Genomic DNA, 54,776 nt, shown 5'->3' on the forward strand with positions numbered 1-54,776 from the left:
ATATCAGGCGGTTGCAGCAGTCGTTTTCAATGGGTTGCGGGCAGGGCTATCGGCGTGCAGCACGCCAAACAGATCCTTGGGGTTGGCCAATTGTGGCAGCAGCAGCAGAGGCTGCAGCATGCCATGCTTTTGAGCCAGGGCGTGGAGGTAGCGCATGGCGGAGTAATCCTCCAGCGCAAAGCCGACGGAATCGAACACGGTGATCTCGTCATCACGCTGCCGGCCCGGTGCCTTGCCATGCAATACCTGCCACAGTTCGGTCACGGCAAAGTCGGGGGCCATGTGCTGGATTTCGCCTTCGATGCGGCTTTGCGGCGCAAATTCCACAAATACGCTGGCTTCCGGCAGGATGGCGGCGTCGAGTTCGGTCTTGCCTGGGCAGTCGCCGCCTACGGCGTTCAGATGCATGCCGGGCTGCACCATGGCGCGGGTCAGGATGGTTGCATTGGTCTTGTCGGCAGTCACCGTGGTCACGATATCGGCGCCGTCTGCGGCATGGGCCGCACTGTCGCATACCGTCACCTGCACTTGCGGTGCATGGGCCTGCAGGTGGCGTACCAGCTTGTCGGTGGCGGCGCGGTCGATGTCGAACAGGCGCAGGGCCTCGATGCGCAGCAGACCGATGAATGCCAGTGCCTGAAACTCGCTCTGCGAGCCGTTGCCGATCAGGGCCATGGTGCGGCTGTTGGCGCGCGCCAGGCGCTTGGCGGCCATCACGCTGGTGGCGGCGGTACGCAGGGCGGTGGTCAGCGTCAGCTCCGACAGCAGCACCGGCGCTCCGGTATCGGCCCGCATCAGGGCGCCAAACGCCATGATGGACGGAATGCCGCGCTGCGGATTCTTGGGGTGGCCGTTGACGTACTTGAAGGCAAAGTGGTCGGCATCGGCCACGGGCATCAGCTCCATCACGCCGTCGCGGGTGTGCTGGGCAAGGCGCGCGGTCTTGTCGAAATCCTGCCAGCGGGCAAAGTCTTCTTCCAGGGCGGTGACGAGGCCCGCCAGCAGCGGCGTAAGGCCCACGCGGCGCACCAGTTCGGCGGCGGCATCGGTGCTGAGGAAGTCAACGGTTGCGGTGTAGTTATTGCTTGTGCTGGTCATGGTTTGCTCCTTGTTTTATAGCTTTTGGTGCCCAATGCATGGGCACTGGCAGCTGCCACCAGTGTGGCGCAGGGCGAAAACAAAGCAAAGTGCAAAAAATGGTAGAAAATGTCAGCCTGTGAAGCAAAATGTAGGCTGTCATTGTGCAAATTGACAAAACCGACCAGGCTCTGATCAGCATGCTGCGGCAAAACGCACGCGAAAGCGTGGCCACGCTGGCCGGCAAGCTCGGCGTATCACGCGGCACCGTCACCAACCGCATGGAGCGACTGGAGCGCGAAGGTCTGATCGTGGGCTACAGCGTGCGCCTGCGCCCCGATGTGCAGCCCGAAGTGTTGCGAGCCTGGATGAGCATTGAGATCGTGGGTAACGACACGCGCCGGGTGATGGCGTCCCTGTTGGGCGAGCCAGGCGTGGCGGCGCTGCACAGCACCAATGGCCGCTGGGATCTGCTGGCCGAGTTGCAGGTGGCGAGCCTGGAAGAGCTTTCGCGCGTGCTGGAGCGCATCCGGCTCATCAAAGGCATCAGCAACAGCGAAACCAGCATCCATCTGGAGAGCTTTCGCGTTTCTTGAAAGCTTCTCTATTTTTCAAGAAAAATTGCCACTAGCGCATTACAGAGAAGCGACTCTAGCTATTGATTAGATAGCGATTTGGTTATCCATCAATCCAGCAGAAAGCCTAGCGCGGCGCGCAACTGCCCGGCAGCATGCTGTTCGATCACCGTGTCGTGCGCCAGCACGATGCGCTGTACGGGCCAGCTGCAGATCACCTGTGCGGCTGCGCGTGCGGCCGCCTTGTCACGGATGGCAAAGCGCACGGCCCGTGGCATGGCCAGGCGGCTACGTGTGCCGTTCAGGCTGTTGAACAGGCGCGCCGACAGCGACAGATCCTGCGGGTAGTACTGCAGCACATCCGTCACGATCAGGCTGCCGCTGGGCTGGTGCAGCCACACGCATTCATTCAGCAGCGGAATGCCGCCCACGCATTGCATCTGCAAATGGTTGCGCCAGGCGGAGGGCGTGGCGGAATCGTCCAGCTGGCCCAGTGGGCCCGGCTGTTTTGGCAGGGTCTGCAACTGCAGCAGATCGCGCCTTTTGGCCGCGAGGCCTGGCGCCCCCCACAACTGTGCCTTTGGATAGAACGGCAGCCAGTCGCCAGCATACAAATGGTGCATGCGGTTGGGGGCCACCACCCAGGCCACGCTGCCCAGGGCATCGAGCGCGGCGCGCAACTGCGGTGTGGGCGCGACGGGCGAGTGCAACCATAGCTGGTGGCCGGCCAGCCGGGCCACAGTCATGCGCGTGCGCAGTGGCAGGCCTTGCACACTGATGCGCTGCTGCGCGCTCCATAGATCGGGCGCCAACGGGGTCAACGGCAGGGAATCATGAGACGACGGATGGGACGACATGGAGGGCTGTGGATAGATGCAGGAGGGCCGCGGAACATTGAGGCAGGGTGGCATGGGAACCGGCCCAGTGTAGGGGCAGAACTGCATATGCCAGCTTGGCTGAAGTCCCCTCAGCGCGACGAGTACAGACCAAGAACCTGTTCAAAGGGCGCGGGTTGTCTGGGCTGCACTTGCTGCTTTGTATACGCCAGATCGTATAGGCAGAAACGTCGTCTTTTTGTATATACATTCAAGAATGTATGTTAAATTTGACTTAAGTTAAGCTACGGTTCAACCTGAGATCGAAAGACCGTACCGGAGACCGTGCAAAGGAGTGGCAGATGCACTATGACGTGGTAATTGTGGGTGGGGGCGCCGGGGGCCTGGAGCTGGCCGCACAGCTGGGACGCAAGCTGGGGGCGCGAGAAGGGCGCGAGCGCGTGCTCCTGGTGGACAAGATGCCCTTCCACATCTGGAAGCCCACCTTGCACGAAGTAGCGGCAGGCACGCTCGACGCGCACCAGGAAGGGCTGTCGTACACCGTGCTGGCCCGGCGCAACCATTTCAGCTTTGTGATGGGCGAGTTCATGGCGCTGAACACCGCGCAGCAAAGCATTCGCCTTGCGGCGATCACCAATGAGGCGGGCAAGGAAGTGGTGCCCGAGCGCAGCATTGGCTACCGGCACCTGGTGCTTGCGCTGGGCAGCGGCTCCAATTCGTTTGGCACACCGGGCATCGAGAACGCCTATCTGCTCGAAAGCGTGCGCGACGCGCAGCGCTTCCATGCCGACTGGCTCAGTGCCTGTGCCCACGCCTCGTATGCCGAGCCACGCTCGCTGTCGGTGGCCATCGTGGGGGCGGGCGCTACCGGCGTGGAGCTGTCGGCCGAACTGCTGGAGGCCCACAGCATGCTGCAGGAGAGCCAGGGCAGCAACCAACGCTTTCGGCTGGACATCAACCTGATCGAAGGAGGCGACCGCATTCTGGGCGGGCTGCCACCGCGCATATCGGAGCAGGCCACCACTGCGCTTGAGCGCAAGGGTGTGCGCGTGATGACGGGCACCCGCGTGCAGGCGCTGGAGCCGGGCGAAGTGATCACGCCTGATGGCCCTGTCTCGGCAGATCTGATCGTCTGGGCTGCCGGCATCAAGGCAGCCGACCGCAATGCGCTGCTGGGCCTGGAGGTGAACCGCATCAACCAGCTGGTGGTGAATGACCATCTGCGTACCAGTGCGCATCAGGTCTATGCGCTGGGCGACTGCGCAGCAACGCCATGGGTAGATGGAAAGACCGTACCCGCCCGTGCGCAGGCCGCGCACCAGCAAGGAACCTATCTGACCCAGGTGCTGTATGCCGCGCTGAAGGAAGGGCACTTCAACGAGCCCTTCGTCTACAAGGATTTTGGCTCGCTGGTCTCGCTGGGTGACAACAAGGGCGTGGGCAACCTGATGGGCGGCCTGTCCGGCAAGAACTTCTTCGTGCAGGGGCTGCTTGCCAAGTGGATGTACATGTCGCTGCACCTGATGCACCACCGAGCCATTCTGGGCACGGTCAAGACGGCAGTACTGGCCCTGGCGCGCCTGCTGCAGCAGCGGGTGTCTGGTCGCATGAAGCTGCATTGATCAAAAAAAGACAACGCAGCGGATCGCCCGAAGCCGTGTTCAGACCACGGCAGGGCGTTTTGCAGAGGGGCCCTGGTGGCGTTGGATCAGGCCTCGTCCGGCCCCAGCACGATATCGAGCGAGCTGCCACCGGCCAGCAGTTTCTGCACCAGGGCTGCGGATGATTCCGCGCCGTACTTGCGCATCAGGCGGGTGCGGTAGATCTCGACGGTGCGGTGGCTGATATCGAGGCAGCGGCCGATCTCCTTGCTGGTCATGCCTTCGAGCAGGCGGGCGGCCACCTCGCGCTCGCGCGCTGTCAGTTCGGCGCGCACCGGGCGCAGCGCGCTCAGGTCTTCAAAGCTCCACACGCCGCCTTCATGCGGATCGTCGCGGTTGAAGGCCCGGCCCATCACATGGCACCAGAACATCTCGCCGTTGGCGCGCTTCATGATGCGGTTGTCCGAATACAGGCCTTGCGCGCCCATGATGGGAGCAATGCGCCGGCCCAGGCGCTCGAACTCGTCGGCGCTGGGGTAGAGGATCTGGAAGGACTGGTTGATCATCAGCTCGCGCGAAGTGCGGAACATGGAACAGACCTGTTCGTTGCAGTCGATCATGATGCGGCGGTGCGAAACCACCAGGCCCACGGGCGCCATCTCGAAGGCCTGTCGATAATCAAGCGGTGTCACTCGCATGGCAAAAATTGTCCCCTTTACGAAATACTACGTATGCTAATACGTAGTATGCTTCATTCGCGGAACAAGCCCTTCTTAATTAGGAGACACGTGTGAACAAAATTTATCCGAATGCGGCAGCTGCACTCCAAGGCGTGGTCGCAGACAACCAGTTGCTGGCCGTGGGCGGTTTTGGCCTATGTGGCATCCCCGAGGCGCTGATCGAAGCGCTGCGCGACAGCGGTGCCAAGAATCTGACCGTGGCATCGAACAATGCCGGCGTCGACGGTTTTGGCCTGGGCAAGCTTTTGGAGACCCGCCAGATCAAGAAGATGATCGCATCGTACGTGGGCGAGAACAAGGAGTTCGAGCGCCAGTACCTGGCAGGCGAGCTGGAACTGGAATTCACGCCCCAGGGCACCCTGGCCGAAAAGATGCGTGCTGGCGGCGCCGGCATTCCCGCCTTTTTCACCAAGACCGGTGTGGGCACGCAGGTGGCAGAAGGCAAGGAACTGCGCGAGTTCGATGGCGAGACCTATGTGATGGAGCGCTCCATCGTTGCCGATGTGTCGCTGGTCAAGGCCTGGCGTGCCGACAAGAGCGGCAACCTGCAGTTCCGCCTGACGGCACGCAACTTCAACCCTGCAGCGGCCACCTGCGGCAAGGTCTGCATCGTGGAAGTGGAAGAGATCGTCGAGACCGGCGCCTTGAAGCCCGACGAAATCCACCTGCCTGGCATCTATGTGCACCGCCTGGTGCTGAACGCCACGCCCGAGAAGCGCATCGAAAAGCGCACCATCACCGAGAAGAAGTAAGGAGCCTGACATGCCTTGGACCCAAGACCAAATGGCCGCACGCGCGGCGCAAGAGCTGGAAGACGGCTTCTACGTCAATCTCGGCATCGGCATTCCTACCCTGGTGGCCAACCACACCGGCGACAAGGAAGTGTGGCTGCAGTCGGAAAACGGCATGCTGGGCATCGGCCCATTCCCCACCGAAGACGCCATTGACGCCGACCTGATCAATGCTGGCAAGCAGACGGTGACGACCATCGCCGGCTCGTCCATCTTCAGCTCGGACCAGTCGTTTGCGATGATCCGTGGTGGAAAGATCAACCTGTCCATTCTGGGCGCCATGCAGGTGTCCGAGAAGGGTGACCTGGCCAACTGGATGATTCCGGGCAAGATGGTCAAGGGCATGGGCGGCGCGATGGATCTGGTCGCTGGCGTCAAGCGTGTGATCGTGCTGATGGAACACGTGGCCAAGAAGAAGGACGGCACCACCGACCTGAAGATCCTCAAGAACTGCACCTTGCCGCTGACCGGCGTGGGCGTGGTCGATCGCATCATTACCGACCTGGGCGTGTTCGATGTGACCGAGCAGGGCCTGAAAGTGATCGAGCTGGCCCCCGAGGTGAGCTTTGACGACGCGCAATCCAAGACGGGTGTGACGCTCATCAAGTAAGCGCTGCATGCGTTGAAAACAGGAACGCAGCCCCCGGGCTGCGTTTTTTGTGGCCCGGTGCCGGAATATTCAGCACCTCAGACTGGTGGCGCCTCGCGCAGAAAATCGATGAACGCCCGCAGCTTGGGAGGCATCTGTTTGCGCGCAGGGTAGTAGATGTGAAAGCCCGACCAGGGCCTCTCGAACGACTGCAAGGCGGGCACCAGCAAGCCGGTGGCAAGCTCCTCCTGAATGCTGCCCACAAACTTGTGCGCTACGCCATAGCCCTGGCAGGCAGCGCGGGTGACATAAGCGTCGTCCGAAAAGATCAGGCGCCCGGTGGGTTCAATAGCTTGTTCCTTGCCATCCACCACAAAAATCCAGGGCACAAAACGCTTGGAGCCGGGAAGCCGAAAACGGATGCAATCGTGCAGGGCCAGATCGGCCGGAGTCTGCGGCATGCCGTGTGCCTGCCAGTATGCGGGGCTGGCGACCACGGCTTCCCACTGGCCCTGGTCGAGCGGCAGCGACACCATGTCGCGTGCCAGAAAGGCGCCGAGGCGAATGCCTGCATCAAAGCCATCCTGCACGATGTCGGAAAACGCATCGTCGGTGAACAGCTCCAGCTGAATGCGCGGGTAGCGCGCCAGAAAGGCATCGAGCCGGGGCGTGATGAGCAGCCCCGCCGCCAGCCGCGAAGTATTGATGCGCAGCAAGCCGGTGGGCTCATCATGCGCGGCGCGCACCCTCTGCATGGCAAGGTCGAGCTGGTCCAGCGACGGCGTCACCTCTGCCAGCAGCTGCTCACCCGCTTCGGTGACGGAGACCTGGCGGCTGTTGCGCTGCAGCAGGCGCACCTCCAGCTGTGCTTCGAGCTTGCGCATCTGCTGCGAAACGGCAGACGCGCTGATGCCCAGCTGGTTGCCCGCCTGGGTAAAGCTGCGCACGCGCGCCACCAGTACAAAGGTGCTCAGCGCATTCAGCGAATCGCGCTGGATAGATAAGTTTTTCTTCACGATGGATGAAGTGTTGCACGCTTTCTCTTGAACGTGAAGTGACGGACACTGCGGTTTTCCGCCAAGGAGTTCTCCATGAACCATGTGTTTGCCACCATGGCACGGCCGCTTGCCGCCGGTCTGCTTTCACTGGCCTCCATCGCCCACGCGGCCAGCGACGCTGCGCTGGAGCAACGCGCCCGGCTCGCCGCCAATCTCAACACGGTGCTGGATGCGGCCGTTGCGCAAAAGCGAATCGTGGGCGCCGTGGTGTTGGTGGCGCAGGATGGAGCCGTGCTCTACCGCCAGGCCGTTGGCTATGCAGACCGTGAAGCACAGCGGCCTATGCAGGCATCGACCGGCTTTCGCCTCGCCTCCATGACCAAGCCGATCGTCACGCTGGCCGCCATGCGGCTGGTGGAAGAGGGCAAGCTGCAGCTGGATGCGCCCGTCACCCGGTACCTGCCGGATTTCCGGCCGCCCCTGGTAACGGCCCATGGCGAGAAGACCGTGCCCACGCTATCGGTGCGCCAGCTCATCACCCACACCTCGGGCCTGGGCTATGGATTTGCGGAAGGGGCCGATGGTGCCTACACCCGACTGGGCGTCTCCGACGGGCTCGACAGCAGCGGCATCAGCCTGGATGAAAACCTGCGCAGGCTGGGCAAGGCGCCGCTGTACTTTGCCCCGGGCAGCCAGTGGCGCTATTCGCTGGGCATCGACGTGCTGGGCGCCGTCGTCGCCAAGGCAGGGGGCGCTCCGCTGCAGCAGGTGGTGGCGCAGTCTGTGACCCAGCCCTTGCAGATGCACCACACCCGTTTTGCGGTGCGTTCGGGGTCGCCGCTGGCGGTCCCCTATGCCGACGGTAAGCCCCAGCCCGTACGCATGCGCGAGAACATGGTGGTTCCCCTCGCTGCTGGGCAGGATGGGGGTGTGCGCTTTTCTCCCAAGCGGGCATTTGACCGCCATGCCTTTGCATCCGGCGGCGCAGGCATGGTGGGCAATGCAGACGACTACCTCCAGCTGCTGGAATCGGTCAGGCGCAGCGCCGCCGGGCAGCCCGGCCTGCTGCAGCCTGGAGCTGCGCAGGAGATGGTGCGTGACCAGGTCGGCCCGCAAGCCCAGACGCAGGGCCCGGGTTGGGGTTTTGGCCTGGGCTGGGCGGTTCTGGTTGACCCGGCCCTGGCCGGAACACCGCAGGGCAAGGGCAGCCTGCAATGGGGCGGGGCGTATGGACACAACTGGTTTGTCGATCCCGAGCGCCGCCTGAGCGTGATCCTGCTCACCAACACGGCGTTCGAAGGCATGGCAGGTCGGCTGGTCAACGAAGTGCGGGATGCGGTCTACGCTTCGCTGTAATTTGCCAAGGCCTGGCCTGCCCCGCTTGCACCGCGAAAGCGCACCAGCCGCACATGCGCCTTGCTGTCGATGGTGTTCAGGCTCTCCTGCATCCAGTGCAGGGCCTGCTCCTCGCACAGCCCGCCGGTGCCTGCCCCCAGGGCGGGAAAAGCCACGGAGCGGTAGCCGCGCGTATTGACGATCTGCATGGCCGAATGCACGCTGGCCTGGATGGAAGCCTGCGACGCACGCCACCACATATCGATACCGGCCACGTGCACGATTGCCTTGAACGGCAACCTGCCTGCGCAGGTAGTCACGGCGCCGCCCAGCGGAATGGCGCCCAGCATGCCCAATTGCCAGAAGGGCCGGTAGCCCGCCCGCTTCTTGATGGCGCTCGATACGCCGCGCGGCAGCAGCAGCCACCAGGGAATGATGTTGCGATTCCAGGCGTTGACAATCACATCCACTGGCTGGTCCAGCAGGTTGCCGTCGATGATTTCTATGTTTTTCATAGCATTTAGCGTTTGACTGGTGGACGCCAGAGGCAGTTTTGATGACATATCCTGAAACCGAGGATAGCGATGGATTGCGGACACAATTGGCAGAAATACGGAGCGCATGCAGGAGACAGTAACAGCCGGTTTGTGCCCCAGGCGCTTGCCTGCGGCTCGGGCGCCTTCCATACTGGTGGAACTTCTTCCGTCTTCCTCTACAGAGTGGCCGCCCCATGAATGCACCCCATACCCCAGGCAGCACAGCGCACCCCTTGTTCACCGATCCCGATGTCGTCCAGATGCGCGAGGACATGGCGCTGGCCCTGCGTGCGGCGGCGCATTTCGGCCTGGGCGAGGGCGTATGCAACCATTTCAGCATGGCGCTGCCCGATGGCAGGCACTTTCTGCTCAACCCGCGCGGGCTGATGTGGAGCGAGGTACAGGCCGATGATGTGGTGATCGTCGATGACCAGGGCTGCGTGGTCGCAGGTGGCCACGCTGTGGAGCCTACGGCCATGTTCATCCACACGGCGGTGCACCGCATCGCCCGCAAGACCTGCGTGCTGCATACGCACATGCCTCACGCCACCGCGCTCACCCTGACGCAGCAACGCGCGCTCGACACCACCTTGAGCCAGAACGCAATGCGCTTTCATGGCCGCGTGGCGGTGGACAGCCAGTACAACGGCTTTGCACTGGATGGCCGCGAAGGCGAACGCATTGCCCATGCCATGCAGGGCGCGGACATCAGCTTTCTGGGCAACCACGGCATCATCGTTTGCGGCGAGCGCATGGATTACGCCTTTGACGATCTGTACTACCTGGAGCGTGCCTGCCAGGCCCAGGTACTGGCGCAATCGACCGGAGTGCCACTGGCGCCCTGTGATCCGGCGCTGGCCGCACGGGTGGCCAAGCAGGCCAACGGCGAACGCCTGCAATCGACCCTGTTTTTTGAAGCGCTGCGCAGAAGGCTGTAATTGCGATGCAGATATCCATTGAAGCCCTGCAGCCTGCGCAGTTCGACGCCGTCTGGCAGGTGTTTGATACGGTGGCGCGCGAAAAGCACTACCTCGCATCGCAATGCGCGCCAGCGCCTGCGCAGATGCGCGAGCACCTGCAAGCCTATATCGACAAGGGCCAGCCGTACTTCGTGGCGCTGGCAGACGGCCAGGTGTGCGGGTGGTGCGGCGTGCAACCCGTGCACGGGCAGGCGCGTGCCCACGTGGGCATGCTCGGCATGGGCTTGCTGCCCGCAATGCGCGGCCAGGGCATTGGAGAGCGGCTGATGCAGGCCGCGCTGAAAGCCGCGCAATCCTATGGCTTTACACGGGTGGAGCTTGCCGTGCGTGCAGACAATGCGCGGGCCATAGCGCTCTACGAGCGCCAGGGCTTTGTGCGCGAAGGGCTGCTGCGCGATGGCTTCTGTGTGGATGGGGTGTACTTTGACATACACACCATGGCATTGCTGCGCAAGCCGATCGTTTAAGAGACCTGTTCAAAGAACCTGTTTACGCTCTCCTCCCGCCGCTGCTGAATGCATTTTGAATGCATTGATTCTGATAAATTGGAAATTTTTCCTTTATGATGGATTCATGTCCATCGACCAGCTTCTCTCCGTCCGCGTGCATGGCCTGCGCAAGGCGCGCGGGCACACGCTCGATGCTCTGGCGCAGATCAGTGGCGTGAGCCGTTCGACCATCTCGCTGATCGAGCGGGGCGAAACCAGCGCCACTGCCGCAGTCCTGGGTAAATTGGCGCAGGCGCTGCAGGTGCCACTGGCATCGTTGTTTGAAGAGGAGCGCAGCGGCGAAGTGGCGCAGCCCCTGGCGCGTGCCGCCAGCCAGCCGCGCTGGCAGGACCCGGCCACGGGCTACGTGCGCCGCCAGCTCTCGCCAGCCAGCTATCCAGCGCCGCTGGAGCTGGTGGAGGTGCGCTTTCCTCCTGGCCAGAGCGTGGCTTTTGACCATGCTCTGCGCAGCCAGCCGCTGCACCAGCAGTTGTGGATGCTGGAAGGCACCATGCAGCTGACCCTGGGCGATCAGCACTGGGAGCTGCAGGCGGGCGATTGCCTGGCGATGGAACTGAACCAGACGCTGGTGTTTTCCAACACCGGCAATACGCCCGCGCGCTATGCATTGGCCTTGGTGAACCCCGAATTTTCCCGGAGCAAGTGATGAGTGAACCGAAACTGGTGCCATGCACCCATGAGCGCCATGCCGCTGCAATCCTGGCCATCTTCAACGATGCCATCGTCAACAGTACGGCGTTGTATGACTACCAACCCCGCACGGCAGAGAGCATGGTGGCCTGGTTTGCCGCCAAGCAAAAGGGCGGCTGGCCGGTGATCGGCCTGGAAGACGAGGCCGGTGTGCTGCTGGGCTTTGCCAGCTACGGCAGCTTTCGCGCCTACCCGGCCTACAAGTACACCATGGAGCACTCGGTCTATGTGCGCAACGACCAGCGCGGCCGGGGGCTGGGCAAGCGGCTTTTGCAGGCGGTGATTGCCGAGGCCCGGGCGCACGATGTGCATGCGCTGGTGGGCGCCATCGACGCCGCCAACACGGGCTCGATTGCGCTGCACGAAAAGCTCGGTTTCAAGAGCGTGGGCCTGATGCCGCAAGTGGGCTTCAAGTTCGGGCGCTGGCTGGATCTGGCGCTGTACCAGCTGACCCTGGAGACGCCTGCGCAACCCGTGGACGGCTGAACAGCTGCCACTGGCTTGCGCGTGGTGGGATAATGCCAGCTTTCGCGCGCAGCGTGCGCCCATTCCAAGAAAGGGGCGCACAAACGGATGTATCGAGGCTCGATCAAACACTGCGAAGCTGCTGTTGCCACGACAGCAGCGCCCTGTTTTTGATTGACTCCCATGTGGGAGTGCCGAGCCTTCTGCCATGTCTCACCGCCAGCCTGTCCGCATCAGCGACATTGACCAGTTCGACACCATCGTCGACGCCCGCTCGCCCGCCGAATTCGAGCAGGACCGCATTCCCGGCGCCATCAACTGCCCCGTGCTCAGCAACGAAGAGCGCGCCCAGATCGGCACCATCTACAAGCAGGTCAGCCCCTTTGAAGCCAAGCGCCTGGGCGCAGCCATGGTCAGCGCCAACCTGGCGCGGCATCTGCGCGATACCTTCCATGACAAGCCTGCCAACTGGAAGCCCTTGGTGTACTGCTGGCGAGGCGGGCTGCGCAGCGGCTCCATGGTGACCTGGCTGCGCCTGGTGGGGTGGGATGCGCAGCAGCTCGCTGGTGGCTACAAAGGTTTTCGCTCGCATGTGATCGAACAGCTGGACACCCTGGTGCCCCGGCTGCAGTTGCGCGTGCTGTGTGGCGCAACCGGCAGCGCAAAGACCCGTGTGCTGCATGCCATGGCGGAACAGGGCGCGCAGATCATCGATCTGGAAGGCTACGCCAGCCACAAGGGCTCTCTTTTGGGCAGCCTGCCGGGCGTTGCCCAGCCCAGCCAGAAGCATTTCGAGACCTTGCTGGCCGAGCAGATCGGCACGCTCGATCTGGAGCGCCCGGTATTCATCGAAGGAGAAAGCGCCAAGATCGGCCGCATTGCACTGCCCCTGCCGCTGGTGGCGCACCTGCGCGCTGCGCCGGTGGTCGAAATCCAGGCAACGCCAGAGGCGCGCCTGGCCTACCTGCTGCGCGACTATGCCTACCTGGGCGACGATGCGGCCCTGCTGGAAGAAAAACTGGGCTACCTCAAGGAATTGCAGGGCAAGGAGGCGGTGGCACGCTGGCAGGCCTGGGCGCAGCAAGGCGCGCTGTCGCCCCTGTTTGCCGAGCTGATGGCGCAGCACTACGACCCGCACTACGAACGCTCGCAATCACGCAACTTTGCCCAGTGGCCAGCACGCCAGAGCTATGCGACCGATGATCTGAGCGATGCAGGCATCGAGCGCCTGGCACTCGGCATTACCGCCCACACCCATTGAGATTGAGCCGTGCGGCGGTAAAGAACGACAAACTAAGGCAGCAGATGGCGCCCGGCGGGCGAACATACATACACCAGGGCGGCCACGTTGAGCAGCACGGTCAGCCAGAAAACCGCGCGAAACTCCGTCTTGGCCGATTTGTGGCGCAGCACCTGTTGCGCCACCAGCGCTCCAGGCCATCCCCCGCCCAGTGCGAGCAGGTGCAAGGTACGCTCTTTGGTGCGCCACTGGCCGCTTTGGGCTGCGGCTTTGTCCATGGCGTAGATGACAAAGGTCAATGTGCTCAGGCCTGCATACCACCATAGCAGCCAGGATGGCGGGCGCCACAGCACGCCCAGCCCCACACCCAGCAACACAAAGGCGGGCAAGGCAAACAGGCTGGCGGTTCCCCAGCGGGCACTGCCATGGGCAGAGCGGGCGGATGCGGGGCTGCGCTGCTGCCCGCCGCGAGTGGTCCTGCCAGCAGGAGTGGTAGGGCCAGCAGTGCCAGCACGCGGGCGAACCAGTTGCACCTGGCGGGCACGCTTCTTGCCTCCCGGGCCCGGCTCTACCTCAAAGCTCAGCCGCTGCTGTGCCTGGGGCCGCGCAGCGCCCGGGCCAAATGCCTTGATGTGTACAAAAACAGGGTCGCCCCCTTGGTCGGCGGCAATGAAGCCAAAGCCGCGCTCGTCATTCCACGACTGCAAAGTGCCTTCAAAACGCATGTCGATCAATCCTTGCTGCGGGCGCCGTCCATGGCCTGCAGGGCTTGCGCTGCAGCATCCCATTGGTGTTCGCCAAACACCGTAATGCCCGCATCGCGCAGCAAGGCGCTGGTCACGCCCTCGCCAGCCACCTTGCGGCCCGCAAACTGGCCGTCGTAAATATGGCTGGATCCGCAGGAAGGGCTGAAATCCTTGAGCACTGCAACCCGTATGCCGTGCTTCTGCGCCAACTGCAGCGCAAGCCCAGCGCCACGCGCAAAAGCATCCGTAACATCGTCACCTGCGCTGTCGCGCACCTGTGCGCGGCCAGACAGCACGCTGGCACCGCTGCCGCCCGTGGTGATTTCTGCCGGCGGGCGGGGTGTTGGCAGGCCGCCTGCCACCTCCGGGCAGATGGCAACCACCTGGCCCTGCGCCAGCCAGTGTGCCAACACCGGGTGCTGCGCCAATTGGTGGCCTCCGTCATAACGAACGGGCTGGCCCAGCAGGCAGGCGCTGACCAGTATCTTGGGCAAGCCCTTATCGGTGGTTGGCCGGGTCAGCATTGAAAGACCTCATGAAACCGCGCATCCGCTGCCTCTTCGCAGCGCAGGCCTGTGGCATCGATCCGCAGCCAGGCTCCTTGGGCGCTCTGCAGCTCCAGCCGCAGGGCTGCTCCACCCGCTCCATGGGCGCCATCCGCTGCATACAGGCTGGGCACGGGCAGGGCGCGCAGGCGTTCTTGCACCAGCACCAACTGGCCTTCCGCCAGCCGGCCCGTGCAAGCTGCCATGTCGCCGGTGACCAGGGCACCCGTCAATACCAGGCTCAGGCCGTTGGTATAGCCTTGCCGGAGGCTGCGGCGGGAAGAGAGCGCTTCGTTGGCCTCAGGCACGCACAGCATGGCCGCTGCAAAACGAATCACCAACCCGGCAGGCAAGGTTTCGATGCGGCTGATTTCGGAATCGGCAAACTCAAAAAGGCGGGTCATGCGGCAGAGGGATAGCGCACACGCAGGAGTGGTGCTATAAAAAACAAAGCGAATCGTGCTTGCGGGTGCGCGCTAGGGAGCCTCTGCAAAACCCTCGCCAGATGGGATGGGCGTGGGTCGGGATGAGCCGCAAGGCGTCTTTTGAAGGCAATAGCTGTAGCTATTGACGAAAAAGACAACGCAGCGGATCGCCCGAGGCCGCGTTCAGACCACGGCAGGGAGTTTTGCAGAGGCTCCCTAGAGGCTATTTTCTTATGAAATCAGCTGCCTTCGGCAAAGGCGGGCACGTTTTCCAGGTCATGAATCCACGGCATGGCAGAACGCGTCCAGATCTGTTTGCGCGGCGGCAGCCCGGCGCGCTCGGCCACGCAGCCCAGGCGAATCACCACATACTGCGGGTTCAGGGCCTCGCTGCCATACAGAGGCGTGCCGCATTCGGGGCAGAACACCTGCGCGCGCCGTTGGCCGCTTTGCGCGGTCTTGACATAGGCCTTCGGGTTGCCCTGCAGTTGAAACTGATCGATGGGCGCCCGGACGATGGCCCGCATCGGCGCGCCCGACAGCGCCTGGCAATCACTGCAATGGCAGAGCGTGACGCGTTCAGGGTCGATATCGGCGGTGAAGCGGATGGCGCCGCAGTGGCAGGAGCCGTGGATGTGCATGGGTGTCTCCGGTTTTCAGTCAGTCTGTAAAGAGCCGAGTACTGACGATAAGGCGCCAGGGTGTCAAACGCTGCCGCCATGGCGCCAGCCCAAGGGGGATGCTCCGAAAGGGTATGGCCAGCGCAAGAAGCTCTTGAGAGAAGACATACACCACCGGCCATTGTCATTGCGAACGCTGGTGCCATGGCTGGGTGACTGCTGCAAACCCACGGGCGCAAAAAAACCGGCTGCAGGAGCCGGTTTTTCGCAAGCGGGAGGGGCCTACATATTGTTGGGCAGCACCGTCACGATCTGCGGGAAGAACCACAGAATCACCAGCGCAATCACCATCAGGAAGAAATACGGCGCGCAGACCCGGGCGAGGTACGTGATCTGCTTGCCCGTCATGCCCTGCAGCACGAACAGGTTGAAGCCCACGGGTGGCGTGATCTGGGCGGTCTCCACGGTAATCACCAGGAAAATGCCGAACCACAGCGGGTCGATCCCTGCAGCCTGGATGATCGGCAGCACCACACTCATGGTCAGCACGATGGTGGAGATGCCATCCAGAAAGCAGCCGATCAGGATGTAGAAAATACCGAGCACCACAATCAGCATGGCGGGCGACAGGTTCAGGCTGCCCACATACTCGGCCAATTGGCGTGGCAGGCCCATGTAGCCCATCGACAGCGTCATGAAAGCGGCGCCAGCCAGAATCAGGGCAATCATGCAGTACAGGCGCGTGGCGCCAAACAGCGAATCCTTGAAGTTCTTCCAGGTGAGTGCGCCTTGTACCGCAGACAGAACGAGCGAGCCCACCACGCCAATGGCGGCTGCTTCGGTCGCGGTGGCAATGCCGGTGTAGATGCTGGCAATCACCGAGGCGATCAGCAGCACGACCGGAATCAGGTGGCGCGATTCGTGGATCTTCTGCTTGAAGCTCATTGACGTATCGGCTTTGGGCACCTTGGATGGATTCATCAGCGCCCACACCATGATCCAGCCGCTGAACATGATGGCCAGCATGATGCCAGGCAACACGCCTGCCATGAAGAGCTTGGAGATGGAAAGTTCTGCCGACACGCCATACACGATCAGGATGATCGAGGGTGGAATCAACAGGCCCAACGTGGCGGGGCCGCCCAGCGAGCCGATCACCATGTTTTCGGGATAGCCACGCTTCATCAGCTCGGGCACATTCATCTTGCCCACGGTGGCGCAGGTGGCGGCAGACGAGCCGGAGACCGCTGCAAAGATCGTGCAGCCGATCACATTGGTGTGCAGCAGGCGGCCGGGCAGTGCGTTGACCCACGGTGCCAGGCCCCGGAACATGCTCTCCGACAGATTGGTGCGATAGAGAATCTCGCCCATCCACACGAACAGGGGCAGGGCCGTCAACGTCCAGCTGCTGGCCGAACCCCAGATGGTGATCGCCATGGCGTCGCCTGCGGCGCGGGCGGTAAAAAACTCCATGCCGAACCAGGCCACGCCGGCGAGCGTCAGGCCCACCCACACGCCGCCGCCCAGCAGCAGCAGGAGCACCACGATGAGTGCAATGCTTGCGGTAATTTCACTCATGGTGTGCGTCCTCGTTCACGGCGGTCTGGCGTTTGCCCATCAGCTCCAGCACCAGCTCATCGCACAGGGCGATGAAGAAGATGAGGGTGCCCAGGGCCATGAAAATCTGCGGAATCCACATGGGCGTGGCATCAATGCCCACCGAAATATCTTCGATGTCCCATGACTGCCAGGTCAGCCGCGCAGAATAGAAGGCCAGAAAACCCGCCAATATGGTGGCAATCAGCAGCGCGGCAACTTCCATCACCTTGAGTGCCTTGCCCTTGAGCGCGCCCAGCAGCAGCGTCACGCGGATATGCTCGCCCTTCTTGAAAGTGCTGGCCAGCGCCAGAAAACCGGCGCCCGCCATCGCGTAGCCCGCGTAGGCGTCGGTACCGGGTGCGTTGAAGCCGATGACGCGGCTGAGGACGGTGAGCAGCACCATCACCAGAATGCCGATCATGGACAGCCCTGCCAGCCAGGCGGCGGCAGAGTACAAGCCATCTAGAAATTTACGCATGTTTGTGTTCCAAGGCTGTGGTCACTGACAAAGGCGCCCATCGGCCCAGAAGGCAGATGGGCGCATGCCATCGTGATCCGGTGCTGATCCTTACTTGCCAGCCTTGTACGCGTCCAGAATGGCCTTGCCATCGGCGCCGGCCTTCTCGGTCCACTCCTTCACCACGGTTTCCCCTACCTTGGCCAGATCTGTCTTGAGCTGGGCAGAGCCCATCTCGATGCTCATGCCGCCTTGCTTGAGTGCTGCGATCGATTTGGCATCCACTTCCTTCGATTCCTTCCAGCCGCGCTCCTCGGCTGCGGCTGCGGCCTTCAGCAAGGCATCCTGCTCGGCCTTGCCCAATGCGGCAAAAGCCTTCTTGCTCACGGTCACGGCATTCTTTGGAATCCAGGCCTGCACGTTGTAGTAATACTTCAGGTTCTCGAACAGCTTGTTGTCGGCGCCAGTCGCGCTTGACGTGATCAGGCCATCGACCACGCCCGTGGCCAGCGCCTGCGCCAGCTCGGCCTCTTGCACCGTCACCGGCTGCGCGCCGATCAGCTCGCCAATGCGCGCCGTGGTGGGCGAGTACACGCGCCACTTCATACCCTTCAGATCGGCCACCGAATTGACCGGCTTCTTGGTGTAGATGCCTTGCGGCGGCCACGCCACCGAATACAGCAGCACCTGGCCCTGCTTGTCGAGCAGCTTTTGCAGTGCAGGCTTCTGGGCCTGGTACAGCTTGAAGGCGTCGTCATAGCTGCCGACCAGGAAAGGCAGGCCATCCACACCAAAAATCTGCGATTCGTTCTGGAAACTCACCAGAAAGAACTCGCCCATCTGCGCGTTGCCGGTCTGCACGGCACGTTTGATCTCGGGCATCTTGAACAGCGAGGCACCGAAGTGGGGCGTGATCTTGAGCTTGCCGCCCGTGGCTGCGTCCACATCCTTCACAAACAACTCGTTGTTCTTGGAGTGGAAGTTGCCGGGCCCGTAGGCAGTGGCGAAATCCCACTTGGTCTGGGCGGCAGCCGCCGTGGCAAAACCGAAGCTGGCTATCAGGGTGACGGTAGCACAGAAAAAACGACGCTTCATAGTGGCTCCTAAAAAGAAAGCGGCTCAGCGGTCGCTGGCCAGGATGAAAACGGTGAACACACAGCGCTGCAGCCCTCCGCCGCGCGCCGCTTGCAATGTACCTGCAAATTGCTTGCCAAAAGTAACATTTCTTCCAATTGGCCGCCATCAGGGATTTCAACAATATCGAAATTTTGTAGGTCTTGTTTTTTCTTTTGTTGAGTGTGTTATGAAAGATTGTTCAACGATTTAAGGGGTCTTCTCAGGCTTTCTTGGTGGCTAGATGGGGATGCGTGGTCTGCAAAATCTCTTCCAAGCTTTCTCTACATCTGTAGGGCGTAGTGCGCTGAGCGTAGGTACTCTTACGGTGAGATGGTCGACCGTCTTGCTTGAATCATCTCACTCACAGCAATTTTTGGCGTATTTCCGCAGCCTGAAAGCATTGCTGAACTGCAGGGCCTTTTCCTCAGCAGATTAACAACACTGAGCTATTCAACAAAGGCTAACGCTGCCAGTGGCGGCGGGCGAACGGCAGTTCGGCTTTCGCATCAAGGTATCTTCCAAGTGACAGAGGTGGCTGACTTTTGATCTAAAGCAGCATCAGTCTATAGACCTCGGGTTACTACCAGTGTTGTAGCGATCCACTATCGATAAATAATTAATAATTGCAAAAATATATCTAGTGTGTTCGCAAATTTCTTAGTGTGCAGTGCATCAATTTGGAGATTAAGATTATTAAAATTTATACAGGAGACTAAGATAATATTGCTAATCTCGAGGTCTTTCATGAGGAAATTTTGTAGTCAAAAACGTATTTAAAATTAGTATTCATTTTTTATAATGAAAGCAAAAGGCAATTCGGGTTAAATTCAGTAATTTTTATAATAACTTGATATATGAATGCTCAATGGAATTATTTTCAGCCAGTCATGAGAAATGAAATAATTTTCACAACAGTGGCTGTTGTTTATTTCAGTGTCAATGCTGCCCAGCCACCTCAATGGTGTGATTTGAATGAAGAAAATTCCAGGGCAGGGTGTGATCAGTATTTCAGTTCAAGGCAAGAGGCTGCTGATTATTTATCAGAAAAATATAAAATAACATATCTGCCCGATTACGAATATACTGCTCCAGCCTCTGTTGGTGCATATACGGGATATGATGTTGTTTCTTGGACTAGGGAGGGTAGATTTTGGAATCCTACTTCCAATTCTTGGGTGCGCCATCTCAATGGGAAAAATATTTTCAAATATTGCCCGCCCATACCCAAAGGGAGTAGGTATAACCCAGGAAGTGATGAGGCTATCGCATGCGGAGGGAGCGAGATATCCATAAGCGGCCCATCATTAACAACAGCACTTCCCCAAGGCCCAAGCCTTCCACAGAAGATATCTATTCTTACTGGCGGATATCGACCATTGGCAGAAAATGCCTTTTCTTATCAATTCATTGAAAATGGAAAAATAATATTTCAGGATAGTATAAAGACTGACTCAAATGGAGAGGCATTTTTAACCTATGTTCCACCATATTTTCTTAATGCCAAAATAGAAATCAAGGCAACTTGTAGTGAATGCACGAATACTGCATTGCAAGAAATATCTGTCCAGGGCCTGCTGCTGCCTGCCTCTGTTGAAGAGCCTCAAATTTGTCGACGCTAGCCGTCTTTGCTTCACATTTTTTAGACTTCATTCGAATGAATTTATGCTGAATCAATCCTCATGTAATTTGTATTAAATTTTATAATTGTAAATAAGAAATCTTTGAAGATAAGAAATTTACAAAACTTCTTATTATTGATGTTCATTGGAATTTTCCTTGTATGAATACAAGATTGTTGACGGTAATGAAGGCGGGCTTTCTTGCTTATATATTTTTTGCTCAAAATGCGATAGCGGGCGACTGCATGATGTGGCCTAGTAATTACTATTGTTGCGATCCGGAAAAGGCAGTTTGCACGCCAAGAGCAAGTCATTTGAAGTATACATCGCAAACTGGTGATTATGCGCCTCCTGGTTATCCATCTGAGGTGGCTGGGGGGGGGCTTGGGGTATTATAGATTGAATCTGTCTTCTGCTTCTGAAGCCGTGGAGTGGAGGGTAAAATTCATGCAGGCATATTGGAATAATGTGCAAAGTTGGTTTCCCGATGGACTCCATGACCAATGTGCACCTGTTGAGTCTTCTGGTCCCGACGGAGATTGGAGTGCTCCTTTGGTAGATTTGACATTATGGAATTCTCAATATCAATCATGGAACACCGTGGCATATAAAAAATCTGGAGGTCCTGGAATTCCTGCCTCCTGCAACCCGCCCGGTCCGCTAGTGCAACCATTCTCCATTATGAGATATTTAGTAGAGGAAGATTGCCCATCCAATGAGACTGAAGCCTTCTCGATCATTGACGACTCGCGTGTTTGCAAGAAGGAAATACCAATCGAGATAGCCATACACGGAGCATCGTCAACGTATTCTTTGCCATCAATTGTTGGCCCAATCCCGCAGGTAATTGAACTTAAAAGAAAAGGTTTGCCGGTGAAATTGGAGCAAGTATTTTTGAAATTAAGAGGTGCGGATGATACTCTGCTTCAAAATCATTCAGGATCAACTGATGATTCTGGCAAGTTTTATTTCACTTATGTTCCTCCATTTATGCAGAGATTAGATGTGAAAATAGAAGTCTCCTGTATGGAATGCAGCATCACAGCTTCAAAAGTAATTAGTGTTTTGAAGAGCGAATCAGAAGAGCCGCAAATGTGCCGCCGCTAGCCTTACTTATTGCCTTGTTGTCATCTATTCATTAACCCATACCAGCCGACACCATGACCATTGATCCGCTCATCCGGCGCAAGCTGCTGCCTTTCTCTCTCAAGCCCGCCTTGCGCGCCCTGGTCGCTTTTGGTGCTTTTGGTGCTCTAACCACCCTGGGCACCTTCACCTTCATGACTGGCCCGGCCCAGGCCCAGAGCATCCCCAATGGCCCCGAGAACTTCCAGGCGCAAACCGACTGGGTTGACCAAAGCCCCAGCCCACTCACCCTGGGTCACATCTACCGCAGCTTTGGCGACCCCGATGAAGATGCCGACATCGGCATGGGCAAGGGCTGGATGCACTCATGGTCGGGCCGCATCAAGCTACCCAAGTACTACGACGCCCGCTACCCCTCCAGCCTTGCAGTGGTGCTGCCCGATGGCACCTCAGCGCTATTTCTCAAAGAAATCGGAGAGCAGTCGCCGTGGCTTGCGGCAACTGGGGCGGACTGGATTCAGGGCTCGGTGGGAGGCGCCTGGCAATACCACCGCGCCAGTGACGACAGCGTTTGGAAGTTCGACAACAAAGGCTGGCTCACCAAGATCACCTTGCGCAATGGCTGGAACTACAGCATCTTGCAAACCAACGGCAAGGTCCTCTCTGTTGCCAACTCCTTTGGGCGCGGGCTGAGCTTTAGCTACCGGACCGATGGCAGGCTGGGCTCCGTCACCTTGCCCGACGGCAACGCCGTCAACTACGACTACAACGCCAAGGGAAGCCTAAGCTCCGTCAAGGTCAACAGCTACCAGACCCACGCCTACAGCTACGGCAACACCACCTTCCCGGGCCTGGTCACTGCAGTGGGCGATGCCCAAGGCAACCAGATACTGGGCTTTACCTATAACGCCGATGGCTCGCTGAACCAGACCACGCGGGCAGGGGTCACCGGTGCCTACCAGGTTTCCTATGCAGGCGCGGCTAACGTCGGCTCCGCTGGCATGTTGGTGGCCGCTGGTACGGACGATCCCAACTGGTACAAAGCCTCGGTCACCACGACCGACCCCCATGGCAACAGCACCACCCGCCAGTACCAGGGCACGGCCAGTGGCGTGCGCATGGTCGGGCAGAACAATGCGCGCTTCTGGGACAAATTCAAGGAAGAGCTCAACACCGACCTGCTGCCTGCCTCCAAAGAAGACTTCCAAGGCAACAAAACCACCTACCAGTGGAACACCAACCGCCAGCTGATCACCCAGGTGGTGGCTGCCTCCAACCGCCCAGAAGCCCAAATGGCCCAGATCGAGTGGCATCACACCATGTCACTGCCCACCAAGATCACCGAGGCGGGGCGCATCACCCAACTGAGCTACGACGACGGCGGCAACCTCGTGGGCACCCTGGTCACGGACACGGCCAGCGGCAAAGCCTACTCCAGCGCCTGGGCCTACAACCCCAATGGCCTGCCGTACTCCTACACCGATGCGGGCGGTCAGACGGTATTTGGCTACGACACCAAAGGCAACCTCAACAAGGTCACCGACCCCCAGGGGCGCATCAGCCAGTACACCCACGATGGCGCAGGCCGCATCCTCACCGCCACCGAGCCCTCGGGCCTTGTGCGCGTCTACAGCTACAACCCCAAGGGCCAGCTCACCAGCTTCAGCGCTGGGGGCTTGCTCACCACGCTCAGCTACCTGCCCAACGACAAGCTGGGCACCGTCACATTCGCCAACGGCTACGCCATCACCTACCAGTACGACGGCGCCCTGCGCACCAGCAACTGGAGCGACAACCGGGGCAACTCCGGCCAGTACACCCTCGACGCGCAAGACAACGCCACCAGCACCATCGTCAAGGACAGTGCGGCCAATACTGCCTTGCAGGTACAGCGCACGATCAACAGTCTGGGCAAGGTGGCAAGCGAGACCCGAGGCGCCAACCAAAGCACAAGCTTGGGCTATGACGCCAATGGCGACCTGACCACGGCCCGCAACGGCCTGTCTCAAACCACCACGCTTGCAGTGGACGGCCTGCGCCGCCTGAACAAAGTCACCGACCCACTGAACAATTCCGCCACGCTCACCTACAACCAGCTGGACGCCATCACCGCCGCCAAAGACTTCAAAGGCGTCACCACCAGCTACACCCGCGATGCGCTGGGCAACGCCAAGCAAGAAGTCACCCCCGATGCAGGCACGGGAGCCGCCACCTACGACGTGCGCGGGCTCCTGGCATCCACCACTGATGCCACAGGCCGCACCATCGGCGTAGAGCGCGACGCGCTGGGCCGCATCACCAAGATCAACTACAACAACGGCACCTCGTCCGTGCTGCGCTACGACCTCACCGGCACCACCTACAACACCGCTGCCGCGCCCAATGCCAGCATCGGGCACCTGAGTGAAGTACAGGACCCGGGAGTCACCACCCAGTACCAGCGCGACGCGCTGGGCCGCGTGCTGCGCAAGACCCAGATCCTGGCAGGCGGTGAGACCCGCTCCATCGCCTACAGCTACGTGCCAGCAGGCCAGGGCGGGGCAGGCAGCGTGCAAAGCATCACCTACCCCTCGGGCAAGCAACTGGCCTACCAGTACGACAGCATGGGCCTCATTACCGGCATGCAGTGGAACGGCACGGCACTCCTCTCGGGCCTGACTTGGAGCCCACTGGGCATGCCCACAAGCTGGAGCTGGCCCGGCATTCTGGCTGGGGCAGGGGCCAGCAGCACGCTGGCAGAAGCGCGCAGCTACAACACGGCAGGCCAGCTCACCCACACCGGCATCCTCGACCTGACCTGGGACGCGGCAGGGCGCGTGTCTGCCATCGAGCAAAGCCAGATGGTGCCAGGCAGTGCTGCAGGCCAAGCGCCACAGAACGCCCGCATCGCCAGTGCCTACAACTACGACGCAACCGGGCGCCTGATCGCAAGCGGCCACAGCCTCAAGAGCACGCCCACGGTCAACTGGCCCCGAGTAGGCACCTTGGCCACGAACCTTCTTGATGTCGCAGGCTACAACTCCATCGGCTATGCGTATGACGCCAATGGCAACCGCCTCTCGGCCTCCATTAACAAGAATCCGGCTTCCAGCAGCAGCACCACAACCATCCGTGCTTACAGTTTGACTGCAGGCACCAACGTCCTTGCCAGCATCACCAGCGTCACCAACCCTGGCGGGGTAGCCGGTGCCACCAAAACCTACCAGTACGACGCAGCAGGGGCCATCACCGCAGCCACTACAACTGGCACTACCAGCGGAGCCCAATACCTGCACTACGGCGCCAATGGTCGCGTCGCCAAAGTCACCGGCACGGCCAGCAGCACCGACCCCAGCGCTGTCAGCTACTTCTACAACAGCGCAAGCCAGCGCCTGCTCAAAACCGATGCACGGCAAAGCACCACGGCCCCGCGCACCGAGCACACCCTCTACAGCGAAGAAGACAGCGCGCAACTCCTGGGCACCTACAGCAACCAGCGCAGCGCAAGCTCGGCAGCGCCCGCAGGCGAGATGGACAGCACCGAAGTCATCTACCTGCCCACCGCCCAAGGCATGGTGCCAGTGGCGGCCCAGATCAACGGGCGCCTGTACGCCATCCATGCCGACCACCTGAGCACCCCCAGGCGCCTGACCAACCAGCAAGGGCAAGTGGCTTGGCAGTGGCTCCTGACTGGGTTTGGCGAAGTGAGCCCGACCACCGGGGCGAAAGGCTACGTGCAAGCGGACAGCCCAGTCGCTGGCAGCCTGCCTAGCTACGCGCCAGAGGTGACATTCAACCTGCGCTACCCGGGCCAGCAGTGGGACGAAGAGACGCAGCTGAGCTATAACGTTAACCGGTACTATGGGCCGCAGGAGGGGAGGTACATCCAGGCTGATCCGATTGGGCTGGATGGCGGGTGGAATCGGTTTGCCTATGTGGGCGGGAATCCGCTCAATGGGGTTGATCCACTAGGGCTCTTTGAAGTGGTTTGGCACGGTAAAGACTTCACTACTCCTCCGCCTTCGTGGGTTAGACAATTGCGTGAATATGGTGCTAAGTTAGAGACGAAAATTAAATCTCTGTGCGCTTCTGATTCCGAGTATTTGTTATCTTATTATTCCAAATGGAAAGTTGGGGCAAATGGAAGACCGGGCAGTCCAACGACTGATCCTAAAATTTTTTATACGAATTTCACATCTGATTATTTTAAGCTTGAAAATAATTTTTTTAATCCATTTGAAAAAGGTAGCGAGGATCCATATGCGGTGTTCTTGCATGAGTTTCGCCATCTCATGAATGGCAATGTAAGATTAAATCCCGGTGGGTCAGAGTATTTAAAGCATAGATTGAATGGCACAACAAATACATTATCAATTGAAATCGACGCTGATGCCTATGCTTTGGAGTTGTTCAAGGGGAAATGCACATGTGGAAGTATGCAGCGATAGGTTCAACTTTATTTTTGTCTTCTTCTATTGCTGTCGCTGACGCAAGTAATTGGACATATACCCCAATTGGGGATAGACAGGCAGCAATATTCTTCTCGATGAGTGATCAGGAGATTACATCTCATTTATATAAAGGAAAGATTTCATTTTGCGAAAGCACTGAAGATTTTTTTTGCTTTTCGACGGAATATTTTAATTTTGCTATTCCTAAGAAAAATAAAAATAGAATCTCGGAGTGGAGGAGGAATGGAATTGGTTTTAATTCAAAAAAATTGACATCTCCAATTAAAATAATGGGGAAGGAGATCGATGTGTACAAAATTTCTTCCCAGAAGCCTGATGTTGAATATTATTATTCTGATTTTTATGGTTTAGTGGCTTTTAGAGCCCAAGGTAAAGACGGGCAATTATTTATTCTTGAGGAGAGTTGCGGTTTTGGTTCTTCGAAATTGTGCAAATAAATTTTTTGTCAGCAGCACTTGCGGACGAAATGGGGAGCTATGACGCCATGGACTTGCCCGGTACCTATTTTCCAAGGCCCGCATATTGATGATTTTCCCTGCGATGGAGCGTCGGTGCAACGGCGCTGTCACCTGTGTTGGGGGTATGGGCGGGTGGCTTCGCTAGGCTGCAGGGCAAACAACCACCATTGCAAGGAGACGACCATGCATCGCCGTACTTTTGCCGCTGTCGCAGCCAGCATTGCCGTTGTAGGCGCTGCGGGTTTTGCCGCGCCCGCCGTGGCGCAGGCTGATTACCCCAACCGGCCTGTCGTGCTGATCGTGCCTTATGGGGCGGGTGGTGTGAGCGATGTGGTGGCGCGGGCGCTGGCCCTGTCGATGGGCAAGCAGTTGGGCCAGTCGATCATCATCGAGAACAAGCCGGGTGCCGGGGCGTCGATGGGGGTGATGGACATGAAGAATGCCAAGCCCGATGGCTACCGGCTGACCCTGAGCCCGGTGGGTATCTTTCGCCAGCCGCATATCCAGAAGGTGGCCTACGATCCGATTGCCGATCTGACCTATGTGGCGGCCTATATGTCGTACGACTTTCTGTTGGCCGTGGCACAAGATTCGCCGTTCAAGTCGGTGAAAGACATTGTGGAGCAGTCCAAAAAGCAGCCCGGCTCGGTGGATTACGGCACGCCCGGCAAGTTTTCGGCCAACCATGTGCTGATGGCTTTGCTGGAGAAGAAGGCGGGCGTGCAGTTCACCCATGTGCCGTACAAGGGCGATGCCGAGGCGGTGAATGCCTTGATTGCGGGCCACACCAAGACGGGGGTGTTTGGCAATACGGTGCTGCCACATATGCAGTCAGGCAAGCTGCGCGCGTTGGCCATTGCGTCAGAAACGCGCCCGCCAGCCTTTGCCAATGTGCCGACTTTCCGTGAGCAGGGCTATGACGTAGTGACGCCGTCGCCATTGGGCATTGCCGGGCCCAAGGGTTTGCCGCCCGAGATTGTGCGCAAGCTCGAAGCCGCCGTGAAATCTGCGATGGACGACCCGGCCTTTCAGCAGGCGGCTGCAAATTACGGTGTGCGGCTGGAGTACCGCAATGCCCAGGATTACAGCGCCTTTGCGAAGAAGGCTTTTGCTGAAGAGGGCGCGATTGTGCAGAGCATCGGGCTGGAATAGAGCCCTGGAATGTTGATCCCTCGGTGTGGGATGCATGAAAAACAATAGCATTCAGCGCACGCTAGATAAGCGCTGAATGCTATTTGGACCTTCAACTCAGCAGGCAGATCACGCAGGCCGATCACACCAGCACATCGTGTATCGATGCGTCCTTGCCAAACTGTGCCTTGGCAAAGGGGCACAGCGGCAGCACCTTGGTGCCGGTCTCGCGCGCCCAGGCTACGAGTGCATCGAGCAGCTGGCGGCCTACGCCTTCACCACGCAGCGACTCGTCCACTTCGGTGTGGTCGATGATGACCATGGCGGCATTGGTGCGGCTGTAGGTCATCTCGGCCATGCGCTGGCCAGATTTGTCGACAAAGAACGCGCCTTTGGCGTCGGCTTCCTGGTGGTGGATGGTGTATTGCATGGTGAGGTTACCCGGTGAGGCATTCAATCAAAAGTTCAATGAATCAGTCAACTGCAAAGACCGCAATGCTGTGCAGGAAGGGCCGTTGCTTACAGCATAGCCAATAAGAGCCGCTAACATAACCCTTGATACGTCGTTGCTTCGTCGGGGGCGCCTAGCCGGGGGCGCCCAGCCTTGTCGTACTTTTGTACTGTCTGCGGCTTCGCCTAGCGCGGCCCGGCGCCTCGTCTCAACCGCAAATCTACGATTTGCTGGGTTGTGTTAGCGGCTTTAAAAGCAAAAGGCACAGGGGCGGTGCCTCTGTGCCTGGGGGTGTAATGCTGTAGATGGGCACTGCACGGGTGCCTCGGTTGGCCTTGAGGCCGCAGGCCCTGGGTGGTGTCTGTTCACAGCCTGAAGACAGTAAAGGGCTGAAGGGAGAAGCGGCTCCGTCAGCCTTGCTTCTGCAGCATCTTGATGACGCTGGAGAAGTCCTCCCCGCCGTGCCCGGCGATGCTGTGGGCCGCGTACAGCTGGCGGGCCATGCCGCCCAGTGGGGTGCTGGCCTTTACCGTCATGGCGCTTTCCTGGGCCAGACCCAGGTCCTTGAGCATCAGGTCGGTGCCAAAACCGCCGGTATAGCCCCGGGTGGCGGCACTGGCTTCCTGCACGCCGGGGCAGGGGTTGTAGACCTCCAGCGCCCAGTTGCCGCCAGAGCTGCGGCGCATGATTTCGGAGAGCACTTTGGGGTCGAGCCCGTTGGCCACGCCCAGGGCAATGGCTTCGCTGGTGCCGATCATCAGAATGCCCAGCAGCATGTTGTTGCAGATTTTGGCGGTCTGGCCCGCGCCCACGTCTCCGGCGTGGAAGATGTTCTTGCCCATTTTCTCGAGCAGGGGGCGGGCGCGCTCCAGGTGGGCCGCACTGCCGCCCACCATGAAGGTGAGGGTGCCGGCAATGGCGCCGCCGGTGCCGCCAGAGACGGGCGCATCGATGAAGCCAATGCCGCTGGCCTCGGCCGCCTTGGCCACTTTCTGGCTGGTGGCGGCAGCGATGGTGGAGCTGTCGATGATGAGTGCGCCCTTGGCGATGTGTTGCAGCAGGCCGGGCAGGCTGGCACCGTTTGTGGTGCTACCCAGAAAGAGTCCTTCCACATGCTGGCTGGCGGGCAGCATGGTGACGATGATTTCGGCGCCTTGTGCGGCCTCTTGCGCGCTGGAAGCCGCCGCACCGCCGCCTGCCACCACCTTGGCAACCGCCTCCTGGCTCAGGTCGAATGCCTTGACGCTGTGGCCTGCCTTGGCCAGGTTGATGGCCATGGGCGCGCCCATGTTGCCCAGGCCGATGAATCCGATATTTGCCATGTCTGTCTCCTTGAATATCTGTGTTGATGGTGTTGTCAGCGTGTCATGAAGCTATTAATTTGATAGCTAATGGCGCTCTCCGATCAAGCGCTGTAGGCCAAATTTTTTATGAATTACCGGGTTTACGGAGCAACAGCCGCGCCCCGGTCCTGCAGCAGGCTGCGCAGGATGCTGCGGTGGCAGCGTGCCTCGTTATCGCAGTAGCAGCCAATGGCGAAATTGGTTTGGTGCGACAGCGCGGCCAGCAGATCGAGCGTGCGGGCGGCTGGTGCCTCGGCCAGCTGTTTTCTGAATGTTTTGTCGAAACTCTTCCAGAGCTTGTCGGCCTGCGTGGTGTCGCCATGATCGGCGAGGCGGAGCGATTCCTGCGCCACTTGCATGGTTTCGGGCTCGGGCGAGAGTTCGGGGTACCAGACGTCGTAGTAGTTGCGGCTGGCAAACTCTGCCTTGGGCACACCGCGTGGCGGGCGGCGCACGGTGCCAATGCGCAGGCCCTCGCTCTGTGCGCGGGGGCTGCCTAGCTGAACGATACGGATGGGCATGCAGGGCTCCGTTGGTTGATGGTTGGTTGGTGAAAGGCTGCGCGGGTTGGCTCACAGGTCACTGTCAAACACACTGTGGCGTTTACGTGCGGGGGGCGCGGTGCGCTTTTGTTTTTTCGGGTCCGGGTCAGGATCAGCGCTTTCTGCGGCTGCCTTGGGCTTTTTCTTGGGCGTGGCCTTGGCCAGCGGGTTGAAGGCGAGGGCGCCGTCAATCCAGTATTGCCAGGCCTCGCGCGTGGAATAGGCGCTGGGCCCCACCAGAAAGTAGCCTTGCATGCCCCCGCGTGGCGACAGCGGTCGCACGCCTGCCGTCTCTGCCACCTGGGCATGGGTCTGTGGCGGCAGGCGCACCAGCAGTTCGTCGTTTTCCACGCCCAGGCACATCTTGCCGTTCACCATGAACACATGGCAGCCAAACATGGTTTTTTCTTCCACATCGGCGCAGCCGGCAAGCGCATCGCGCATGGTGTCGATGAGCTGCAAGGTTTCGGGGGAGATGGGGCGTGCGGGCATGGGTATCAGTTTCTGGTCGTTCGCCAAAGGGCGTCATTCAGGTTGCTTGGCGCATGCTGCCCAATGAAGGGGTGAGGTTTCTTGATACGCATCATGATCAACGGATGGCCTCGGGCGCATCCCCGTCGAGCATACGCCGTGCAATGATGACCCGCATGATTTCGTTGGTGCCTTCCAGGATCTGGTGTACGCGCGCGTCGCGCATCAGGCGCTCCAGCGGAAAGTCGTTCAGGTAACCATAGCCGCCGTGCAGTTGCAGGGCGTCGTTGCAGACGTTGAAGCCCACATCCGTGGCAAAACGCTTGGCCATGGCGCAGTAGGTGGAGGCGTCGCGCGCGCCGGCATCGAGCTTGCTGGCAGCCAGGCGCACCATCTGGCGCGCGGCGACCAGTTCGGTGGCCATGTCGGCCAGTTTGAACTGCAGCGCCTGAAAGCTCGCAATCGGCTTGCCGAACTGTTTGCGCTCCTGCATGTAGCTTTGGGCCTGGGTGAGCGCGCCCTGGGCAGCGCCCACCGAGCAGGTGGCGATGTTGATGCGGCCGCCGTCCAGCCCCTTCATGGCAATCTTGAAGCCTTCGCCCTCGCGGCCGAGCAGGTTGTGGGCCGGAATGCGCACGTTGTCGAAGTTGATGACGCGGGTGGGCTGGCTGTTCCAGCCCATTTTTTCTTCCTTCTTGCCGTAGCTCACGCCTTGGGCCTGGGCGGGCACCGCAAAGGCGCTGATGCCCGATGCGCCCGATTGCGCATCACCCGTGCGCGCCATCAGCACCAGCACATCGGTGGCGCCCGCGCCGCTGATGAAGGCCTTGCTGCCGTTGATGATGTATTCGTTGCCCACCAGCTCGGCCCGGGTTTTGAGCGAGGCGGCGTCTGAGCCCGCGCCGGGCTCGGTCAGGCAGTAGCTGGCGAGTTTTTGGCCGCTGGTGAGCGCCTCGCCCCATTCGGCGCGCACGGCGTCGGTCGCCCAGGTGCCCAGCATCCAGGTGGCCATGTTGTGGATGGTGATGAAGGCGGTGGTCGATGGATCGACGGCGGCCAGCTCTTCAAACACGAGGGTGGCATCGAGCCGTGGCAGGGCAAGGCCGCCCGCGCTTTCGGGCGCGTACAGGCCGCAAAAGCCCAGCTCGCCTGCGCGGCGGATGGCATCGCGGGGAAAGACGGCGTCGCGGTCCCATTCGGCAGCGTGCGGAGCCAGCTCGGTCTGCGCGAACTGGCGCGCGGTGTCGGCAAAGGCGCGCTGGTCTTCTGATAGCTCGAAATCCATGGTCGTGTCTCCTTGTTCTTATCGGTTCACCGTATTCGGGTGTTATGGCATTTGGGCCTCTGACGCTTGGTGGGAAAGCGGTGGCTGCTATGGTTTTTGTACTGCGCCCGCTGGCGGGCCTTCGTGCAGCCAGACCATCAGCTCCTTCTTGCGCTTGCTGGTTTCGGCCACCAGGCATTCATGGTAGCGGCGGCTCCAGTCGGGCTTGGCCTCGTGCGCGGCTTCCTGCTTTTTGCAGGTGGCGGCGCGCTGGCGGGTCCAGTCGTTCTGGTCGCGGCGCAGGGCAGGGCGCTCGTGGGCAGAGAGGATGCGCATCACATCGCCATACAGGATGTTGTTGTCGGTATCGGCTTGCTGAAAGGCCTGCACGGCGCAGGCATTGGTCTGCTCCACCGTGCCGCCGGGCACGCAGGCAGCGCCTGCCTGGGCCTGGGCGAGCCCGGTGTTTGCTAAAAAAACAATAGCTGATAGCGCTTGACAGGCGGGCGCAAACCAATGGTTTTTATCTGAGCGAGGCGCGGCACTTGCCGTACCGCGCCCTTCAGAGCGGAATGGGGGGATGAAAGCCATGCCGTGCATCATCGCAGCAAAAACGCACTGGAATTGCGCAGAAGGCTGGCCGGGGCCTTGCCATCTGCGTGTTTCCTGGTCCGCCCCGCCCGGGCAGGTTATTTCAGGCTGATCGTGGTGTTGACGCCCTGGCTGGTGGTGCTGTCGTCAAACCAGCGGGCCGTCACCGTCTTGGTCTGGGTGTAGAACATGACGACCTGCTTGCCGTAGGGGCCCAGATCGCCCAGCTTGGAGGCGCGGCTGCCGGTGAACGAGAAGAGCGGCACGGGCACGGGAATCGGCACATTGATACCAACTTGACCAACGTCAATGTCTTCCTCGAACTTGCGCGCTGCGGCGCCCGATTGCGTGAAGATGGCTGTGCCATTGCCATTGGGGTTGGCGTTGATGAACTCGATGGCCTGGTCGATATTGTCTGCAGCAACCAGGCACAGCACGGGGCCGAAGATTTCCTGCTCGTAGATGCTCATGCCGGGCTTGACGCCCGAGAACACCGTGGGGCCGACGAAATTGCCTTTTTCGTAGCCTGCCACCTGGGGCTTGCGGCCGTCGAGCTCCAGTTTGGCGCCATCGGCCAGGCCGCGCTCGATCAGGCCTTCCACGCGCGAGAGGGCGGCGCAGCTCACCAGCGGGCCGACGTCGGTGCCGGGCTCGGTGCCGCCGCTCACCTTGAGGGTCTTGGATTTTTCTACCAGCTCGGGAATCCACTTTTGTGCATCACCCACCAGCACGGCAACTGACAGCGCCATGCAGCGCTGGCCTGCGGCACCGAAAGCGGCGCCCAGCACGGCGTTGAGGGTCTGCTCCTTGTTCGCGTCAGGCATGACGATGGCGTGGTTCTTGGCGCCCATCATGCACTGCACGCGCTTGCCGGCCAGGCTGGCTCGGTTGTAGACGTGGGTGCCGACCTTGGTGGAGCCGACAAAGCTGATGGCCTTGATGTCCGGGTGGTCGCAGATGGCGTTGACCACGTCCTCGCCGCCATGGATGACGTTGAGCACGCCAGGTGGCACGCCCGCTTCCAGCGCCAGCTCGCACAGGCGCATGGTGACCATCGGATCCTGCTCCGAAGGCTTGAGCACGAAGGTGTTGCCCGTGGCAATCGCCATGGGGAACATCCACAACGGAATCATGGCGGGGAAATTGAAAGGCGTGATGCCTGCGCACACGCCCAGGGGCTGCAGCAGCGAGTAGGTATCGACACCATTGGCCACGTTGTTGGCCAGTTCGCCCAGCTGCAGGTTGCCAATGTTGGCGGCATGCTCCACCACTTCCAGCCCGCGGAAGACATCGCCCTCGGCGTCCGGCAGGGTCTTGCCCTGCTCGGCGGTCAGAATGGCGGCCAGCTCCTTCATGTTTTCGCGGATCAGCTGCTGCAGCTTCAAAAAGATGCGGGCGCGGGTGCCGATAGGCGTCTTGCGCCAGGTCTTGAACGCTTCCTTGGCGTTGGCCACGGCGGCATTCACTTCATCGGGCGTGGCAAAGGGCACGCGCGCCAGCACCTGTTGCGTGGCAGGGTTGACCACGTCGCGCCATTGGGTGGTTTGGGATTCGACCATCTGGCCGTTGATGAGCAGCTTGACGGTGGGCGCCAGCGTGCCGGTGGATTGCGGTGCGTTCATGTTTGTCTCCTGGGAATCTTGAAAATCTTGGGTTGTGACAGCGGTGGATGCAGTCAGGCAGCACACCGTTACCGCACATGGTAGATGTGCGCATTCGCCCAGACAAGAGCGCCGAGTGCACATGGCCTGTGCAGGGGCGCACATTGATGGCAAGGGGTGGATCGTGGTGCATACTGCACTGCTATCAGTCCATGAAGGAGGCTGCGATGGGTTGGTTTGATTGGATAGGGCTGCTGCTGGGCGGCAAGGCCGCTACGGGGAGAGCGCATGCTGCATCGGCAGCGCCTGCACCTCCTGCGCCGCCTGCTGCAACAAGCGAAGATTGGCAGGCCCTGTGCACCGCCGTGGGTGAGGCACTGGCGCTTGAAGATGTTGACGAATTATGGGGCGAAGTTCATCAGGCGCTGACGCAGCCGCAGCAGTACTACAACCGTTTTGCCGATGACCTGCCCAACCGTGGCATTGACGCGCACGAGCATGTCACGCCATGGCTGGCTCTGGTGGACGGCCTGCAGCGCAGGGGCCAGAACTTTGAACTGGACTGGAAGCTGGACATGGGCGACGCCATCTGGGCCTTGCGGGCACTCAAGACCGTGCAGCAGCGCGCGGTTCCGCTGGAGCCATTGGCGGCCAGCAAGGCATTGAGCCACGATGCCTTGCTGGAGGCAGGGGACTATCTGCGCACGCGGGGCCTGAGCCTGGTTTCTTTCGATATCGAGAGCGACAGCTATCCACTGTCTGTGCTGGAGACCAGTGCCGTTGCGCCGCTGCAGGCCTTGGCGAAGCGCGTGGGTAGCAAGGTGGTACACCTGACCAATTAGAGCCGCCAACACAACCCTTGATACGTCGTTGCTTCGCCTTGTCGTACGTCTGTACTGTCTGCGGCTTCGCGCCTCGTCTCAACCGCAAATCTGCGATTTGCTGGGTTGTGCTGGCGGCTCTTAGTTGCGCAGCAAAATAACCATGCAGGCCTCTCAGGGCAAACCCCTGCATTATCCTTGCGCACCCTCGCGGCGGGCCTGGAACCTTCCGGGCTGATGCCGCGCAATTTTTCTCGCCAACGCACTGCACCGAGCTTTTCTATGAGCAAACAGGCCCCGGCGGAGCAATCGGGGCACGTGGGTGCCGACGACCTCCAGCGCAACCTCAGCAACCGCCATATCCAGTTGATCGCCATTGGCGGCGCCATCGGCACCGGCCTGTTCATGGGCTCCGGCAAGACGATCAGCCTGGCGGGGCCCTCCATCGTGTTTGTGTACGCCATCATCGGCGTGATGCTGTTCTTTGTGATGCGCGCCATGGGTGAGTTGCTGCTGTCGAACCTGCAGTACAAGAGCTTCATCGATTTCTCGGACGATCTGCTGGGCCCCTGGGCGGGCTTTTTCACCGGCTGGACGTACTGGTTCTGCTGGGTGATCACCGGTATTGCCGATGTGATTGCCATTTCTGCCTACGCCCAGTTCTGGTGGCCCGATCTGCCGCAATGGGCACCGGCCATTGCTTGCGTGGCAGTGCTGCTGTCGCTCAACCTGCTCACCGTCAAGCTCTTTGGCGAGGTGGAGTTCTGGTTTGCAATGATCAAGATCGTGGCCATCGTCACCCTGGTGGGCACGGGCCTCTATATGGTGCTGCATGGCTTTACCTCGCCCGCAGGCCGCACGGCGAGCTTTTCCAACCTGTGGAACGACGGCGGCATGTTTCCGCATGGCGCCATGGGCTTCTTCGCGGGCTTCCAGATCGCCGTGTTTGCCTTTGTGGGCATTGAACTGGTGGGCACCACGGCCGCCGAAGCCAAGGACCCGCACCGCACGCTGCCGCGCGCGATCAACTCGATTCCCGTGCGCATCATCGTTTTCTATGTCTGCGCGCTGATTGCCATCATGGCGGTGACGCCCTGGCGCGATGTGGTGCCCAGCAAGAGCCCGTTTGTCGAGCTGTTCGTGCTGGCGGGCCTGCCAGCAGCAGCGAGCGTGATCAACTTCGTGGTGCTCACATCGGCAGCCTCGTCGGCCAACAGCGGCGTCTTCTCCACCAGCCGCATGCTCTATGGCCTGGCGCTCAAGGGCGACGCGCCGCGCGCTTTCGGCATTCTGTCGGCCAGCAGCGTGCCATCGCGCGGGCTGGTGTTCTCCTGCGTCTGCCTGCTGGGCGGCGCCTTCCTGATGTGGGTGGTGCCCAATCTAGTGGAAGCCTTCACCCTGGTGACCACGGTGTCGGCCATTCTCTTCATGTTTGTCTGGTCATTGATTCTGCTGTCCTACATCAGCTACCGCAAGAATCGGCCCGATCTGCACCAGCAGTCGCACTACAAGATGCCCGGCGGCGTGGTCATGTGCTGGCTGTGCCTGGCCTTTTTTGCCGGTATTGTGGTGCTGCTGACCTTGGAAGCAGATACCCGCCAGGCGCTGATTGCAACGCCGCTGTGGTTTGTGCTGCTGGGCGGCGCCTATGCGTGGCTGCGCGCACGCAAGCAATAACTGAATAACTGGTTCGACTGCCCGGAAATCCAACCCAGGCACTGCGGTGTGCAGGCAAGGAAACAACGGGCAGCGTCGCTGCCTGTTGTTTTTTTACGCGGCACTTTTGATTACCAGTGGATGCGGGCATGGCGGGTGTAGCTATTGTTTTGATAGTAATTGAATAGACGCCTTCCTCTCTGCAGCTTTGCACAATAATGCTGTGCATCGATTGGTACGGAGGCATACGCATGGATTGGGACCATTTGCGCTACTTTGGCGCGCTGGTGCAGGCAGGCACCCTGGTGGGTGCCGCCAAGGCGCTGGGCGTGGAGCACACCACCGTCGCCCGCCGCATCCAGGCCCTCGAAAAGCAGCTCGGCGCCACCTTGTTCACCCGAGAAGGCAGCGGCTACAAGCTGACCGATGCCGGGCGGCAACTCCAGCCGCGGGCCGAAGCCATGGACCAGATTGCCCGCGGCATTGCGCCCGTGGCTGCAAGCCAGAACACCGAAACCCCAAGCGGGGTGGTGCGCATCGGCGTGACCGAAGGCTTTGGCACCCAGATCCTCGCCAAGCACTTGGCGGTGCTGGCCCAGCGCTATCCGCTGCTCACCATCGACCTGCTGGCCGTGCCGCGCATGCTGCAGCTGTCGCGGCGCGAGGCGGACATCGTCATCTCGCTGGAGCGGCCGATTCGAGACACGGTGGTCACCAGCCGGCTGACCGAGTACCGCCTCTACCTGTATGGACAGCGCGAGTACCTGGCGCGCCATGCGCTGATCACATCGACAGACGATCTGGCTGCGCACCGCTTTGTGCACTATGTCGATGATCAGCTCTTCACCAAGGAGCTGCAGTTTCTGGACACATTGACATCGCAGCAGCGCTTCAGCTTTCGCAGCACCAGCATTCTTGCGCAGTACACGGCGGTACGCACTGGCGCCGGGCTGGGCGTGCTTCCCGGCTTTCTGGCAGACAAAGACCCGCTCCTGCAGCGCGTGCTGCCCGAGCAGGCGCAGTTCACGCGGACGTTCTGGATGTCCATGCCGCCAGAGCTGCGCCAGGTGCCCGGCATTCAGGTGGTGTGGCGCTTTTTGCAGGCGACCGTGCAGGAGCAGCAGTCGCTGCTGATGTGCTGAAGCAGAGGAGTTGGGGCAGCATTTGTGCCCCAGTAGCAGCGCGTCCGCCGCTGTTCAGCGTTACTGCCGAACCTGGCAGCAATACAAGAATGTTGCGGTGCGTCAATTGCAACCGTGGTTGCGAATAGAAACAAATTTATAAAATGATGAAATAATAGTCAGATTGACAAAATTTCAATCAAAACATATCTCTGGAGCGGAGACCTCGTGTGGTTTGATCTGCAACAATATATGGCAAGGAATATGCAATCCTAGGGTATATACGCATTAGCTGATTCGTAATTGGTTACATTTTTGTGAATTGCTTCCAAAATATTCCGTGCTAAAGTCGCCCGCTATGTCTTCGAAATGGATCTGCACCCTCATCGTGGCCGTGGCGGCAAGTGCCCATGCTGCGCCCGATAGCGACAAAAAGCCATCTGATCTGGATCTGCTGCTTGGCATAGGCCAGAGCAGCCTGGCCAAGCTCGATGATGTGCACCACCAGGTCAAGGACCAGGCCACTGTCCTCATCAGCAACGCGCTCAACCTGATTGGCGTGCCGTACCGCCGTGGTGGCAACAGTGCGGAAACCGGGCTGGACTGCAGCGGCCTTGTCCGTGCCGTATTTGCAGAGAGCTGGGGCAAGATCCTGCCTCGCCGTGCCGAAGAGCAGGCCGCTGCCACCGAGCAGATTGCCAAGGCAGATCTCAAACCCGGTGATCTGGTGTTCTTCAACACCATGCGCCGCGCCTTCAGCCATGTAGGCATCTATATGGGCGATGGCAAGTTCATCCACTCACCCCGCACCGGCAGCACCGTGCGCGTGGAAAGTATGAACATCGCCTACTGGGAAAAGCGCTTTGATGGCGCGCGCCGCGTGGAGTTGAGCGAAGACGCCCGCAGCAAGCTGATGCAGCAGGTGAACCTCGATGGCGCCGATGCGCAGGACATGATCAGCAAGGTTATCACCAAAGCGGGCATGCGCGGCAACTGAATTCTGGATGGCGGGCACGTCGCCTGCTTGTCCCAACAAAAAAGCTTCCGTTTGGGAAGCTTTTTTGTTTTCAACGCAGTGGCGCGCTGACTTCAAGTATTTTCTGGCAGATCATTTGATCCACTGCAGTACTTCGCGGAAGTCTTCGTGCTCGCAACTGCGCAGCCATTCGAAGGCGACCATCTCGGTGGTCACGAGTTCGGCGCCAGCGCCTGCAAGGCGGTCGAACGCGGCATCGCGGTTGCGTTCGGTGCGGCTGCTGCAGGCATCGGTGACGACCCAGACTTCAAACTCATCTTCCAGCAACTCCAGCGCCGTCTGCAGCAGGCAGACATGCGCTTCGCAGCCGGCAATGACGATGCTGTTGCGCTCGGGGGCTTGCTGCTGGGGTTTTTGCAGGTGCTTGGGCAGGCTGCGGGCATTGCCGCCTTGCGGCTTGGCTGGCGGGCGCAGCCATTCGTTGAGGCCCTCGGGCACGGCGCTGAAGAACATCTTGGACAGCGTCTTGTTGCACAGTGCGCGCAGTTCCTCGGCATTGGGGCCCAGCTTGCTGGGGTTCTGTTCGGTGCCGAACACGGGTACCTGCAGCTGCCGGGCAATGCGGGCCAGTGTGGTGGCATTGCGCAGGACCTGCCCGCCTTCAAAAATGGCGGGCATCAGCTTTTCCTGGTAGTCCACCAGGACGAGTTGGGATTCTTCGAAATCTAGAAGCATAGGAATTGGATGGCCTCAGGTGCCAGCAGGGCAGGCGTCTGGGGCAAAAGACACGGATTAATCACGGGCGTAAGCGATGGGCAGGACAATGCCCGCCTCGTGCGCCACCCGCACGCAGTCGCGCAGGTGTTGTTCGCCCAGGTAGCGTAGTGTCGCATAGCCCAGTGCCGCAGCCACCGCCTGGCCTGCAATGGGCACATATTTGCTGGCCTGCTGCGCAGTCAACCGCATGCCCAGCGCCTTGGCGGCACGCATGATGACATCCTTGGTGATGAGCTTGCCGATGAGCACCCCGCCCAGCATGTTGACGGTGTTCTGCACCTTGTCGCGCTTGGCGGGTGAGAGGCGGGCAATCTGGTCGTCGCTGAGGCCGAAGTTCGTGCTGATCTGCGGAATCAGCCGTGAGAGCAGGGCGGCATCCACCGCCATGTCCAGACCCGGAATCGGCGTTGCGCTGGCAAGCGCCGCCGTCAGGGCCTTGCGGTGCAGCAGCTTGCGCGATTGCTCCACGGCTTCGATCAATGCCGGGTTGCCGGTGTCCATGGCGAGCTGCAGCGCAGATGGGGGGCGAGGCTTGCGGGCGAATTTCATGGCAAGGAGGTGAGGCAGTGCAGGGAAAAAACAAGGCTGCCCGCGCGGCAGGCGCATGGCAGCCTTGTCTGGCGACGGGTGGGCAGGTCTGCGGTCAAGCCTTCTTGCGCACCAGGCCGTAGATGAACAGCAGGATGATGGCGCCCACGATGGAGGCAATCCAGCCCGCCGCCTGGCCTTCCTGGTACCAGCCCATGGCGACACCGGCATAGCTGGCAAGCAGGGAGCCGGCAATGCCCAGGAGGATGGTCATGATCCAGCCCAGCTTGTCATCGCCAGGTTTGAGGGCCCGCGCAAGCAGGCCGACAATCAGGCCGACAAAAATGGTTCCAATGATTGACATGCAAATTCCTCCAAAAAGCCATGTGAAAAGAGATTGAACGACCCGCGCAGACCAACGGCCCAGCGTGTACCGAGCGTAGCGACAGAATGTAGCCTGTTTTGTAGGACACGTTTAAAAACATGCAGCCAATTGCAAACAGCTGCAAACCCGCCGGGAGCCAGGCGCCGCGAGTCATGGTAATCCCGGGGTGGCGGCTTCTGGGGCAAAAAAATGCCCCGCAGGCTGCGGGGCAGGGTTTGCATTCGACGGCAGCTGCCGTTCCACGCCAGCTGCCGACCGGTGCGATATCAGGCCATGACCTTGGCTACCGAGGCGCAGACGTAGTCAATGTTCTTGCTGTTGAGTGCAGCCACGCACATGCGGCCGGTGTCGGTGCCGTAAACGCCGAATTCGTTGCGCAGGCGCACCATCTGGTCCTTGGACAGGCCGGAGTAGCTGAACATGCCGATCTGCGTGGTGATGAACGACATGTCCTGCTTCACACCGGCAGCCTTGAGGCCGTCCACCAGCTTCTGGCGCATGGCCTTGATGCGCACGCGCATCTCGCCCAGTTCCCTTTCCCACAACGCACGCAGCTCGGGGTTGTTCAGCACGGCGGCCACCACGGCGCCACCGTGGGTGGGTGGGTTGGAGTAGTTGGTGCGGATGACGACCTTGAGCTGGCTCAGCACGCGGGCGGCTTCTTCCTTGTCGGTGCAGACCACCGACAGGGCACCCACGCGCTCGCCGTACAGGCTGAAGCTCTTGGAGAACGAGGTGGACACGAAGATGGTGAGGCCGGCGGCAATGAACTTGTCGATAGCGGCACCGTCTTCCTTGATGCCGTGGCCAAAGCCCTGGTAGGCCATGTCCAGGAATGGGGTCAGGTTCTTGGCCTTGACGGCGGCGATCACCTGGTCCCACTGGGCGGCAGTGATGTCGTAGCCGGTGGGGTTGTGGCAGCAGGCGTGCAGCACCACGATGGTGCCGGGCGCTGCGGCGTTCAGGTCGGCCAGCATGCCGTCGAAGTTGACCGAGCGGGTGGCGGCATCGTAATAACGGTAGCTGCCCACTTCAAAGCCAGCATTGGTGAAGATGGCGCGGTGGTTTTCCCAGCTGGGGTCGGAGATCAGCACCTTGGCATTGGGGCTGAGCTTTTTCAGGAAGTCGGCGCCGATCTTCAGGCCGCCGGTGCCGCCCACGGCTTGCACGGTGGCAACGCGGCCGGATTTGACGACGTCGGAATCGGCGCCAAACACCAGGCCCTTGACAGCGCTGTCATAAGCGGCGATACCGTCAATGGGCAGGTAGCCACGCGGCGTGGGCTTGTCCATCATGGCCTTTTCGGCGGCTTGCACGCATTGCAGCAGCGGCAGCTTGCCGTTGTCGTCGAAATACACGCCCACGCCCAGGTTCACCTTGCTCGGGTTGGTGTCAGCTGCGAATTGTTCGTTCAGACCCAGGATAGGGTCGCGGGGGGCCATTTCGACGGAAGAAAAAAGAGACATGAGGAGTCCTAAGAAGGTAGAAATCTGGCGTTTCGCCCCAAGATGCAAGAATCTCGTTTCAAGAAATTGCCGTACGCTCCGGGGTTAACCCCCGTATTCTAGCGATGCCCGCTCGCGCGTGGCATACCCGACCTATGCACGAAGTCACTACCGAGGCAGCCCGCCAGGGCCAGTTTGTTCAATATCCGGGCTCGCCGTTCGAGCTGTTCCAGCCTTACCCGCCTGCAGGCGACCAGCCGGCGGCCATCGATGGCCTGGTGGAGGGCATTGAGGATGGCGAAGCGTTTCAGACCCTGCTGGGCGTGACCGGCTCGGGCAAAACCTTCACCATGGCCAATGTCATTGCCCGCACGGGGCGGCCCGCCATCGTGTTTGCGCCCAACAAGACGCTGGCCGCGCAGCTGTACAGCGAGTTTCGCGAGTTCTTTCCGAAGAACGCGGTGGAATATTTCGTCAGCTACTACGATTACTACCAGCCCGAGGCCTATGTGCCGCAGCGCGATCTTTTCATCGAAAAGGACAGCGCCATCAATGAGCACATCGAGCAGATGCGGCTGTCGGCCACCAAGAGCGTGCTGGAGCGCCGCGACACCATCGTGGTGGCCACCGTCTCCGCCATCTACGGTATCGGCTCGCCCGAGTCGTACACCAAGATGCGCTTCATCCTGCGCGTGGGCGACGAGATCAACCAGCGCGACACGATTGCGCAGCTGGTGCGCATGCAGTACAAGCGCAACGACATGGATTTCTCGCGCGGGTCGTTCCGTGTGCGTGGCGACACCATCGATGTGTTTCCGTCGGAGCACAGCGAACTGGCCGTGCGCATCGAGCTGTTCGATGATGAGGTTGAAAGCATCCAGCTGTTTGACCCCCTCACGGGCCGGGTGCGACAGAAGGTGCCGCGCTTTACCATCTACCCCAGCAGCCACTATGTGACACCGCGCGACCAGGTGCTGGCGGCCGTCGAAACCATCAAGGAGGAGCTGGCCGGGCGATTGAAGCAACTGGTGGGTGAAGGCAAGCTGGTGGAGGCGCAGCGTCTGGAGCAGCGCACGCGCTTCGATCTGGAAATGCTGAGCGAGGTGGGACACTGCAAGGGCATCGAAAACTACTCGCGCCACCTCTCCGGGGCCATGCCGGGCGATCCGCCGCCCACGATGACCGACTACATGCCCAAGGATGCGCTCCTGTTCCTGGACGAGAGCCACCAGATGATCGGCCAGCTCAACGCCATGTACAACGGCGACAAGGCGCGCAAGACCACCTTGGTCGAGTACGGCTTTCGCCTGCCCAGCGCGCTGGACAACCGGCCGCTCAAGTTCGTGGAGTTCGAGCAGCGCATGCGCCAGGTGGTGTTTGTATCGGCCACGCCGGCCGACTATGAAAAGCAGCACGCCGGCAAGGTGGTAGAGCAGGTGGTGCGACCCACGGGCCTCGTCGACCCCGAGGTGGAGGTGCGCCCCGCAACTCACCAGGTGGACGATGTGCTTCAGGAGATCCATGCCCGCGTCAAGGTCAATGAGCGGGTGCTGATCACAACCCTGACCAAGCGCATGGCCGAACAGCTGACGGAGTACCTGACGGACAACGGCGTGAAGGTGCGGTACCTGCACTCCGATGTGGACACGGTCGAGCGGGTGGAGATCATCCGCGACCTGCGCCTGGGCGCATTTGACGTGCTGGTAGGCATCAACCTGCTGCGTGAAGGCCTGGATATTCCGGAAGTATCCCTGGTCGCCATCCTGGATGCCGACAAGGAAGGCTTTCTGCGCGCCGAGCGCAGCCTGATCCAGACCATTGGCCGGGCGGCGCGCAATATGCACGGCAAGGCCATCCTGTATGCCGACCGCATCACCGACTCGATGAAGCGGGCGATGGACGAAACCTCGCGTCGCCGGGCCAAGCAGATGACCTTCAACGAAGCCCATGGCATTGTGCCTAGGAGCATTGTCAAGCAGGTGCGCGACCTGATTGACGGCGTATACAGCACCAAGGCCAGCGAGGAGTTTGAGCGGGCCGAAAAAGTGGCTTTGCAGAAGGCGCAGGTCGAGGAAATGTCCGAACGCGATATTTCCAAGGAAATCAAGCGGCTGGAAAAGGAAATGATGGAAGCGGCGCGCAACCTCGAATTCGAGGCTGCGGCCCGGGCGCGCGACCAATTGACCTTGCTCAAACAAAGGGCTTTTGGTGGGGCATCTCCAGAGGCAGGGAATACCCGCAGCGCTTAGTGGAAACTGGTTGTGTCAGTAATCTTTGCTTACCCGAGCGAATTTATGGGGCATTGTGCTATACTGACACAAATTACTCAACAACAAGAATAAAGCCTTTCGATGAACGGGACCTGCCCTGGCAACAGGGTAGAGCGACGGGCTATGACGAAGCCGATGCGGGTGGCTTGCTTGCTTCGGATGTCTATGGTTATCAAGCCTGACCTCTAAGGAACGATTATGCGTCTCACGACCAAGGGCCGATTTGCTGTTACTGCCATGATTGATCTGGCTTTGCGCCAGAACAATGGTCCAGTTACCCTGGCTGCCATCAGCCAGCGCCAGCAAATCTCGCTGTCTTATCTGGAGCAGCTGTTTGGCAAGCTGCGCCGCCACGAACTGGTGGAATCCACGCGTGGCCCGGGCGGCGGATACACGCTGGCCCGCAAGGCTGCCGAAATCACCGTCGCGGACATCATTGTGTCGGTGGACGAACCCATTGATGCCACCCAGTGCGGTGGCAAGGAAAACTGCATGGGCGAAGCAGGTCGTTGCATGACGCACGAGCTGTGGGCTTCGCTGAACCAGCGCATGGTGGAGTTTCTTGATTCCGTCACCCTGCAAAAGCTGGTGGACGATCAGCTCGCCAAGGGCATTCAGATCGAAGACAAGCCCGTGGTGCGCCGCGCCATTTCGACCACGCCGGTGGTCAAGCCTATCCGCGTGACCGCGCCGAACTCGGTGTTTGCACTCGGCAACGTAGGCAATGCATTTGCCAAATCCTAAGGTTTGATGCGGCGCCTGGCGCCGCAGCCCGGGGCATGCGGAGCGCCGGGCAGGGTGGGTGCGCCTGTACGTGGCATCTGCCTGTGCTGTTAGCACAACGTGTTTTGTGATTTTGCGTGTGCCTCGCCCGCACATGCCTGAGAAGCCAGATATGGACATGACCCCACATTTCCCCATTTACCTCGACTACGGCGCCACCACGCCGGTGGACCCCCGTGTGGTCGAAGCCATGATTCCCTGGCTGTCGGAGAATTTCGGCAACCCGGCCTCGCGCAGCCATGCCTGGGGCTGGACTGCGGAAGAGGCGGTGGAGAAGGCGCGCAAGCAAGTGGCCGATCTGATCCACGCCGATCCGCGTGAAATCATCTGGACCAGCGGCGCCACCGAGTCGGACAATCTGGCCATCAAGGGTGCCGCCCAGTTCTACAAGGGCAAGGGCAAGCACTTGATCACGGTCAAGACCGAGCACAAGGCCGTGCTGGACACCATGCGCGCCCTGGAGCGTGAGGGTTTTGAAGTCACGTATCTGGACGTGCTGGAAAACGGTCTGGTCGATCTGGACGTCTTCAAGGCCTCCATCCGCCCCGACACCATTCTGGTGAGCGTCATGTTCGTCAACAACGAAACTGGCGTGATCCAGGACATCGAGACGATTGGCGACATCTGCCGCGAAAAGGGCATCATCTTCCACGTGGATGCAGCGCAGGCCACGGGCAAGGTGGAAATCGACGTCACCAAGCTCAAGATCGATCTGATGAGCCTGGCTTCGCACAAGACCTATGGCCCCAAGGGCATCGGTGCACTGTACGTGCGCCGCAAGCCACGCGTGCGCCTGGAAGCGCAGATCCACGGTGGCGGCCACGAGCGCGGCATGCGTTCGGGCACCCTGGCTACGCACCAGATCGTAGGCATGGGCGAGGCCTACCGCCTGGCACAGGAAGAAATGGCCAAGGACTACGCCCACGCCAAGGCACTGCAGCAACGCATGATCGATGGCTTGAAGGACATCGAGCAGGTCTTCATCAACGGCGACCTGGAACACCGCGTTCCGCACAACCTGAACATCAGCTTCAACTACGTGGAAGGTGAATCGCTGATCATGGGCATCAAGGGACTGGCGGTGTCGTCCGGCTCGGCATGCACCTCGGCCAGCCTGGAGCCCAGCTATGTGCTGCGCGCCCTGGGCCGCAGCGACGAGCTGGCCCACAGCAGCCTGCGCATGACCTTCGGCCGTTTCACGACCGAGGCCGACATCGATTACGCCGTGCAGTCTATCCGCGAGAACGTCGCCAAGCTGCGCGAGCTGAGCCCCCTGTGGGAAATGTACAAGGACGGTGTCGATCTGAGCACCATCCAGTGGGCTGCTCACTGAGCCCCTGCACCACGAAGCAACAGTAAAGAGGTATCCAAAATGGCATATTCCGACAAGGTCATCGACCACTACGAAAACCCCCGCAATGTGGGCTCTTTCGACAAGGGTGACGAATCCGTTGGTACCGGCATGGTGGGCGCGCCCGCTTGCGGCGACGTGATGAAGCTGCAGATCAAGGTCAATGCCGAAACCGGCGTGATCGAAGACGCACGCTTCAAGACCTACGGCTGTGGCTCTGCCATCGCCTCGTCGTCGCTGGTGACCGAATGGGTCAAGGGCAAGACGCTGGACGAAGCCGCCGCGCTCAAGAACGCGCAGATCGCTGAAGAGCTGGCATTGCCCCCTGTCAAGATCCACTGCTCCATCCTGGCAGAAGACGCGATCAAGGCTGCCGTGAGCGATTACAAGGCCAAGCACACCGCCAAGGTGGAGGCATAAGCACCAATGGCTGTCACGCTTTCTGAATCGGCTGCGCGCCACATCACCCGCTACCTGTCGCGCCGCGGCAAGGGCGTGGGTGTGCGCCTGGGCGTCAAGACCACCGGCTGCTCGGGCCTGGCCTACAAGCTGGAGTACGTGGACGAGGCCGCGCCTGAAGACGTGGTGTTCGAGGAACACGGCGTCAAGATACTGGTCGACCCCAAGAGCATGGCCTATATCGATGGCACCGAGCTGGATTTTGTGCGCGAAGGCCTGAATGAAGGCTTCAAGTTCCACAACCCCAACGAGCGTGACCGTTGCGGCTGCGGCGAGAGCTTTCGCGTGTAAGCTATTGAAAACAGAGCTGTCGGCGCTCGTGATACGGGGTTTCAAGCTGAAATATGCTGAAGTTTCGTACAGAAGGCCGCAGACAGCTCTTTTTGATCACCGGCAACTTATGACCGCCTTCGCACACCGCCAGGCGGTTTTTTAACGCCATGCCGAGCGAGGACAATGGCGATTTTGTTGGCGAAAAGGCCGCCGTGTGTGGCGAGCGAGCCGAGGCGACTTGAAGAACGATGAACCTGCAATCCAATGATTTTGAGCTGTTCGGCGTGGCCGAGCAGTTTGCGCAAGACGCAGGCCAACTGGCCGAGCGCTGGAAGCTGCTGCAGAAAGAGGCGCACCCCGACCGGTTTGCGGCCCAGGGTGCGGCGGCGCAGCGCGTGGCCATGCAATGGTCGGTGCGCATCAACGAGGCTTACCAGCGCCTCAAGGACCCGCTCAAGCGCGCCGCCTACCTGTGCGAGCTGCATGGCGCGCCCATTCGTGCCGAAGACAACACAGCCATGCCCGCAGCGTTCCTGATGCAGCAGATGGAGTGGCGCGAGGCCCTCGAAGACGCGCAGAGCGCCGCCGCAGTTGACGCGTTGGAGGACGAAGTGCAGGCTTCGCGCCGAACCATGCTCGCGCGCTGCGAGCAACTGCTTGATGCCGAGCGCAACTACGCGGAAGCCGCCCAGCAGGTGAGAGCCCTCATGTTTGTTGCGCGATTTAGCGCAGATATCGACCGCCGCCGCGAGCAACTGGGACAATAAGCCCTGTACCGCGACTTGCGGGATCCAGCCGCTGGGCACTGGGGCGCTGCTTGGCAGTGGTTTGCATGAAGCAGATCGCCAGCGCCCATCCTGCAAGCGATAGAACTCATAAAAGAATAGCATCCATGGCATTGCTCCAAATTTCCGAACCCGGCCAGTCTCCCGATCCGCACCAACGTCGCATCGCTGTGGGTATTGACCTGGGCACCACGCATTCGCTGGTGGCCGCCGTGCGCAACGGCGTAGCCGAATGCCTGCCTGATGACGATGGCCGCGTGCTGCTGCCGTCCGTCGTGCACTACCATGAGGGCGGCAAGCGCGACATTGGCTACGCGGCGCTCACCACGCCGGGGCTGGACGCTGCCAACACCATTGCATCTGCCAAGCGGCTGATGGGCCGCACCCTGACCGATGTGCAGCACCCCGAGCAACTGCCGTACCAGCTGGTGCAGCCCGAAGATGCTGGCATGGTGGCCATCGAGACCGTGGCGGGCCGCAAGTCTCCGGTGGAGATCAGTGCCGAGATCCTGGCTACCTTGCGTTACCGCGCAGAAGACACGTTTGACAACGACCTGTATGGCGCCGTCATCACCGTGCCCGCGTATTTTGACGATGCACAGCGCCAGGCCACCAAGGATGCGGCGCAGCTGGCCGGCATCAGGCTGCTGCGCCTCATCAATGAACCTACAGCCGCTGCCATTGCCTATGGGCTCGACAACGCCGCAGAAGGCATCTACGCCGTCTACGACCTGGGCGGCGGCACGTTCGACATCTCCATCCTGCGCCTGGCACGCGGCGTGTTCGAGGTGATTGCCACCGGCGGTGATTCGGCCCTGGGCGGTGATGACTACGATGCGGCGCTGGCCCAATGGGCGCTTGCCAAGACCGGCGCCGTGGCGCAGAGTGCGCAGGACAAGGCCGTGCTGCGCCTGGCCGCCAAGGCGGCGAAGGAAGGATTGACTGCTTCTGAATCGATAGCATTCAGCGCACAGCTGGCGGGCGCCAACATTCATTTTGATCTGAATCGCGCAGATTTTGACGCAGCCACCCGTCATTTGACCGACCGCACACTCACCGCCGTACGCCGCGCGCTGCGCGATGCGCAACTGGACAAGGACGAGGTGCAGGGCGTCGTCATGGTGGGCGGCTCCACCCGCATGCCGCAGGTGCGGCAGGCCGTGGCCGGTTATTTTGGCCGCGAACCATTGACCAACCTCAACCCGGACGAAGTCGTGGCCCTGGGGGCGTCGATCCAGGCCAACCAGTTGGCGGGCAACGACACCAATGGCGACCTGCTGCTGCTCGATGTGATTCCGCTGTCGCTGGGCATCGAAACCATGGGTGGCTTGGTCGAGCGCATCGTCAGCCGCAACGAAACCATTCCGACCGCGCGCGCGCAGGATTTCACCACCTACAAGGACGGCCAGACCGCGCTGGCGATCCATGTAGTGCAAGGCGAGCGCGACCTAGTGGCCGACTGCCGCAGCCTGGCGCGCTTCGAGCTGCGCGGCATCCCTCCGATGGCAGCGGGCGCCGCACGCATTCGCGTCACCTTCACCATCGATGCGGATGGCCTGCTTTCGGTGGGCGCGCAGGAGCAGATGAGTGGCGTGCAGGCGCAGATCGACGTCAAGCCGTCGTACGGCCTGTCGGACGACCAGATCGCCCGCATGCTGCAGGACAGCTTCAGCACCGCGCAGGCCGACATGCAGGCGCGCGCGCTGGTGGAGGCGCGCGTGGACGGCGACCGCCTGCTGATTGCCGCGCAAAGCGCGCTGGATGCCGACGGCGACGTGCTGAGCGACGCCGAGCGCGAGCAGATCGACGCGCTGATGAATGCACTGCGCGCCACCTTGACGGGCGACAACGCTGCCGCCATCGAGGCTGCCAGCGAAGCCCTGGGCAAGGGCACCGAGACCTTTGCCGCAGAGCGCATGAACCGCGGCATCCGCCAGGCGCTTGCCGGCAAGAACGTGCAATCCATTTAAAAAATTACCAGAAAACGACCCCATGCCAGTTATCAAGATCCTCCCGCACGCCGAATACTGCCCCAATGGCGCTGAAATCAAGGCGCCCACCGGAACATCGGTCTGTGAAGCCCTGCTGGAAAACGGCATCAACATCGAACATGCCTGCGACATGAGCCGCGCCTGCACCACCTGCCACGTCATCGTGCGCAAGGGCTTTGATTCGATGGAGCCCTCGGAAGAGGAAGAAGACGATCTGCTGGACAAGGCCTGGGGCCTGGAGCCGCAGTCCCGCCTCTCGTGCCAGGCCATTGTGGCGCGCGAAGACCTGACGGTGGAAATCCCCAAATACTCGATCAACCACGCCAAAGAAAACCACTGAGCGCCTGCACCCGCAGGGCGTTGCTGCGGCGCCCAGGCTCTTCGCTCAGGAGCGAGAAAGGGCGGGGCGCAGCGGCTGAGGTAGCATGCACGGGCATATGATTGAGAGGATGTAGGGATGGCTCGCCAAATTGTTCTGGATACGGAAACCACCGGCCTGTCGGCCGCCGAAGGCGATCGCGTGATCGAGCTGGGCTGCGTGGAACTGGTAGACCGCAAGCTCAGCGGCAACAACCTGCACCTGTACTTCAACCCCGACCGTGAAAGCCACGAAGATGCGCTGCGCGTGCACGGCATCACGACGGCGTTTCTGGCCGACAAACCGCGCTTTCATGAAATGGCGGCGCAGATTCAGGAATACCTGCAGGGCGCGGAGCTGATCATCCACAACGCGCCGTTCGACATGGGCTTCCTGAACAAGGAGTTCGAGCGTGTGGGCATGCCCAGCCTGACCAGCATGGTCAGCGGCGTGATCGACAGCCTGGTGATGGCCAAGGAGCTGTTCCCCGGCAAACGCAACTCGCTCGATGCCCTGTGTGATCGCCTGGAAGTGGACAACTCGGGCCGCGACCTGCACGGCGCCTTGCTGGACGCAGAGCTGCTGGCAGACGTCTACATCAACATGACGCGCGGGCAGGAGCAATTGCTGTCCATGGATGCTGCACCCGGTGCGCTCGGTTCGTCTGCTGGCAAGGCCGGAATTGTGGTGCAGCGCCAGGATTTGAGCCACTTTGACCTGCCCGTGATCGTACCTTCGGACGCAGAATTGGCCGCGCACGAAGAAGTGCTTGCGCAGATCGACAAATCAAGCGGCGACAAAACAATTTGGCGAAAAATAGCCTGATTTACCGGGCACGCAACAAATTGCTGCCATAATAGCGGTCTTGACGGAAACGTCATCCGGGGTGATTAGCTCAGCGGTAGAGCACTGCCTTCACACGGCAGGGGTCACATGTTCGATCCATGTATCACCCACCAGTTTTTCGGAAAGATGTCTGCAAAGGCGGCTTTCTTTGGGTGATTAGCTCAGCGGTAGAGCACTGCCTTCACACGGCAGGGGTCACATGTTCGATCCATGTATCACCCACCAGTTTTTCGGAAAGATGCCTGCAAAGGCGGCTTTCTTCGGGTGATTAGCTCAGCGGTAGAGCACTGCCTTCACACGGCAGGGGTCACATGTTCGATCCATGTATCACCCACCAATGCGGACAAAAGGCCTGGTGCATGCACCCGGCCTTTTTTGCTTTTTCCTTTTCATTTGGGATGCGTTGCTGTGATTGCAGCACGCCAAGACGAGGCTATACGGGGCTCTGGCGGTTTTTGCTGCTGGTTCAGGCTCAGGGCTTGGCGGTGGTTTGTGGCTTGGCCAGCAGCAGATCGACGGCGCGAACGTCGTCCAGCGTCAGATTGCCGCTCGCCTGCTTGAGCTTGAATTGGCCCAGCAGGGTGTTGTAGCGCGCCTGTGCCAGGTCGCGCTTGGTCTGGAACAGCTGGCTCTGGGCATTGAGCACATCGATGTTGATGCGCACGCCAACTTCGTAGCCCGTGCGGTTGGCGTCCAGCGCAAGCTGGCTGCTGGCCTCTGCGGCTTCCAAGGCCTTGACCTGGCTGGCACTCGACTGCACGCCGAAAAAGGCGTTGCGCACGCTTTGCGTCACCGTGCGGCGCGCGTTGTCCAGCTCTGCCTCTGCCTTGGTCTCCAGCGCCACGGTTTCCTTGACCCGGTTTTGCACGGCAAAGCCGGAGAAGAGCGGCACATTCAGGACGACGCCCACCGTGCCCTGGTTGGCGTTGTAGCCATTGGTGGGCATGGTGATGCTGCCCTTGGGGTAGAACTGCCGGCCTACGCTTGCTTGCAGGTCCACTGTGGGGAGGTGGCCGGTTTCGGCCTTTTTCGTGTCGAGCCGGGCATTGTCGACCGCCAGTTGCGCAATGCGGATCTGTAGCTGATCGGCCTGCGCCTGGTCGACCCAGGGCAGCACGCTGTCGGGCATGAGCGCAGGCAGCCTGGCGGGCTGCTGCAGTGGCCAGGGCTGGTTGCCGGGCATGCCGACCACATTGTCGAGCGCGAGCCGCTTGACGGTCAGATCGTTGTCGGCGGCAATTTCCTGGGCGCGCACGAGGTCGAAGCGGGCCTCGGCCTCGCGAGAATCGGTGATGGTGGCGGTACCCACATCAAAATTGCGCCTGGCAGCGGCCAGCTGCTCCTGCACCGCCGCTTTCTGTGCCTGCACGAAGCGCATGGTGTCTTCGGCGGCCAGTACATCAAAATAGGCCTGGGCCACCCGCACCAGCAAGTCCTGGGCCGCGGCGTCGAGCTGAAGTCTGGCGATGTTGGCGCCGAGCTTTCCCTGCTCCAGTGCAATGCGGTTGGCGGGCCGGTACAGTGGCTGGCTGGCAACCAGGCCCAACTGGTGGTTGGGGCCGGTGATCGTCAGCTCCGGCTTGCTGACTTCGGTGCGGCTGTATTGCGACTGCGCCTGCAGGGCGACCTGTGGCAGCAGCCCCGCACGGGCCTGCTCTGCGCGGCTGATGGCGGCGTCCACATTGGCGCGTGCGGCCAGCCATGCTGCGTCGTAGCCGCTGGCCTGCTCGGCCATCTGCGACAGGCTCTGGCTGTGGGCGGCAGTGCCGCCCCAAGCGAGCAATGTGCCTGCAATGCAGGTGTGGAGCCACAAGAGACGGGGCAGGGCAGGTGCTGGGCGCATGGTAGGTCTGGAGATGGGGCGCAAGCGCTTGTTCATCCAGCGCAGGCGGCTCTGAGTTGACGGGTCTTGCGTGTCTTAGTAGCGAGGAACGCGGGGGTCGCGCTCTGCGCTCCACAGGTCGATGCCGCCGGTGATGTTGGACACCTCGGTAAAGCCGTTCTGCGTGAGGAAATGCGCCACCTGCAGGCTGCGCATGCCATGGTGGCACAAGCAGGCAATCGGGCGGTCTTCATCCAGCTGCGAGAGGGCTGCCGGAATCTGCTGCATGGGGATGTTCAGCAGCTCGAAGCCTTCGGGGCTGACCGAGGCGGTCTGCACTTCCCAGGGCTCGCGCACATCCAGCACCAGGGGTTGTGCCCCGGCGTGGCGGGCCAGCCATTCTTGCAGTTGTGCAGGGCGGATTTGCTCCATAGCTTTCTTTCCGCCATGCAGCTGCGCCAAGGGCCGCTGCATGGCAATGGGAGGGCGGGTTCAGAACTTGAAGCGTGGCGCTTCCGGGAAACCCTTGAGGCGTGCCACGACGATATCCCAAGGCTGGCTCACATCGATCTTGCCCTTGGTGCGGGTGTACAGCGTGGTGCGCATCATCGGCTCGTTGCCGACAAAGGCGATCAGGCGACCGCCTTCGTTGAGCTTGTCGAAGAAGGCTGCCGGCACTTCGTGCACCGAGCCGCTCAGCACGATCACGTCGTAGGTGCCGCCGATGGCCTTGACGTTGGAGCCGTCATCGAGAACCACGTCCACATTCCTGATCTGCGCGCGGTGCAGGTTGGCGCGGGCCAGCTCGACCAGAGCAGGCTCGATCTCGATGGTGGTGACCTGCTTGGCCAGGCGCGACATCAGCGCAGCCATGTACCCCGATCCGGTACCGATCTCGAGCACGTTGTCATTGGGCTGCAGCTTCAGATCCTGCAGCACGCGGGCTTCGACGCGCGGAGGCATCATGCAGTGACCGTTGGCGATGGCCTCTTCGCCGTCGTCGCCGAGCAGCGGCAACTGGATGTCCATGAAAGCCATGTCCTGCAGGCCATCGGGTACGAACTCTTCGCGGCGCAGGGTGCCGATGAGTTCGAGCACCTGCTCGTCACCCAGGCTCCAGGGGCGCACCTGCTGCTCCACCATGTTGTAGCGTGCGAGCTGGTACTTATCACTTCCATTCGTGACCATGTTCAAGGGCAAACTCATTCCAGACTCCAGTTGACTTGTGGGGTGAGATAAAACGATGACAAACCCCTGATTTTAGGCTGCTTACGCAGCTTGCGCGGGTTGGCACCGCTTTTGCACCAACCATTGCGCAAAATCATTGGCTTGGCAGCGTTGAAGTGCAGCAGGGTGGGGCAAGGCGAGGTCTTCATGGCAGGGCACCTCTGGCGTCGGGAGCGAGGCCGCGTACCAGGGTGTCAGCCTGCAGCCGCAAGAACGCCGGTACGTCAAACTGCGGGTTGGGCAGGCACAGCCCGCCGGAGCTCTGGGCAATGGCGCAGAAGATCAGCGGGGCCAGTACCAGGGTGGTGCCGTACCCCACATCCATGGCGCGCAACTCGCCCCGGTCGATGCCGCGCTGCAAAATGCGCTCAACCAGGCGGTTGCCCGGCACGACCACTTCCTGCCGGTAGAACGCGGCGATCTCGGGGAAATTGTTGGCCTCGGCCATTACCAGGTGCGGCAGGCCGCAGGCCTTGGTGGCGCCGATGCGCGTCCACCAGACCTCGTAGCAATAGTGGATCAGGCTGGCGGTGTCGTCCTGGTAGTTGTCCAGCTCCAGGCTCCATTCGGCAAAACGGTCGGCCAGCACATGGCGAACGACAGCCTTGAACAGATCCTGCTTGCTGGGAAAGTACAGGAACAGGGTGCCCTTGGATACGCCCGCAAGCCGCGCGACTTCTTCCACCTTGGTGGCGGCGTACCCCTTGCTGACAAACAGATCCAGCGCGGCGTCCAGCAACTCACCCGGGCGCGCCTGCTTGCGCCTGCTTCTTCGAGCAGGTGCAGAGCTGGTGCCCGGGGGAAGGTCGGAGGTGAGGGTGCCCATGCGAACAGAAGGAAATCAGTGCCAGGAGTGGAGGTGGCGTGCAAGCAGAAGGCCAGGAAAAATTACTGACCCGTTGGTTATTAATGTAGTGGCGCAGTTCCTTGCCGTCAAGCCCGAGTGGCTCTTGAATGGCCTGGAGGCCGCCCGCAAATAAAGCCATGCGCTGACGAAATGGGCCACATTTTCTCTGGTACAACAGTCAGCCATACCGTCACTTGTTGCATATGTCTCCTGGAGCACGCATGGCCATCGATGAACGTTCCACTACCGAAAAAATCTATCTGGCGGGAGGGTGCTTCTGGTGCACCGAAGCCGTGTTCTCACGGGTGCGCGGCGTCCAGAGTGTGACCAGCGGCTATGCCAATGGCCATGTGGCCCAGCCCAGCTATGAAGCGGTCTGCAGCGGCACCACCGGCCACGCCGAATGCATTGAGCTGGTGTTTGACCCGGGCGTGCTGCCGCTTGCGCAGGTGCTGCAGATATTCTTTGCCACGCACGACCCGACCACCCCCAATCGCCAGGGCAATGATGTGGGCACGCAGTACCGCAGCGGCATCTACACCACCAGTGCCGAGCAGTTGGCAGCGGTGCGTGCGTT

General features: G+C 60.7%; 58 protein-coding genes and 3 tRNA genes (2 of these 61 only partly in view). 32 read left to right on the forward strand and 29 right to left on the reverse strand.

From position 1 onward, the window contains the following. Together rocF and LAD35_RS09240 are read right to left on the reverse strand one after the other, a co-directional pair. On the reverse strand, positions 1-2 hold a 2-nt sliver of the coding sequence (gene rocF / locus LAD35_RS09235) for an arginase (RefSeq protein WP_224152383.1). Its footprint begins 949 nt before the window's first position; just 2 of its 951 coding nucleotides fall inside the window; only part of the start codon is in view: it crosses the left edge, with 2 bases visible at positions 1-2; its stop codon lies off the left edge, out of view. 1 nt (position 3) lies between these two features. Continuing rightward, entirely contained in the window at positions 4-1,098 is a 1,095-nt protein-coding gene (locus LAD35_RS09240; protein WP_224152384.1) for an ornithine cyclodeaminase, read from the reverse strand. Positions 1,099-1,247: 149 nt separating this feature from the next. Between LAD35_RS09240 and LAD35_RS09245 the strand changes: the two genes are divergently transcribed. Next, a complete protein-coding gene (locus LAD35_RS09245) occupies positions 1,248-1,673 on the forward strand; it encodes an Lrp/AsnC family transcriptional regulator (RefSeq protein WP_224152627.1) in 426 nt (141 codons plus the stop codon). Positions 1,674-1,762: 89 nt separating this feature from the next. On the opposite strand, the gene LAD35_RS09250 is transcribed toward LAD35_RS09245, so the two are convergent. Then, positions 1,763-2,509 (reverse strand): DUF4336 domain-containing protein, encoded by a 747-nt coding sequence (locus tag LAD35_RS09250; RefSeq protein ID WP_224152385.1) that lies wholly within the window; start codon positions 2,507-2,509, stop codon positions 1,763-1,765. A gap of 320 nt (positions 2,510-2,829) precedes the next feature. Here LAD35_RS09250 and LAD35_RS09255 point away from each other — a divergent pair, with 320 nt between their 5' ends. After that, on the forward strand, positions 2,830-4,110 hold the full coding sequence (locus LAD35_RS09255; RefSeq protein ID WP_224152386.1) for an NAD(P)/FAD-dependent oxidoreductase: 1,281 nt from the start codon (positions 2,830-2,832) through the stop codon (positions 4,108-4,110). An 86-nt stretch (positions 4,111-4,196) separates the two neighbouring features. Here the strand turns inward: LAD35_RS09255 and LAD35_RS09260 are convergent, their stop codons facing one another. Then, positions 4,197-4,787: a PAS and helix-turn-helix domain-containing protein gene (locus LAD35_RS09260; protein WP_224152387.1), complete on the reverse strand. Its 591-nt coding sequence runs from the start codon at positions 4,785-4,787 to the stop codon at positions 4,197-4,199. Positions 4,788-4,879: 92 nt separating this feature from the next. Between LAD35_RS09260 and LAD35_RS09265 the strand changes: the two genes are divergently transcribed. Continuing rightward, positions 4,880-5,581, forward strand: a complete 702-nt coding sequence (locus tag LAD35_RS09265; RefSeq protein ID WP_184711688.1) for a CoA transferase subunit A — start codon at positions 4,880-4,882, stop codon at positions 5,579-5,581. Between the two features lie 10 nt (positions 5,582-5,591). Then, a complete protein-coding gene (locus tag LAD35_RS09270; protein WP_224152388.1) occupies positions 5,592-6,230 on the forward strand; it encodes a 3-oxoacid CoA-transferase subunit B in 639 nt (212 codons plus the stop codon). A 77-nt stretch (positions 6,231-6,307) separates the two neighbouring features. Here the strand turns inward: LAD35_RS09270 and LAD35_RS09275 are convergent, their stop codons facing one another. Continuing rightward, positions 6,308-7,225, reverse strand: a complete 918-nt coding sequence (locus LAD35_RS09275; RefSeq protein WP_224152389.1) for a LysR family transcriptional regulator — start codon at positions 7,223-7,225, stop codon at positions 6,308-6,310. Between the two features lie 75 nt (positions 7,226-7,300). Here LAD35_RS09275 and LAD35_RS09280 point away from each other — a divergent pair, with 75 nt between their 5' ends. Then, positions 7,301-8,563, forward strand: a complete 1,263-nt coding sequence (locus LAD35_RS09280; protein ID WP_224152390.1) for a serine hydrolase domain-containing protein — start codon at positions 7,301-7,303, stop codon at positions 8,561-8,563. Here LAD35_RS09280 and LAD35_RS09285 read toward each other — a convergent pair. Continuing rightward, on the reverse strand, positions 8,548-9,057 hold the full coding sequence (locus LAD35_RS09285) for a macro domain-containing protein (RefSeq protein ID WP_224152391.1): 510 nt from the start codon (positions 9,055-9,057) through the stop codon (positions 8,548-8,550). The genes LAD35_RS09280 and LAD35_RS09285 overlap by 16 nt on opposite strands. A 215-nt stretch (positions 9,058-9,272) precedes the next feature. Here LAD35_RS09285 and LAD35_RS09290 point away from each other — a divergent pair, with 215 nt between their 5' ends. The 5 genes from LAD35_RS09290 (at position 9,273) to mnmH (ending at position 12,983) form a co-directional block, all read left to right on the forward strand. Next, positions 9,273-10,016, forward strand: coding sequence for an aldolase (locus tag LAD35_RS09290; protein WP_224152392.1), 744 nt, complete (start codon positions 9,273-9,275; stop codon positions 10,014-10,016). A gap of 5 nt (positions 10,017-10,021) precedes the next feature. Then, on the forward strand, positions 10,022-10,525 hold the full coding sequence (locus LAD35_RS09295; RefSeq protein WP_224152393.1) for a GNAT family N-acetyltransferase: 504 nt from the start codon (positions 10,022-10,024) through the stop codon (positions 10,523-10,525). A gap of 106 nt (positions 10,526-10,631) precedes the next feature. Continuing rightward, on the forward strand, positions 10,632-11,213 hold the full coding sequence (locus tag LAD35_RS09300; RefSeq protein ID WP_224152394.1) for a helix-turn-helix domain-containing protein: 582 nt from the start codon (positions 10,632-10,634) through the stop codon (positions 11,211-11,213). Continuing rightward, positions 11,213-11,743 (forward strand): GNAT family N-acetyltransferase, encoded by a 531-nt coding sequence (locus tag LAD35_RS09305; protein WP_224152395.1) that lies wholly within the window; start codon positions 11,213-11,215, stop codon positions 11,741-11,743. Before LAD35_RS09300 ends, LAD35_RS09305 begins: the two co-directional genes overlap by 1 nt. Positions 11,744-11,930: 187 nt before the next feature. Continuing rightward, positions 11,931-12,983 (forward strand): tRNA 2-selenouridine(34) synthase MnmH, encoded by a 1,053-nt coding sequence (gene mnmH, locus LAD35_RS09310; protein ID WP_224152396.1) that lies wholly within the window; start codon positions 11,931-11,933, stop codon positions 12,981-12,983. A gap of 32 nt (positions 12,984-13,015) precedes the next feature. On the opposite strand, the gene LAD35_RS09315 is transcribed toward mnmH, so the two are convergent. The 7 genes from LAD35_RS09315 to LAD35_RS09345 form a co-directional block, all read right to left on the reverse strand. Next, positions 13,016-13,687, reverse strand: a complete 672-nt coding sequence (locus tag LAD35_RS09315) for a DUF1294 domain-containing protein (RefSeq protein WP_224152397.1) — start codon at positions 13,685-13,687, stop codon at positions 13,016-13,018. A 5-nt stretch (positions 13,688-13,692) separates the two neighbouring features. Then, positions 13,693-14,232, reverse strand: coding sequence for a DUF523 domain-containing protein (locus LAD35_RS09320; RefSeq protein WP_396022782.1), 540 nt, complete (start codon positions 14,230-14,232; stop codon positions 13,693-13,695). Continuing rightward, complete coding sequence (locus LAD35_RS09325; protein ID WP_224152398.1) at positions 14,226-14,657, reverse strand: hypothetical protein; 432 nt, start codon at positions 14,655-14,657, stop codon at positions 14,226-14,228. The genes LAD35_RS09320 and LAD35_RS09325 overlap by 7 nt, the downstream gene beginning before the upstream one ends. A 260-nt stretch (positions 14,658-14,917) precedes the next feature. Next, positions 14,918-15,319 carry a GFA family protein gene (locus LAD35_RS09330; RefSeq protein ID WP_224152399.1) on the reverse strand — a complete coding sequence of 134 codons (402 nt, stop codon included), beginning with the start codon at positions 15,317-15,319 and terminating at the stop codon, positions 14,918-14,920. 261 nt (positions 15,320-15,580) lie between these two features. Beyond that, complete coding sequence (locus tag LAD35_RS09335; RefSeq protein WP_224152400.1) at positions 15,581-16,876, reverse strand: TRAP transporter large permease; 1,296 nt, start codon at positions 16,874-16,876, stop codon at positions 15,581-15,583. Continuing rightward, positions 16,869-17,375, reverse strand: coding sequence for a TRAP transporter small permease (locus LAD35_RS09340; protein WP_224152401.1), 507 nt, complete (start codon positions 17,373-17,375; stop codon positions 16,869-16,871). The genes LAD35_RS09335 and LAD35_RS09340 overlap by 8 nt, the downstream gene beginning before the upstream one ends. 90 nt (positions 17,376-17,465) lie before the next feature. Beyond that, complete coding sequence (locus LAD35_RS09345) at positions 17,466-18,449, reverse strand: TRAP transporter substrate-binding protein (protein ID WP_224152402.1); 984 nt, start codon at positions 18,447-18,449, stop codon at positions 17,466-17,468. An 875-nt stretch (positions 18,450-19,324) separates the two neighbouring features. Here LAD35_RS09345 and LAD35_RS09350 point away from each other — a divergent pair. From LAD35_RS09350 to LAD35_RS09370, 5 genes are all read left to right on the forward strand, one after another. Continuing rightward, positions 19,325-20,089, forward strand: coding sequence for a hypothetical protein (locus LAD35_RS09350; protein ID WP_224152403.1), 765 nt, complete (start codon positions 19,325-19,327; stop codon positions 20,087-20,089). Between the two features lie 447 nt (positions 20,090-20,536). Beyond that, on the forward strand, positions 20,537-21,196 hold the full coding sequence (locus tag LAD35_RS09355) for a hypothetical protein (protein WP_224152404.1): 660 nt from the start codon (positions 20,537-20,539) through the stop codon (positions 21,194-21,196). Positions 21,197-21,249: 53 nt separating this feature from the next. Then, entirely contained in the window at positions 21,250-25,602 is a 4,353-nt protein-coding gene (locus LAD35_RS09360; RefSeq protein ID WP_224152405.1) for an RHS repeat-associated core domain-containing protein, read from the forward strand. Then, entirely contained in the window at positions 25,581-26,063 is a 483-nt protein-coding gene (locus LAD35_RS09365) for a hypothetical protein (RefSeq protein WP_224152406.1), read from the forward strand. Before LAD35_RS09360 ends, LAD35_RS09365 begins: the two co-directional genes overlap by 22 nt. Positions 26,064-26,267: 204 nt before the next feature. Next, a complete protein-coding gene (locus tag LAD35_RS09370) occupies positions 26,268-27,236 on the forward strand; it encodes a tripartite tricarboxylate transporter substrate binding protein (RefSeq protein ID WP_224152407.1) in 969 nt (322 codons plus the stop codon). A 121-nt stretch (positions 27,237-27,357) separates the two neighbouring features. On the opposite strand, the gene LAD35_RS09375 is transcribed toward LAD35_RS09370, so the two are convergent. From LAD35_RS09375 to LAD35_RS09405, 7 genes are all read right to left on the reverse strand, one after another. Further along, positions 27,358-27,645, reverse strand: a complete 288-nt coding sequence (locus LAD35_RS09375) for a GNAT family N-acetyltransferase (RefSeq protein ID WP_224152408.1) — start codon at positions 27,643-27,645, stop codon at positions 27,358-27,360. 431 nt (positions 27,646-28,076) lie between these two features. Next, positions 28,077-29,006, reverse strand: a complete 930-nt coding sequence (gene mmsB, locus LAD35_RS09380) for a 3-hydroxyisobutyrate dehydrogenase (protein WP_263434673.1) — start codon at positions 29,004-29,006, stop codon at positions 28,077-28,079. 104 nt (positions 29,007-29,110) lie between these two features. Further along, the gene (locus tag LAD35_RS09385; protein WP_224152409.1) at positions 29,111-29,530 is read right to left on the reverse strand and encodes a DUF488 domain-containing protein; all 420 of its coding nucleotides are present in this window, start codon (positions 29,528-29,530) and stop codon (positions 29,111-29,113) included. Between the two features lie 51 nt (positions 29,531-29,581). Further along, on the reverse strand, positions 29,582-30,043 hold the full coding sequence (locus tag LAD35_RS09390; RefSeq protein ID WP_224152410.1) for a TfoX/Sxy family protein: 462 nt from the start codon (positions 30,041-30,043) through the stop codon (positions 29,582-29,584). A 97-nt stretch (positions 30,044-30,140) separates the two neighbouring features. After that, positions 30,141-31,307, reverse strand: coding sequence for an acyl-CoA dehydrogenase family protein (locus LAD35_RS09395; RefSeq protein ID WP_224152411.1), 1,167 nt, complete (start codon positions 31,305-31,307; stop codon positions 30,141-30,143). 87 nt (positions 31,308-31,394) lie between these two features. Then, the gene (locus tag LAD35_RS09400; RefSeq protein ID WP_224152412.1) at positions 31,395-31,877 is read right to left on the reverse strand and encodes a lysozyme inhibitor LprI family protein; all 483 of its coding nucleotides are present in this window, start codon (positions 31,875-31,877) and stop codon (positions 31,395-31,397) included. A 98-nt stretch (positions 31,878-31,975) separates the two neighbouring features. Continuing rightward, entirely contained in the window at positions 31,976-33,499 is a 1,524-nt protein-coding gene (locus LAD35_RS09405) for a CoA-acylating methylmalonate-semialdehyde dehydrogenase (protein WP_224152413.1), read from the reverse strand. Positions 33,500-33,705: 206 nt separating this feature from the next. On the opposite strand from LAD35_RS09405, the gene LAD35_RS09410 reads away from it, so the two are divergent. From LAD35_RS09410 to LAD35_RS09425, 4 genes are all read left to right on the forward strand, one after another. After that, positions 33,706-34,320, forward strand: coding sequence for a DUF6630 family protein (locus LAD35_RS09410; RefSeq protein ID WP_224152414.1), 615 nt, complete (start codon positions 33,706-33,708; stop codon positions 34,318-34,320). A 261-nt stretch (positions 34,321-34,581) separates the two neighbouring features. Continuing rightward, complete coding sequence (gene cycA / locus LAD35_RS09415; protein ID WP_224152415.1) at positions 34,582-35,976, forward strand: D-serine/D-alanine/glycine transporter; 1,395 nt, start codon at positions 34,582-34,584, stop codon at positions 35,974-35,976. A gap of 230 nt (positions 35,977-36,206) precedes the next feature. Continuing rightward, positions 36,207-37,097 carry a LysR family transcriptional regulator gene (locus tag LAD35_RS09420; protein ID WP_224152416.1) on the forward strand — a complete coding sequence of 297 codons (891 nt, stop codon included), beginning with the start codon at positions 36,207-36,209 and terminating at the stop codon, positions 37,095-37,097. Between the two features lie 337 nt (positions 37,098-37,434). Further along, on the forward strand, positions 37,435-38,073 hold the full coding sequence (locus LAD35_RS09425) for a C40 family peptidase (RefSeq protein WP_224152417.1): 639 nt from the start codon (positions 37,435-37,437) through the stop codon (positions 38,071-38,073). A gap of 111 nt (positions 38,074-38,184) precedes the next feature. Here LAD35_RS09425 and LAD35_RS09430 read toward each other — a convergent pair whose 3' ends face one another. From LAD35_RS09430 to LAD35_RS09445, 4 genes are all read right to left on the reverse strand, one after another. Beyond that, positions 38,185-38,787, reverse strand: a complete 603-nt coding sequence (locus tag LAD35_RS09430; protein WP_224152418.1) for an isochorismatase family protein — start codon at positions 38,785-38,787, stop codon at positions 38,185-38,187. Between the two features lie 57 nt (positions 38,788-38,844). Beyond that, positions 38,845-39,378 (reverse strand): hypothetical protein, encoded by a 534-nt coding sequence (locus tag LAD35_RS09435; RefSeq protein ID WP_224152419.1) that lies wholly within the window; start codon positions 39,376-39,378, stop codon positions 38,845-38,847. A gap of 94 nt (positions 39,379-39,472) precedes the next feature. Further along, complete coding sequence (locus LAD35_RS09440) at positions 39,473-39,721, reverse strand: GlsB/YeaQ/YmgE family stress response membrane protein (RefSeq protein ID WP_224152420.1); 249 nt, start codon at positions 39,719-39,721, stop codon at positions 39,473-39,475. 287 nt (positions 39,722-40,008) lie between these two features. Beyond that, positions 40,009-41,208 carry an amino acid aminotransferase gene (locus tag LAD35_RS09445; protein ID WP_224152421.1) on the reverse strand — a complete coding sequence of 400 codons (1,200 nt, stop codon included), beginning with the start codon at positions 41,206-41,208 and terminating at the stop codon, positions 40,009-40,011. 134 nt (positions 41,209-41,342) lie between these two features. On the opposite strand from LAD35_RS09445, the gene uvrB reads away from it, so the two are divergent. The 12 genes from uvrB to LAD35_RS09505 all read left to right on the forward strand — a co-directional run bounded on the left by uvrB (position 41,343) and on the right by LAD35_RS09505 (position 50,640). Next, complete coding sequence (uvrB, locus tag LAD35_RS09450; RefSeq protein WP_224152422.1) at positions 41,343-43,436, forward strand: excinuclease ABC subunit UvrB; 2,094 nt, start codon at positions 41,343-41,345, stop codon at positions 43,434-43,436. Positions 43,437-43,655: 219 nt separating this feature from the next. After that, positions 43,656-44,201 (forward strand): Fe-S cluster assembly transcriptional regulator IscR, encoded by a 546-nt coding sequence (gene iscR / locus LAD35_RS09455; protein WP_184711518.1) that lies wholly within the window; start codon positions 43,656-43,658, stop codon positions 44,199-44,201. Positions 44,202-44,352: 151 nt separating this feature from the next. Continuing rightward, positions 44,353-45,573: an IscS subfamily cysteine desulfurase gene (locus LAD35_RS09460; RefSeq protein WP_224152423.1), complete on the forward strand. Its 1,221-nt coding sequence runs from the start codon at positions 44,353-44,355 to the stop codon at positions 45,571-45,573. Positions 45,574-45,612: 39 nt separating this feature from the next. Further along, the gene (gene iscU, locus LAD35_RS09465) at positions 45,613-46,011 is read left to right on the forward strand and encodes a Fe-S cluster assembly scaffold IscU (protein WP_224152424.1); all 399 of its coding nucleotides are present in this window, start codon (positions 45,613-45,615) and stop codon (positions 46,009-46,011) included. 6 nt (positions 46,012-46,017) lie between these two features. Next, entirely contained in the window at positions 46,018-46,341 is a 324-nt protein-coding gene (gene iscA / locus LAD35_RS09470; protein WP_224152425.1) for an iron-sulfur cluster assembly protein IscA, read from the forward strand. A 230-nt stretch (positions 46,342-46,571) separates the two neighbouring features. Beyond that, a complete protein-coding gene (gene hscB, locus LAD35_RS09475; protein ID WP_224152426.1) occupies positions 46,572-47,090 on the forward strand; it encodes a Fe-S protein assembly co-chaperone HscB in 519 nt (172 codons plus the stop codon). A 125-nt stretch (positions 47,091-47,215) separates the two neighbouring features. After that, the gene (hscA, locus tag LAD35_RS09480) at positions 47,216-49,078 is read left to right on the forward strand and encodes a Fe-S protein assembly chaperone HscA (protein WP_224152427.1); all 1,863 of its coding nucleotides are present in this window, start codon (positions 47,216-47,218) and stop codon (positions 49,076-49,078) included. A 22-nt stretch (positions 49,079-49,100) separates the two neighbouring features. Then, positions 49,101-49,439, forward strand: coding sequence for an ISC system 2Fe-2S type ferredoxin (gene fdx, locus LAD35_RS09485; protein ID WP_224152428.1), 339 nt, complete (start codon positions 49,101-49,103; stop codon positions 49,437-49,439). 117 nt (positions 49,440-49,556) lie between these two features. Beyond that, entirely contained in the window at positions 49,557-50,282 is a 726-nt protein-coding gene (gene dnaQ, locus LAD35_RS09490; protein WP_224152429.1) for a DNA polymerase III subunit epsilon, read from the forward strand. A gap of 59 nt (positions 50,283-50,341) precedes the next feature. Continuing rightward, positions 50,342-50,416: transfer RNA gene (locus tag LAD35_RS09495), tRNA-Val, on the forward strand. A gap of 37 nt (positions 50,417-50,453) precedes the next feature. After that, a tRNA-Val gene (locus LAD35_RS09500) sits at positions 50,454-50,528 on the forward strand. Positions 50,529-50,565: 37 nt separating this feature from the next. Next, positions 50,566-50,640: transfer RNA gene (locus LAD35_RS09505), tRNA-Val, on the forward strand. A gap of 135 nt (positions 50,641-50,775) precedes the next feature. On the opposite strand, the gene LAD35_RS09510 is transcribed toward LAD35_RS09505, so the two are convergent. From LAD35_RS09510 to LAD35_RS09530, 5 genes are read right to left on the reverse strand one after another with little or no spacing between them, the layout of a single operon-like run. Then, positions 50,776-52,182 carry a TolC family outer membrane protein gene (locus LAD35_RS09510; protein ID WP_224152430.1) on the reverse strand — a complete coding sequence of 469 codons (1,407 nt, stop codon included), beginning with the start codon at positions 52,180-52,182 and terminating at the stop codon, positions 50,776-50,778. Positions 52,183-52,221: 39 nt separating this feature from the next. Next, complete coding sequence (locus tag LAD35_RS09515) at positions 52,222-52,557, reverse strand: rhodanese-like domain-containing protein (RefSeq protein ID WP_224152431.1); 336 nt, start codon at positions 52,555-52,557, stop codon at positions 52,222-52,224. A 60-nt stretch (positions 52,558-52,617) separates the two neighbouring features. Further along, on the reverse strand, positions 52,618-53,331 hold the full coding sequence (locus LAD35_RS09520; RefSeq protein WP_224152432.1) for a protein-L-isoaspartate O-methyltransferase family protein: 714 nt from the start codon (positions 53,329-53,331) through the stop codon (positions 52,618-52,620). Then, positions 53,328-53,501 carry a hypothetical protein gene (locus LAD35_RS09525; RefSeq protein WP_224152433.1) on the reverse strand — a complete coding sequence of 58 codons (174 nt, stop codon included), beginning with the start codon at positions 53,499-53,501 and terminating at the stop codon, positions 53,328-53,330. The genes LAD35_RS09520 and LAD35_RS09525 overlap by 4 nt, the downstream gene beginning before the upstream one ends. Beyond that, positions 53,498-54,178 (reverse strand): TetR/AcrR family transcriptional regulator, encoded by a 681-nt coding sequence (locus tag LAD35_RS09530; RefSeq protein ID WP_224152434.1) that lies wholly within the window; start codon positions 54,176-54,178, stop codon positions 53,498-53,500. The genes LAD35_RS09525 and LAD35_RS09530 overlap by 4 nt, the downstream gene beginning before the upstream one ends. 242 nt (positions 54,179-54,420) lie before the next feature. On the opposite strand from LAD35_RS09530, the gene msrA reads away from it, so the two are divergent. After that, positions 54,421-54,776: the 5' portion of a peptide-methionine (S)-S-oxide reductase MsrA gene (msrA, locus tag LAD35_RS09535; RefSeq protein ID WP_224152435.1), read on the forward strand. The gene runs 196 nt beyond the window's last position; 356 of the gene's 552 nt are visible here — the first part of the coding sequence; it begins with the start codon at positions 54,421-54,423; the stop codon falls past the right edge of the window.

It is taken from the genome of Comamonas odontotermitis (genome assembly GCF_020080045.1).
Classification (GTDB): domain Bacteria; phylum Pseudomonadota; class Gammaproteobacteria; order Burkholderiales; family Burkholderiaceae_C; genus Comamonas; species Comamonas odontotermitis.

Excerpts from the sequence above, each read along its gene's own strand:
- LAD35_RS09385 (WP_224152409.1), bottom strand. The coding sequence starts at position 29,530 with ATGCCCATCCGTATCGTTCAGCTAGGCAGCCCCCGCGCACAGAGCGAG.
- LAD35_RS09400 (WP_224152412.1), bottom strand. The coding sequence starts at position 31,877 with ATGGCTTTCATCCCCCCATTCCGCTCTGAAGGGCGCGGTACGGCAAGT.
- LAD35_RS09325 (WP_224152398.1), bottom strand. The coding sequence starts at position 14,657 with ATGACCCGCCTTTTTGAGTTTGCCGATTCCGAAATCAGCCGCATCGAA.
- LAD35_RS09355 (WP_224152404.1), top strand. The coding sequence starts at position 20,537 with ATGCAGGCATATTGGAATAATGTGCAAAGTTGGTTTCCCGATGGACTC.
- LAD35_RS09360 (WP_224152405.1), top strand. The coding sequence starts at position 21,250 with ATGACCATTGATCCGCTCATCCGGCGCAAGCTGCTGCCTTTCTCTCTC.
- LAD35_RS09405 (WP_224152413.1), bottom strand. The coding sequence starts at position 33,499 with ATGAACGCACCGCAATCCACCGGCACGCTGGCGCCCACCGTCAAGCTG.
- LAD35_RS09300 (WP_224152394.1), top strand. The coding sequence starts at position 10,632 with ATGTCCATCGACCAGCTTCTCTCCGTCCGCGTGCATGGCCTGCGCAAG.
- LAD35_RS09420 (WP_224152416.1), top strand. The coding sequence starts at position 36,207 with ATGGATTGGGACCATTTGCGCTACTTTGGCGCGCTGGTGCAGGCAGGC.
- LAD35_RS09525 (WP_224152433.1), bottom strand. The coding sequence starts at position 53,501 with ATGAAGACCTCGCCTTGCCCCACCCTGCTGCACTTCAACGCTGCCAAG.
- LAD35_RS09515 (WP_224152431.1), bottom strand. The coding sequence starts at position 52,557 with ATGGAGCAAATCCGCCCTGCACAACTGCAAGAATGGCTGGCCCGCCAC.
- hscB (WP_224152426.1), top strand. The coding sequence starts at position 46,572 with ATGAACCTGCAATCCAATGATTTTGAGCTGTTCGGCGTGGCCGAGCAG.
- LAD35_RS09445 (WP_224152421.1), bottom strand. The coding sequence starts at position 41,208 with ATGTCTCTTTTTTCTTCCGTCGAAATGGCCCCCCGCGACCCTATCCTG.
- LAD35_RS09290 (WP_224152392.1), top strand. The coding sequence starts at position 9,273 with ATGAATGCACCCCATACCCCAGGCAGCACAGCGCACCCCTTGTTCACC.
- LAD35_RS09340 (WP_224152401.1), bottom strand. The coding sequence starts at position 17,375 with ATGCGTAAATTTCTAGATGGCTTGTACTCTGCCGCCGCCTGGCTGGCA.
- iscA (WP_224152425.1), top strand. The coding sequence starts at position 46,018 with ATGGCTGTCACGCTTTCTGAATCGGCTGCGCGCCACATCACCCGCTAC.
- LAD35_RS09390 (WP_224152410.1), bottom strand. The coding sequence starts at position 30,043 with ATGCCCGCACGCCCCATCTCCCCCGAAACCTTGCAGCTCATCGACACC.
- LAD35_RS09430 (WP_224152418.1), bottom strand. The coding sequence starts at position 38,787 with ATGCTTCTAGATTTCGAAGAATCCCAACTCGTCCTGGTGGACTACCAG.
- iscR (WP_184711518.1), top strand. The coding sequence starts at position 43,656 with ATGCGTCTCACGACCAAGGGCCGATTTGCTGTTACTGCCATGATTGAT.
- hscA (WP_224152427.1), top strand. The coding sequence starts at position 47,216 with ATGGCATTGCTCCAAATTTCCGAACCCGGCCAGTCTCCCGATCCGCAC.
- LAD35_RS09280 (WP_224152390.1), top strand. The coding sequence starts at position 7,301 with ATGAACCATGTGTTTGCCACCATGGCACGGCCGCTTGCCGCCGGTCTG.
- LAD35_RS09270 (WP_224152388.1), top strand. The coding sequence starts at position 5,592 with ATGCCTTGGACCCAAGACCAAATGGCCGCACGCGCGGCGCAAGAGCTG.
- LAD35_RS09375 (WP_224152408.1), bottom strand. The coding sequence starts at position 27,645 with ATGCAATACACCATCCACCACCAGGAAGCCGACGCCAAAGGCGCGTTC.
- LAD35_RS09510 (WP_224152430.1), bottom strand. The coding sequence starts at position 52,182 with ATGAACAAGCGCTTGCGCCCCATCTCCAGACCTACCATGCGCCCAGCA.
- LAD35_RS09370 (WP_224152407.1), top strand. The coding sequence starts at position 26,268 with ATGCATCGCCGTACTTTTGCCGCTGTCGCAGCCAGCATTGCCGTTGTA.
- LAD35_RS09425 (WP_224152417.1), top strand. The coding sequence starts at position 37,435 with ATGTCTTCGAAATGGATCTGCACCCTCATCGTGGCCGTGGCGGCAAGT.
- LAD35_RS09435 (WP_224152419.1), bottom strand. The coding sequence starts at position 39,378 with ATGAAATTCGCCCGCAAGCCTCGCCCCCCATCTGCGCTGCAGCTCGCC.
- LAD35_RS09255 (WP_224152386.1), top strand. The coding sequence starts at position 2,830 with ATGCACTATGACGTGGTAATTGTGGGTGGGGGCGCCGGGGGCCTGGAG.
- LAD35_RS09410 (WP_224152414.1), top strand. The coding sequence starts at position 33,706 with ATGGGTTGGTTTGATTGGATAGGGCTGCTGCTGGGCGGCAAGGCCGCT.
- LAD35_RS09530 (WP_224152434.1), bottom strand. The coding sequence starts at position 54,178 with ATGGGCACCCTCACCTCCGACCTTCCCCCGGGCACCAGCTCTGCACCT.
- LAD35_RS09345 (WP_224152402.1), bottom strand. The coding sequence starts at position 18,449 with ATGAAGCGTCGTTTTTTCTGTGCTACCGTCACCCTGATAGCCAGCTTC.
- LAD35_RS09285 (WP_224152391.1), bottom strand. The coding sequence starts at position 9,057 with ATGAAAAACATAGAAATCATCGACGGCAACCTGCTGGACCAGCCAGTG.
- cycA (WP_224152415.1), top strand. The coding sequence starts at position 34,582 with ATGAGCAAACAGGCCCCGGCGGAGCAATCGGGGCACGTGGGTGCCGAC.
- LAD35_RS09305 (WP_224152395.1), top strand. The coding sequence starts at position 11,213 with ATGAGTGAACCGAAACTGGTGCCATGCACCCATGAGCGCCATGCCGCT.
- LAD35_RS09460 (WP_224152423.1), top strand. The coding sequence starts at position 44,353 with ATGGACATGACCCCACATTTCCCCATTTACCTCGACTACGGCGCCACC.
- LAD35_RS09320 (WP_396022782.1), bottom strand. The coding sequence starts at position 14,232 with ATGCTGACCCGGCCAACCACCGATAAGGGCTTGCCCAAGATACTGGTC.
- fdx (WP_224152428.1), top strand. The coding sequence starts at position 49,101 with ATGCCAGTTATCAAGATCCTCCCGCACGCCGAATACTGCCCCAATGGC.
- LAD35_RS09335 (WP_224152400.1), bottom strand. The coding sequence starts at position 16,876 with ATGAGTGAAATTACCGCAAGCATTGCACTCATCGTGGTGCTCCTGCTG.
- LAD35_RS09330 (WP_224152399.1), bottom strand. The coding sequence starts at position 15,319 with ATGCACATCCACGGCTCCTGCCACTGCGGCGCCATCCGCTTCACCGCC.
- LAD35_RS09350 (WP_224152403.1), top strand. The coding sequence starts at position 19,325 with ATGAATGCTCAATGGAATTATTTTCAGCCAGTCATGAGAAATGAAATA.
- LAD35_RS09260 (WP_224152387.1), bottom strand. The coding sequence starts at position 4,787 with ATGCGAGTGACACCGCTTGATTATCGACAGGCCTTCGAGATGGCGCCC.
- LAD35_RS09250 (WP_224152385.1), bottom strand. The coding sequence starts at position 2,509 with ATGTCGTCCCATCCGTCGTCTCATGATTCCCTGCCGTTGACCCCGTTG.
- LAD35_RS09240 (WP_224152384.1), bottom strand. The coding sequence starts at position 1,098 with ATGACCAGCACAAGCAATAACTACACCGCAACCGTTGACTTCCTCAGC.
- LAD35_RS09395 (WP_224152411.1), bottom strand. The coding sequence starts at position 31,307 with ATGGATTTCGAGCTATCAGAAGACCAGCGCGCCTTTGCCGACACCGCG.
- iscU (WP_224152424.1), top strand. The coding sequence starts at position 45,613 with ATGGCATATTCCGACAAGGTCATCGACCACTACGAAAACCCCCGCAAT.
- LAD35_RS09295 (WP_224152393.1), top strand. The coding sequence starts at position 10,022 with ATGCAGATATCCATTGAAGCCCTGCAGCCTGCGCAGTTCGACGCCGTC.
- LAD35_RS09315 (WP_224152397.1), bottom strand. The coding sequence starts at position 13,687 with ATGCGTTTTGAAGGCACTTTGCAGTCGTGGAATGACGAGCGCGGCTTT.
- LAD35_RS09440 (WP_224152420.1), bottom strand. The coding sequence starts at position 39,721 with ATGTCAATCATTGGAACCATTTTTGTCGGCCTGATTGTCGGCCTGCTT.
- uvrB (WP_224152422.1), top strand. The coding sequence starts at position 41,343 with ATGCACGAAGTCACTACCGAGGCAGCCCGCCAGGGCCAGTTTGTTCAA.
- dnaQ (WP_224152429.1), top strand. The coding sequence starts at position 49,557 with ATGGCTCGCCAAATTGTTCTGGATACGGAAACCACCGGCCTGTCGGCC.
- LAD35_RS09520 (WP_224152432.1), bottom strand. The coding sequence starts at position 53,331 with ATGAGTTTGCCCTTGAACATGGTCACGAATGGAAGTGATAAGTACCAG.
- LAD35_RS09365 (WP_224152406.1), top strand. The coding sequence starts at position 25,581 with ATGTGGAAGTATGCAGCGATAGGTTCAACTTTATTTTTGTCTTCTTCT.
- mnmH (WP_224152396.1), top strand. The coding sequence starts at position 11,931 with ATGTCTCACCGCCAGCCTGTCCGCATCAGCGACATTGACCAGTTCGAC.